The organism is Aestuariimicrobium sp. G57, from assembly GCF_050110855.1.
Taxonomy (GTDB): Bacteria; Actinomycetota; Actinomycetes; order Propionibacteriales; family Propionibacteriaceae; genus Aestuariimicrobium.
Map to the genome: position 1 here is coordinate 285176 of NZ_JBNINW010000001.1, position 55110 is coordinate 340285.

58 protein-coding genes and 1 tRNA gene (1 of these 59 running past the window's edge) are annotated in these 55110 nt (G+C 65.2%); 32 read left to right on the forward strand and 27 right to left on the reverse strand.

Features of this window, described 5'->3' with window-relative positions; genetic code table 11:
- Window positions 1–530, reverse strand: a 530-nt coding sequence (locus ACQCX5_RS01360) for a MarR family transcriptional regulator (RefSeq protein WP_434540230.1), incomplete at its 3' end; no start/stop codon positions are given.
- 76 nt (window positions 531–606) lie between these two features.
- Here ACQCX5_RS01360 and ACQCX5_RS01365 point away from each other — a divergent pair.
- Complete coding sequence (locus tag ACQCX5_RS01365; protein WP_434540231.1) at window positions 607–1236, forward strand: DUF998 domain-containing protein; 630 nt, start codon at window positions 607–609, stop codon at window positions 1234–1236.
- The gene (locus tag ACQCX5_RS01370; RefSeq protein WP_434540232.1) at window positions 1233–1865 is read left to right on the forward strand and encodes an NAD(P)-dependent oxidoreductase; all 633 of its coding nucleotides are present in this window, start codon (window positions 1233–1235) and stop codon (window positions 1863–1865) included. Before ACQCX5_RS01365 ends, ACQCX5_RS01370 begins: the two co-directional genes overlap by 4 nt.
- A gap of 872 nt (window positions 1866–2737) precedes the next feature.
- Here ACQCX5_RS01370 and ACQCX5_RS01375 read toward each other — a convergent pair.
- The 7 genes from ACQCX5_RS01375 to ACQCX5_RS01405 form a co-directional block, all read right to left on the reverse strand.
- Complete coding sequence (locus tag ACQCX5_RS01375; protein WP_048809063.1) at window positions 2738–3868, reverse strand: reverse transcriptase family protein; 1131 nt, start codon at window positions 3866–3868, stop codon at window positions 2738–2740.
- Window positions 3869–4057: 189 nt separating this feature from the next.
- Entirely contained in the window at window positions 4058–5371 is a 1314-nt protein-coding gene (locus tag ACQCX5_RS01380) for a phosphoribosyltransferase-like protein (protein ID WP_434540233.1), read from the reverse strand.
- Window positions 5313–7298: an ATP-binding protein gene (locus ACQCX5_RS01385; protein ID WP_045247705.1), complete on the reverse strand. Its 1986-nt coding sequence runs from the start codon at window positions 7296–7298 to the stop codon at window positions 5313–5315. Before ACQCX5_RS01385 ends, ACQCX5_RS01380 begins: the two co-directional genes overlap by 59 nt.
- Window positions 7295–8362 carry an SIR2 family protein gene (locus ACQCX5_RS01390; RefSeq protein WP_434540234.1) on the reverse strand — a complete coding sequence of 356 codons (1068 nt, stop codon included), beginning with the start codon at window positions 8360–8362 and terminating at the stop codon, window positions 7295–7297. Before ACQCX5_RS01390 ends, ACQCX5_RS01385 begins: the two co-directional genes overlap by 4 nt.
- Before the next feature lie 220 nt (window positions 8363–8582).
- Entirely contained in the window at window positions 8583–8822 is a 240-nt protein-coding gene (locus ACQCX5_RS01395) for a DUF2188 domain-containing protein (protein ID WP_045247703.1), read from the reverse strand.
- Window positions 8815–10056 carry a helix-turn-helix domain-containing protein gene (locus ACQCX5_RS01400; protein WP_048809061.1) on the reverse strand — a complete coding sequence of 414 codons (1242 nt, stop codon included), beginning with the start codon at window positions 10054–10056 and terminating at the stop codon, window positions 8815–8817. The genes ACQCX5_RS01395 and ACQCX5_RS01400 overlap by 8 nt, the downstream gene beginning before the upstream one ends.
- The gene (locus tag ACQCX5_RS01405; RefSeq protein ID WP_045247702.1) at window positions 10053–10853 is read right to left on the reverse strand and encodes a hypothetical protein; all 801 of its coding nucleotides are present in this window, start codon (window positions 10851–10853) and stop codon (window positions 10053–10055) included. Before ACQCX5_RS01405 ends, ACQCX5_RS01400 begins: the two co-directional genes overlap by 4 nt.
- Window positions 10854–11072: 219 nt before the next feature.
- On the opposite strand from ACQCX5_RS01405, the gene ACQCX5_RS01410 reads away from it, so the two are divergent.
- Both ACQCX5_RS01410 and ACQCX5_RS01415 read left to right on the forward strand, forming a co-directional pair.
- Window positions 11073–11513 carry a helix-turn-helix domain-containing protein gene (locus tag ACQCX5_RS01410; RefSeq protein ID WP_045247701.1) on the forward strand — a complete coding sequence of 147 codons (441 nt, stop codon included), beginning with the start codon at window positions 11073–11075 and terminating at the stop codon, window positions 11511–11513.
- Window positions 11513–12073: a PIN domain-containing protein gene (locus tag ACQCX5_RS01415; RefSeq protein WP_045247700.1), complete on the forward strand. Its 561-nt coding sequence runs from the start codon at window positions 11513–11515 to the stop codon at window positions 12071–12073. Before ACQCX5_RS01410 ends, ACQCX5_RS01415 begins: the two co-directional genes overlap by 1 nt.
- 109 nt (window positions 12074–12182) lie before the next feature.
- Here the strand turns inward: ACQCX5_RS01415 and ACQCX5_RS01420 are convergent, their stop codons facing one another.
- Both ACQCX5_RS01420 and mobF read right to left on the reverse strand, forming a co-directional pair.
- Window positions 12183–12551, reverse strand: coding sequence for a hypothetical protein (locus ACQCX5_RS01420; RefSeq protein WP_045247699.1), 369 nt, complete (start codon window positions 12549–12551; stop codon window positions 12183–12185).
- Between the two features lie 154 nt (window positions 12552–12705).
- Entirely contained in the window at window positions 12706–16260 is a 3555-nt protein-coding gene (gene mobF, locus ACQCX5_RS01425; RefSeq protein ID WP_048809059.1) for a MobF family relaxase, read from the reverse strand.
- A gap of 217 nt (window positions 16261–16477) precedes the next feature.
- Here mobF and ACQCX5_RS01430 point away from each other — a divergent pair, with 217 nt between their 5' ends.
- Complete coding sequence (locus tag ACQCX5_RS01430; protein WP_245610973.1) at window positions 16478–17653, forward strand: DNA cytosine methyltransferase; 1176 nt, start codon at window positions 16478–16480, stop codon at window positions 17651–17653.
- A gap of 117 nt (window positions 17654–17770) precedes the next feature.
- Here the strand turns inward: ACQCX5_RS01430 and ACQCX5_RS01435 are convergent, their stop codons facing one another.
- A complete protein-coding gene (locus ACQCX5_RS01435; protein WP_045247697.1) occupies window positions 17771–18592 on the reverse strand; it encodes a helix-turn-helix transcriptional regulator in 822 nt (273 codons plus the stop codon).
- Between the two features lie 167 nt (window positions 18593–18759).
- Between ACQCX5_RS01435 and ACQCX5_RS01440 the strand changes: the two genes are divergently transcribed.
- Window positions 18760–19500: an SDR family oxidoreductase gene (locus ACQCX5_RS01440; protein ID WP_045247696.1), complete on the forward strand. Its 741-nt coding sequence runs from the start codon at window positions 18760–18762 to the stop codon at window positions 19498–19500.
- Between the two features lie 22 nt (window positions 19501–19522).
- On the opposite strand, the gene ACQCX5_RS01445 is transcribed toward ACQCX5_RS01440, so the two are convergent.
- Entirely contained in the window at window positions 19523–20443 is a 921-nt protein-coding gene (locus ACQCX5_RS01445; RefSeq protein WP_045247695.1) for an oxidoreductase, read from the reverse strand.
- A gap of 23 nt (window positions 20444–20466) precedes the next feature.
- On the opposite strand from ACQCX5_RS01445, the gene ACQCX5_RS01450 reads away from it, so the two are divergent.
- Both ACQCX5_RS01450 and ACQCX5_RS01455 read left to right on the forward strand, forming a co-directional pair.
- The gene (locus tag ACQCX5_RS01450) at window positions 20467–21351 is read left to right on the forward strand and encodes a MurR/RpiR family transcriptional regulator (RefSeq protein ID WP_045247694.1); all 885 of its coding nucleotides are present in this window, start codon (window positions 20467–20469) and stop codon (window positions 21349–21351) included.
- Window positions 21351–22211, forward strand: a complete 861-nt coding sequence (locus ACQCX5_RS01455; RefSeq protein ID WP_045247693.1) for an EamA family transporter — start codon at window positions 21351–21353, stop codon at window positions 22209–22211. The genes ACQCX5_RS01450 and ACQCX5_RS01455 overlap by 1 nt, the downstream gene beginning before the upstream one ends.
- 24 nt (window positions 22212–22235) lie before the next feature.
- On the opposite strand, the gene ACQCX5_RS01460 is transcribed toward ACQCX5_RS01455, so the two are convergent.
- Window positions 22236–22775: a MaoC/PaaZ C-terminal domain-containing protein gene (locus tag ACQCX5_RS01460; protein ID WP_048809056.1), complete on the reverse strand. Its 540-nt coding sequence runs from the start codon at window positions 22773–22775 to the stop codon at window positions 22236–22238.
- Complete coding sequence (locus ACQCX5_RS01465; protein WP_084603852.1) at window positions 22772–23431, reverse strand: CGNR zinc finger domain-containing protein; 660 nt, start codon at window positions 23429–23431, stop codon at window positions 22772–22774. Before ACQCX5_RS01465 ends, ACQCX5_RS01460 begins: the two co-directional genes overlap by 4 nt.
- A 41-nt stretch (window positions 23432–23472) precedes the next feature.
- On the opposite strand from ACQCX5_RS01465, the gene ACQCX5_RS01470 reads away from it, so the two are divergent.
- The 11 genes from ACQCX5_RS01470 (at window position 23473) to ACQCX5_RS01520 (ending at window position 33419) form a co-directional block, all read left to right on the forward strand.
- The gene (locus tag ACQCX5_RS01470) at window positions 23473–24678 is read left to right on the forward strand and encodes an MFS transporter (RefSeq protein ID WP_045247691.1); all 1206 of its coding nucleotides are present in this window, start codon (window positions 23473–23475) and stop codon (window positions 24676–24678) included.
- An 859-nt stretch (window positions 24679–25537) separates the two neighbouring features.
- A complete protein-coding gene (locus ACQCX5_RS01475; protein ID WP_434540702.1) occupies window positions 25538–25834 on the forward strand; it encodes a helix-turn-helix transcriptional regulator in 297 nt (98 codons plus the stop codon).
- A gap of 271 nt (window positions 25835–26105) precedes the next feature.
- Window positions 26106–27197 (forward strand): ArdC-like ssDNA-binding domain-containing protein, encoded by a 1092-nt coding sequence (locus tag ACQCX5_RS01480; protein WP_045247690.1) that lies wholly within the window; start codon window positions 26106–26108, stop codon window positions 27195–27197.
- A complete protein-coding gene (locus ACQCX5_RS01485; RefSeq protein ID WP_048809054.1) occupies window positions 27197–28132 on the forward strand; it encodes a bifunctional DNA primase/polymerase in 936 nt (311 codons plus the stop codon). The genes ACQCX5_RS01480 and ACQCX5_RS01485 overlap by 1 nt, the downstream gene beginning before the upstream one ends.
- A gap of 17 nt (window positions 28133–28149) precedes the next feature.
- Complete coding sequence (locus tag ACQCX5_RS01490; protein WP_045247688.1) at window positions 28150–28824, forward strand: DUF2637 domain-containing protein; 675 nt, start codon at window positions 28150–28152, stop codon at window positions 28822–28824.
- On the forward strand, window positions 28821–29225 hold the full coding sequence (locus tag ACQCX5_RS01495) for a hypothetical protein (protein ID WP_048809052.1): 405 nt from the start codon (window positions 28821–28823) through the stop codon (window positions 29223–29225). The genes ACQCX5_RS01490 and ACQCX5_RS01495 overlap by 4 nt, the downstream gene beginning before the upstream one ends.
- A gap of 91 nt (window positions 29226–29316) precedes the next feature.
- Window positions 29317–30180, forward strand: coding sequence for a hypothetical protein (locus ACQCX5_RS01500; protein ID WP_045247687.1), 864 nt, complete (start codon window positions 29317–29319; stop codon window positions 30178–30180).
- A gap of 6 nt (window positions 30181–30186) precedes the next feature.
- Complete coding sequence (locus ACQCX5_RS01505; protein ID WP_045247686.1) at window positions 30187–31215, forward strand: ParB N-terminal domain-containing protein; 1029 nt, start codon at window positions 30187–30189, stop codon at window positions 31213–31215.
- 56 nt (window positions 31216–31271) lie between these two features.
- On the forward strand, window positions 31272–31946 hold the full coding sequence (locus tag ACQCX5_RS01510; RefSeq protein WP_434540235.1) for a hypothetical protein: 675 nt from the start codon (window positions 31272–31274) through the stop codon (window positions 31944–31946).
- A 13-nt stretch (window positions 31947–31959) separates the two neighbouring features.
- A complete protein-coding gene (locus tag ACQCX5_RS01515) occupies window positions 31960–33156 on the forward strand; it encodes a M23 family metallopeptidase (RefSeq protein ID WP_048809051.1) in 1197 nt (398 codons plus the stop codon).
- Window positions 33153–33419: a DUF6112 family protein gene (locus tag ACQCX5_RS01520; protein WP_045247684.1), complete on the forward strand. Its 267-nt coding sequence runs from the start codon at window positions 33153–33155 to the stop codon at window positions 33417–33419. Before ACQCX5_RS01515 ends, ACQCX5_RS01520 begins: the two co-directional genes overlap by 4 nt.
- A gap of 34 nt (window positions 33420–33453) precedes the next feature.
- Here ACQCX5_RS01520 and ACQCX5_RS01525 read toward each other — a convergent pair whose 3' ends face one another.
- Window positions 33454–33855 carry an NUDIX hydrolase gene (locus tag ACQCX5_RS01525; RefSeq protein ID WP_045247683.1) on the reverse strand — a complete coding sequence of 134 codons (402 nt, stop codon included), beginning with the start codon at window positions 33853–33855 and terminating at the stop codon, window positions 33454–33456.
- A 109-nt stretch (window positions 33856–33964) separates the two neighbouring features.
- Between ACQCX5_RS01525 and ACQCX5_RS01530 the strand changes: the two genes are divergently transcribed.
- Genes ACQCX5_RS01530 through ACQCX5_RS01540 form a run of 3 tightly spaced genes read left to right on the forward strand, consistent with a single transcriptional unit; the run spans window position 33965 to window position 37162 of the window.
- Entirely contained in the window at window positions 33965–34288 is a 324-nt protein-coding gene (locus ACQCX5_RS01530) for a DUF6112 family protein (RefSeq protein WP_045247682.1), read from the forward strand.
- Window positions 34289–34321: 33 nt separating this feature from the next.
- Window positions 34322–35695: a hypothetical protein gene (locus ACQCX5_RS01535; RefSeq protein WP_045247681.1), complete on the forward strand. Its 1374-nt coding sequence runs from the start codon at window positions 34322–34324 to the stop codon at window positions 35693–35695.
- A gap of 3 nt (window positions 35696–35698) precedes the next feature.
- Window positions 35699–37162 (forward strand): SCO6880 family protein, encoded by a 1464-nt coding sequence (locus tag ACQCX5_RS01540; RefSeq protein ID WP_045247680.1) that lies wholly within the window; start codon window positions 35699–35701, stop codon window positions 37160–37162.
- A 3-nt stretch (window positions 37163–37165) separates the two neighbouring features.
- On the opposite strand, the gene ACQCX5_RS01545 is transcribed toward ACQCX5_RS01540, so the two are convergent.
- A complete protein-coding gene (locus ACQCX5_RS01545; RefSeq protein WP_045247679.1) occupies window positions 37166–38023 on the reverse strand; it encodes a DUF4062 domain-containing protein in 858 nt (285 codons plus the stop codon).
- An 84-nt stretch (window positions 38024–38107) separates the two neighbouring features.
- Between ACQCX5_RS01545 and ACQCX5_RS01550 the strand changes: the two genes are divergently transcribed.
- Window positions 38108–38938 (forward strand): hypothetical protein, encoded by an 831-nt coding sequence (locus tag ACQCX5_RS01550; RefSeq protein ID WP_045247678.1) that lies wholly within the window; start codon window positions 38108–38110, stop codon window positions 38936–38938.
- Window positions 38935–40416: an ATP-binding protein gene (locus tag ACQCX5_RS01555; RefSeq protein WP_045247677.1), complete on the forward strand. Its 1482-nt coding sequence runs from the start codon at window positions 38935–38937 to the stop codon at window positions 40414–40416. The genes ACQCX5_RS01550 and ACQCX5_RS01555 overlap by 4 nt, the downstream gene beginning before the upstream one ends.
- A gap of 52 nt (window positions 40417–40468) precedes the next feature.
- On the opposite strand, the gene ACQCX5_RS01560 is transcribed toward ACQCX5_RS01555, so the two are convergent.
- Window positions 40469–41050, reverse strand: coding sequence for a hypothetical protein (locus ACQCX5_RS01560; protein WP_045247676.1), 582 nt, complete (start codon window positions 41048–41050; stop codon window positions 40469–40471).
- 41 nt (window positions 41051–41091) lie between these two features.
- On the opposite strand from ACQCX5_RS01560, the gene ACQCX5_RS01565 reads away from it, so the two are divergent.
- The 6 genes from ACQCX5_RS01565 (at window position 41092) to ACQCX5_RS01590 (ending at window position 45961) form a co-directional block, all read left to right on the forward strand.
- Entirely contained in the window at window positions 41092–41628 is a 537-nt protein-coding gene (locus tag ACQCX5_RS01565) for a hypothetical protein (protein WP_045247675.1), read from the forward strand.
- A complete protein-coding gene (locus ACQCX5_RS01570; protein WP_045247674.1) occupies window positions 41625–43403 on the forward strand; it encodes a type IV secretory system conjugative DNA transfer family protein in 1779 nt (592 codons plus the stop codon). Before ACQCX5_RS01565 ends, ACQCX5_RS01570 begins: the two co-directional genes overlap by 4 nt.
- An 81-nt stretch (window positions 43404–43484) precedes the next feature.
- Entirely contained in the window at window positions 43485–43961 is a 477-nt protein-coding gene (locus ACQCX5_RS01575; protein ID WP_045247673.1) for a single-stranded DNA-binding protein, read from the forward strand.
- A gap of 12 nt (window positions 43962–43973) precedes the next feature.
- Window positions 43974–44582, forward strand: coding sequence for a hypothetical protein (locus ACQCX5_RS01580; RefSeq protein WP_045247672.1), 609 nt, complete (start codon window positions 43974–43976; stop codon window positions 44580–44582).
- Window positions 44560–44778 carry a helix-turn-helix domain-containing protein gene (locus ACQCX5_RS01585; protein WP_045247671.1) on the forward strand — a complete coding sequence of 73 codons (219 nt, stop codon included), beginning with the start codon at window positions 44560–44562 and terminating at the stop codon, window positions 44776–44778. Before ACQCX5_RS01580 ends, ACQCX5_RS01585 begins: the two co-directional genes overlap by 23 nt.
- Complete coding sequence (locus tag ACQCX5_RS01590; protein ID WP_045247670.1) at window positions 44771–45961, forward strand: tyrosine-type recombinase/integrase; 1191 nt, start codon at window positions 44771–44773, stop codon at window positions 45959–45961. The genes ACQCX5_RS01585 and ACQCX5_RS01590 overlap by 8 nt, the downstream gene beginning before the upstream one ends.
- A gap of 235 nt (window positions 45962–46196) precedes the next feature.
- Here the strand turns inward: ACQCX5_RS01590 and ACQCX5_RS01595 are convergent.
- The 3 genes from ACQCX5_RS01595 to ACQCX5_RS01605 form a co-directional block, all read right to left on the reverse strand.
- Window positions 46197–46270, reverse strand: a tRNA-Pro gene (locus tag ACQCX5_RS01595).
- A gap of 294 nt (window positions 46271–46564) precedes the next feature.
- On the reverse strand, window positions 46565–47314 hold the full coding sequence (locus ACQCX5_RS01600) for an esterase family protein (RefSeq protein WP_434540236.1): 750 nt from the start codon (window positions 47312–47314) through the stop codon (window positions 46565–46567).
- Window positions 47311–48534, reverse strand: a complete 1224-nt coding sequence (locus tag ACQCX5_RS01605; protein ID WP_434540237.1) for an ATP-grasp domain-containing protein — start codon at window positions 48532–48534, stop codon at window positions 47311–47313. Before ACQCX5_RS01605 ends, ACQCX5_RS01600 begins: the two co-directional genes overlap by 4 nt.
- 211 nt (window positions 48535–48745) lie before the next feature.
- Here ACQCX5_RS01605 and ACQCX5_RS01610 point away from each other — a divergent pair, with 211 nt between their 5' ends.
- Entirely contained in the window at window positions 48746–49687 is a 942-nt protein-coding gene (locus ACQCX5_RS01610) for a peptidoglycan-binding protein (protein WP_434540238.1), read from the forward strand.
- A 62-nt stretch (window positions 49688–49749) separates the two neighbouring features.
- Here the strand turns inward: ACQCX5_RS01610 and der are convergent, their stop codons facing one another.
- The 6 genes from der to ACQCX5_RS01640 form a co-directional block, all read right to left on the reverse strand.
- A complete protein-coding gene (der, locus tag ACQCX5_RS01615) occupies window positions 49750–51204 on the reverse strand; it encodes a ribosome biogenesis GTPase Der (RefSeq protein ID WP_434540239.1) in 1455 nt (484 codons plus the stop codon).
- Between the two features lie 32 nt (window positions 51205–51236).
- On the reverse strand, window positions 51237–51974 hold the full coding sequence (locus ACQCX5_RS01620) for a lysophospholipid acyltransferase family protein (RefSeq protein WP_434540240.1): 738 nt from the start codon (window positions 51972–51974) through the stop codon (window positions 51237–51239).
- Between the two features lies 1 nt (window position 51975).
- Complete coding sequence (cmk, locus tag ACQCX5_RS01625) at window positions 51976–52668, reverse strand: (d)CMP kinase (protein ID WP_434540241.1); 693 nt, start codon at window positions 52666–52668, stop codon at window positions 51976–51978.
- Between the two features lie 91 nt (window positions 52669–52759).
- On the reverse strand, window positions 52760–53257 hold the full coding sequence (ybaK, locus tag ACQCX5_RS01630) for a Cys-tRNA(Pro) deacylase (RefSeq protein WP_434540242.1): 498 nt from the start codon (window positions 53255–53257) through the stop codon (window positions 52760–52762).
- A 15-nt stretch (window positions 53258–53272) separates the two neighbouring features.
- Window positions 53273–54355: a prephenate dehydrogenase gene (locus ACQCX5_RS01635; protein WP_434540243.1), complete on the reverse strand. Its 1083-nt coding sequence runs from the start codon at window positions 54353–54355 to the stop codon at window positions 53273–53275.
- 35 nt (window positions 54356–54390) lie between these two features.
- Window positions 54391–54588, reverse strand: coding sequence for a ubiquitin-like protein Pup (locus tag ACQCX5_RS01640; RefSeq protein ID WP_434540244.1), 198 nt, complete (start codon window positions 54586–54588; stop codon window positions 54391–54393).
- Window positions 54589–54636: 48 nt separating this feature from the next.
- Between ACQCX5_RS01640 and ACQCX5_RS01645 the strand changes: the two genes are divergently transcribed.
- A complete protein-coding gene (locus ACQCX5_RS01645) occupies window positions 54637–55008 on the forward strand; it encodes a DUF488 domain-containing protein (RefSeq protein WP_434540245.1) in 372 nt (123 codons plus the stop codon).
- 6 nt (window positions 55009–55014) lie between these two features.
- On the opposite strand, the gene ACQCX5_RS01650 is transcribed toward ACQCX5_RS01645, so the two are convergent.
- A protein-coding gene (locus tag ACQCX5_RS01650) for a proteasome accessory factor PafA2 family protein (RefSeq protein WP_434540246.1) crosses the window boundary here: on the reverse strand, window positions 55015–55110 show its 3' portion. It continues 1185 nt past the right edge of the window; 96 of the gene's 1281 nt are visible here — the last part of the coding sequence; the start codon falls outside the window, past its right edge — the gene reads right to left on this strand; the stop codon is at window positions 55015–55017.

The window sequence follows — 55110 nt, forward strand, 5'->3', positions numbered from 1 at the left end:
CTCCTTCCCCCCCCCCACCCCTCCCCCCCCCTGCCCCCTCCACCCCCCTCCCCCACCGGTGCACGGAGGTGTTCGATCTGCTCGCGGTTGACGGCGGTCGCCGCGTCGAGCAGGGCGTTGGCGAAAGCGATCTGCTCGTCGGTGAGCGTCGCCAAGAACTCCCCCCACGTCTCGGCGAGGCGCCCATAGATGGGGCCGACCTCTGCGTGCACCTTCTCGGGGACCGCGTCGACCAGCACGCGACGCCGGTCAGTCTCGTCGCGGCGACGGGTCACGTAGCCGGCGCGCTCGAGCCGGTCGATCAAAGCGGTGATCGCCCCGCCTGAACTCAGCCCTGTGCGCGCCGCGAGCACACCCGGGGTGGCAGGTCCCTCCGCCATCAGGACGCCGACCACCTGGAGGTCGACGCCGTTCAGCCCCGCGGACCTGGCGATCCCGTCCTGCAGCAGCACGGCGTAGGCGTTGAATTCCCGCATCGCCTCGACATGAGCGGCGAGCAACTGCGCGCGCCGCGCCCGGAGATCGTTCATCCCCCTAGTATCCCAGACGATATCGCTCTATTTTAGAGAGACTCTATTTTCGCGGTTCTGATACTTGGAGGTTCCCATGGCTGAACGCCTCGTCGTCCTTGCACCGATCGGAGGACTGATCTTCACCCTGGCATGGCTGGTGCTGGGTGGGGTCAGCCCTGGCTACGAACTCTTCGGGACTCGTGTCGAGCCGTACTCGTGGATCAGCCAGCCGGTCAGCGGCCTCGGGCTCGGCGTGACGGCTGCGTGGATGAACACCGCCTTCGTCGTCGGCGGCATCCTTTTGACGGCCGGGGTGCTGAGCACGGCCGCCTCGTGGTGGTCCAGGGGCCCGACCGGCCATTGGGCCGTCGTGCTGCTCTCGCTCATGGGCGTCGGGATGGTCGTGTGCGGAGTGTTCACGCTGGAGTCGATGATGCTCCACCTGACCGGCTTTCTGCTCGCCATCCCCGTCCCGGCGATCGGTCTGCTGCTCGCCGGTGTCTCGCTACGAGGTGATTCCCTCGGGCTTGCGGCAGTGGGATTCGTCGGGGGCGCTCTCGCGCTGATCTTGTTCGCCGTCTTCATGGCTGTCTTCGACGCGTCGGGCGCGGGCAGCAACGAAGGCATCGCCGGCCTCATCCAGCGCGCGCTCATCGTCGTGACCATGACTTCCGTCGTCATCCTCACGGTCGCGCTGCCACGGCATGAAGGAGTCGTCGCATGAGGCTCACCGTCATCGGGTCCACAGGCCGGGTCGGCCGACACCTGGTCGCGCAAGCACTGACCAGAAGCCACACGGTCACAGCCACAACACGCCGTCCAGGATCCCTCGCCCCGGCCGATCATCTCACAGTCGTGACCGCCGACGGCACCGACCTGAGCGCGATGCGCCGTGCCGTCTACGGGGCCGACGCGGTGGTCGCGATCATCAGCGCCCCTTCACAGCGGGGCCCGCACCAGGCCGCAGCCGTGGCCCGCGGCCTGACCCACGCGATGGCCGATGTCGGTGCACGACGCCTCGTGATGACCAGCGCATACCCGATCGTCGGTGAACGCCCCCGCATCCCGATCATGATCCTGCGAGCGCTCTTCGCTGCGTCCTACGCCGATGCACGCGCGATGGAAGCCCACCTCGACACCAGCGAACTCGACTGGACGATCGTCCGGTTCAACCGTCTCACCGACGGCCCCGCAACGGGACGCACCGTCGTCACACCGGCCCTGCTCGACAACCCGGCCCCACTCAGCCGTTCGGACGCGGCCGCCGTGTTGCTCGACATCGCCACCGGCCCAGCCCACGCCCGTACCGCTCTGAACGTCGCCGGAACCGTCGGCAAGGCCCACGCCGGGTGAAACATAGGACGTCGTTGCCGGTGTGTGTCGGCGCTGGTGGCGCTGAGGTCAAGTTCTCTGAGCTGGTGGGCACGGCAAGGCGGGCCTGGGAGGCGTGGGCGCTGAGGCAATAAGTGGCCCAGCGCCCACCCAGCTTCCTCTACTGGCCCTACTGGTTTGGCTCCCAATCGTGTGGGACCAGGGCTTCACCGGCCAGGCCGCAGTTTCGACACACGAAGCGAGCCACCACGGTGCCCATGAACACCTCCTTGGATGATCGCTCGAACACGGCGCGCTTACGCACCTCGGGGTCGATGGTTTCGAATGCCAACGAATCGCTTGATTGGCAGTACTTGCAAGACACCATGTGGTGCTCCATTCTGGATGTTAGCCGGGGTATTTCCCCGGACTACTCCAGCGTGAGGGCAGTGCCTATGGACTGTCCCAGTCAACTGCCTAGAAGTTTGCCCCGGACTGTTGCCCGGCCCCCAGACCCGCGCGACTCCCCCGCCACCTCGCACTGCTCCGACCACATGGTCCCGACGCCGCCCAGCACGGCAGTCTTCGCCGGCTTGTGCAATGTTTTGTGCAACGCACGGCGGAGGGGCCCCTTCCCGACGATTGTCAGGAAGGGACCCCTCGGCTCCGTTTTGGCTGGTCAGAACCACTTTGCCGTGGTCCGACATGCGGTCGGGCTGACAGGATTCGAACCTGCGACCCCTTGACCCCCAGGTGGTAGGAGTAGGGCTCATAGCCCACCTGACCTGGGGTTTTGTGTTTCAGGAGCGTGCTCTGGGCGTCACGTTTTGCAGGGTTTGCAGGCTGTTGGTCACCTAATTGGTCCACTTGCCGATGTCACCGCATACATGGCCTTCCGGGGAGCCGGTTCCGGTTCAGACCTCCAGTGGGTAGCCGCTCCTGGCTAAGGCGTCATTCCAAGCTCGCCGCGCGTGCTGTGCATACTCACGCTCCACACCTGCCGCGAACGCAATCAACCCGTCGACGTGGTTCACGAACGACAGAACCGACTCAAACCCACGGTGAGAAGCATGCTCTACCAGGCCGAACTTCCCCACGCCGCGAACGTGAACCTGAAGGCGGCGCTTGTACTCGGGTAGAAGCCGGACCCCCTGTGAGTCCACCAGCAGGCCGAGAACGACAGTCCTTGCACCTGGCGGGACCACGTGGGTCTTCTTCTCGTGCAGTACAAAATGTTGGTCCCGTACGATGTTTCGGACCTGGGCGATGAGAGCCGTAGCTTGCTTTCGATCGTAATCTGGGCCAGCTGAAAAGGTGAGATCGTCCGAGTACCTTGTGTAGCCCAACCCTCTTGACGCGGCCAGATCATGGAGCTTCGCGTCAAGATTGCTCGCCACAGTATTCGCTAGGGCACCGCTTGTTGGCGCGCCCTGCGGTAACACGCCTTGGCTGCCTACCACATAGGACGGGATCGCGTTGTACGCCCAGAAGTTCTGATACCCCTCGTACCGGGGGCCGCGAAGTCGAGTGCAAATGCGGGCGATCTCCAAGCTCACGAGCTTCGAATAGCCCAGCCGCAGAAGAAGATCAAATATGCGCTTCTCTTGGATGCTTCCAAAAAAGTCATGGAGGTCAAGCTTCACCAACCAGCGCGCTCCCACATGTTGCTCAGCGCATTGAACAATTGAACGGTCACGCTGATACGCGAAACTGGCGGGGTGCATCGGAACCGACGAGAACACGTTGTGGAGGAGCCAGCGCTGCACGTCCATGAGCACGGGCTCGGGGCTCGATATCTCGCGGATTCCGCCATCTCGCTTCCGCCGGTTGATATCAAGGTACGGGTCCCTGACTCTTCCGACTATTTCACGGAGATACCCATAGGAAACTCCGGTCAGTTGGGCTAGATGTCGCAAGCTCAAGATTGGAGGGACGCCATTTGCAAGCAATCGAGAGCGAACAATGCTCGCACGGGAGACGACCTCCGCAGCGTGTCCCTGCGCGAGGCCCTGTGCGATGTAGAGATGAGGGGAAGCGTCAGCCACTTACTTTGACCCCCGGTCCCGAAGGGTGGGGCGAACGCCTCCCCAGGCTCCGTAGGTAGGTGGCGTTTGCCCCACCACGCGTAGCCTGAGCTCGTCCGGTGAACGCGGTCAGCCGCGTCCTGGAGCCAGTCGACTCCACGAGCCGACACAACGTGCCGGCTGCATCACTAAGCAGACCAGTTCTTCCCCTCATCTCATACTCTCAGGATAGTACGGGGCGTCTGACCCCTCGATGCCCGCGGAGACATGGCGAGGAGCCCGCTTGCCCGTCGTCAGTTCCTTCTTGCCTGTCGAGGTGACGTTGCCCTGGTCATCGACCAGTCCAAGCGAGCGCAGAGCGCGCAGGAGCACGTCGACAGTCGCGACGGGTTTGCCGAGTTCCCGAGCAAGCTCGGAAGCAGAACGAGAACGATCGAGCAGCAAGGCCAACACGAGAAACATCTCGTCAGTGGCAGTCCTCATGTACTTCACACCCAGATTGCTCGACAGCCTGGGCTGGCCGATGCGCGTGGCAACATCCTTGAGGACCACATCCGGCGCATAGCTTCCTAGCTCCGTGAACAGATCGGGGGGCACAGTACGTCGTTCGAAGAATGGATGCCACCCGGAGTGTGCCTGCCTCAGAATTAGCGGGAGATTGTTAGGCACACTTGCATCAGTTGCGAAGAGCCCCGCACTTTCCTTGAATCCGAGCGCTCTCTTCCGATCCTTCCTGCGCACGTAGCGGGCGCATATGCCCTTGATCGCATCGCGCTGGTTCGCAGTCCAAGGCGCATCCTGAAACGAGGGAGCTGTTTCGACCGTCCACACCCCATCGAAGGGACCGTCTTCCCTCTGCAGGGTGGCGAGCGCTTGAGAAGAGCCTGCATACGAGAGCGCGTGTATGCGGAGAAGGCCGTATGATCGACAGCTCCTTAGCGTCGGATGGCGGACGAGCGCCATCGCATAGTCTCGGAGTTGTGTGCCTGAGCCCGCGTAATCGGTGATGACCACGATCGACCGACATCGCTTGCCACGAAGCTCATTCAACTTCGTAGATGGCGCAAGTAGTGCATCTGCCCCAACTAGAGCCGGCGACACAAGGTCGCGAATCAAGTTGCCAACGAAACCTTCGCTGCCTGGAACGACGTTGATTGGGTCATCGAGCTGAAAACTCTCGAAAGCCACCGGAGGGACCGTCCGACCTTCGCCGAGGCGGAGATCTTCAATGGACAGTGCGGAGACCAGGAGTGCTGGGGCCTGAATCTTCCCTTGCGCGATCAGAGAGTGGAGCCGAACTTGCAGTCCAGCTCGAACGTCGCTGAGAGATACGAAACGCAGTGAGTCGAGCAGCTGACGAGCCGGACCTTCGTCTTCGGGAGAAAAGTTCGTCAACCATCCAAGACCTCTCCGGGTCTCACTTGGTCGAACTGCGCGATAGGTACTGGCCATTGAGTACTGCCGATCAAATCTCGATGATGTGATCGCGCTTCGTGAACCACACCTGACGGATCGGCGAATCATCGCTCTTCGGCTTGGGTGATGCGTCTCGCACTCGGAAGGTCGTGGGGATGCTAACGGAGTTGCCGAAAATGAGGGCATGCTGTTTCGGAAGAGACGGAAGTCGGCTCAGCACCGATTCGGAGATGAACGGCGTCATACGTCGAACGTGCTGCAAGTCTTCTGGGTTCTGGATTCTGTGTACAACAAAGTTCGAGCATTGTGACAGTACGGTTCGCGATAGTTCGCTGGGTCGTTGCGAGGCGAGAAGGATGAAGAGGCCGTATTTCCTTCCCTCTTTTGCGACTCGTTCGAATATCTTGGTCGCGTCAATCGCAAAGTCAGAAGGGCGCTCGGCGACGTAGCGATGCGCCTCCTCAAGAACGAGATTCACCGGGAAGGTGTTTCGAGCGTGTGAGCGTCGGAGCCGCTCGAAGATCATTCGAGTCACGACGGCTGAGACTACCTCGACCACCTCGTCCTCAACCTCGTTCATGTCAAAGATGGTGATTTGTGAGCGCTTCCGAAGTCCGCCACTCGGTTGCTCTTCGATGAGGCCGAGCCATTTGTCCACGAAGACCTTCGAGTCAGTCTCGTGGGGAGCCAGCGTGGTCGTATCCGGCCGCAAGAACGCGAACTCCGCACGATCGCGAATCGATTTGTATCTTGTCAGCATTGATGAGCTGTAGTCGCGGACGTGTCGGTTGCCGTGCGCCTCCTCGTAGAGAATGGCGAGATCGAGAGCTTGCTCCAGCAGGCCAAACTCGAATGGAGCGTACTTATAGTCCGGGAGCACAACGTCGTCTTGAATGTGCGGCCGCAATAAGTTGGGAAGTCCATTGGGAGCCACGAAGGCGCCAAAGTTGATAGCAAGGTGCGGGTGCACAGTCTGCCGATTGAGTTCCGGCGTGCTGAAAGAGAGCAATAGTCCCTGAATTCGGCCGACACTCGCCGTCGCGCTTTCAGAACTGGCCAGGATGGCGAGTATCGCGGACGCAAGAACATGGTTCTTAAGCGGCGCGAGAGTTGCGTCATTCGTCGCGAACAAGCTCGTCAGCCCTAACGCATTTCTCAAGATCGGCCGCTGCGCTCGGTCGCTAGCCCGGAGTAGCAGTTCCCACTCTTCCGGGGACAAGAACCAATGAGGCAGTCGGAACCCGACTACATCCTCCCTCTTGTCAGCGCTTGGCGGCGCCTGGGCCTCGCGCCCTGGAACAAGCGCATAGAGCCTTCTGATTGGCTTCGGCAAGTCGGCAAAAGCTTGCCTGTACTCGCCGTTTGTGTCGAAGAATACGAACGTCGCGCCGACGGCAGCGTGGGCATCATGTTTGGTGAAGATGGATTGAACCACTGATGCGACGGTGCAGGACTTTCCGCTTCCTGTGTTACCGAGGATCGCTGCGTGGCCACCGAAGAACTCGTCGACGGATACTTTAACGTCGTAGTCATCAAAGACGACCGATGTACCGATACTGAATGCGCGCAAACGGGTGGGTACTGGTTCAATCTCAGATGATTCGTCGGCCTCGATCGCGTTAGTCGAGTCGAAGATTCGATCGAGGTCCTGCGATTCGGCATACAGGACCTCGGTGTACAGCGCAGGAAAGACTGAGACGCCGAATCGGAACCGCTCCTCGGTGCGAAAGGAGAGAGTGCCGATGGGGACGACATCTAGGAACTTCAATGCTCGAAGTGCGTGTGTGTCTTGAAGCTCTGACTGGAGTTGCTCGCTAGCTGACAGCTCGCGTTCGCGGAGACCGACTACTTCGCCTACGACGTGCTCGGTCTGCAACGGGATCAGGACGAATGACCCGATTCGTGCGACATAGTGTTGGGCGTCGAACCCGACAAGCGTGAAGCTGTCGGAGCCCGCGTTGAGCTCTACGGTAAACCTCTCGGCGTTGACTGCGATGACTTTGCCGAGGGAGCGTCGGCGCTCGATGGCGCTCAACGGCGTGCACCGCTGTCAGGAGTCTTGTGCCCGCGCCCAAGAAGGTTCGTCAGAACGGAGTTGATTGCTTCTTCAGCGTTGTCGGAACCACCTGTCGCCAATATGTCCTCGACGAGCGTAGAGAAGTAGTGCGCCTTCCAGGTAGCTTGCTTGTCTTCCGTGCCGACTATCCAGATTCGCGGGTCATCGAGCTCTCTGAGCTTCGTCACCGTCTCATTGGCGAAAGGGTCGACGAATGCGACAAGTCGGAAGGTGGGGATCGTAAGAGCTTGGAAGATGATGTTGTTCACATGTTCATCTCCGAAGCTGTATCCCACGGTGACGAGGACGCTTTGGTCTCGGACGACTCGGGTTTGGAACTCACGGAACAGATCCGAGTACGGTGCGGCAAAGCTGGCGTTCTGTTTCGCTGGACTGGGATAGATGAGTAGTTGCTCACTCGATATCAGAGAGGGTGCCGTCTCGACGACCGGAAATAATCCGTCGCCACGAGACTCCCAGCTCACCGAACCGTGGAGCTTGGCAAAGTACATCAGGCTGTCGACGGAACTCCACTTCCGATTGCTGATGTCGAGTTGCTCGGAAAGGGCGTATCTGAACACCGACGGGTTGAAACGACGCTCGATTGATCCCAGGAAGCCGTTGATGTACGGGATGCCGAGCCGATCCATTGCGGTCTCGTTGAAGAGGTCGTAGTTCGTTGTGAAGACCCAAGGGCGCGGGAGTGCCCGGTCTCTCTGTGCCAGGCGACGATAAAACTGCATGTAGGTTCTGAGGACGGTTTCATCACCGCGAGAAAACTCACCGTCCGTGCAGGCGGAACGAACATACGCAGTCACTGAGCGAATGACTCGCTGAACGACGGCATGCACCTTTTGCATCGCCGGCCGCGTGCTCGCCCGAAGGGCAATTTCTTGCGCGAACAAGACTTCCAAGAGGCGCTCAAGATTGTTCCCGTAGTCCTTGTCATCGAGATTCAGTCCCAGGCTCGATTTCAGCCGCTGCCGATCCGTTGCTGTGATTCGATGCTTGCCTGTGGTGGCGTTCATGAACTTCTTTGCCATTGGTCCCATTGTGGGAATGCCAAGCTCTCGGCCGTCCTGCTGGAACGACGAACACCCTGACCCAAGCAGGAAAGCAAGATTCTTTGAGTTGAGCGCGTCCGCAATATCGCGACGTACAGTTGCGATGGTCTCGGATGACTCCGAGTCAACCGTGTTGGTCTTCCCCTTGTAGAACGCAACTGAGCGCTGGGGATCGTTCGTCGTCATCCTGTTTAGTCCCTCAGCCCTTGGACGAGCGTGGGTCGTTCCCACGAGGGATCGTGTCCTGCTCGCGGATAGTGCCCTTGAGTGAGCGCACCTGCAGTTCGCCCCCGCCGTCGTTGCGGAGGATGTCACGAGCTCGATTGATGCCCTCAGCCTGTGTGGGGGTGACGGCGCTCGCTCGGTCGGAGCCGGGTTTGCGTACTTCCCAGTTCCCGTCGTCTCGGCGCTGGACGACGCGCTTGTTCGGTTCAGTCATGGGTCTCTCCTTGTGTGAGTTGGGAGTCTTGTGCATCGTTCTCGTTCTCGTTCTCGGCGCGCGCGCTCAGTCGCGGCAGCAGAGATACAACTTTCTTGCTCTCGGGTAGCGAGTGGTCAGCATCAGCCTGATCCGGTTCTGGGGCATGAGGGGTGCGTGCTGTGACGAGGCGGAAGAGTTCTGCCGGTACACGGCATTGCTCGATGAGGCTGAGTTCTTCGATGCCTTCGTTTTCAAGTAGCTCGATCGCTCGTGGCAGCAGGGATGGCTGTTCGATAGCCGTGATGAGGCCGGGTTCGTTGCGTCGCCAGCCTCGCGTGGACAGGGTGACCATCGCATTGCGATAGGAGACGTCGCCGAGTCGTCCGAGGCGCCGTGCCCGGTAGAGGAGCGCCTGGATGCTCACTCCCCACTGTTCTTTGAGTTTGGCGAGGGTGACCCAAGCGCTCCGGTTCATTGCCGTTGGTAACAGGTCGGCTATCTCGGCTTCTGGCATCAGCAGCTCTGAGGCGAACCTGTGAGCCTGTTCCTCAACGATTCGTCCGCCGGGTTCTGCGTCGCTGTGCATAATGAGGTGGCCCAGCTCGTGGGCGACGTCGAAACGCTGTCGGTAGTAGTCGCGCTTCACGGGGTTGAGGATCACTACCGGACGCAGGTGGCTGTCGAAGGAGTAGGCGTCTACTGAGGCAGTCTGGTTCGGGCTGAAGACAACGAGGACTCCGTGGTTCTCCAAGGCGCGCACCAGGTGCCCGGCTGGTCCTGTACCGAGCGCCCATGCATCGCGTAGCTCCTGCGCGGCCCGCTCGGGACCGTCGCCTTCAAGGTCATCCAGTTCGACAGGCATGGATGGCAGGTCGACGTCTGGTAGCTCGACGTGACGCTCTAGGGATTCGGCGATGTCGAGGGCGATCTGTCCGTAGGCGAAGGCTTGGTCGCGTGCGAGCTGGCTCGTTGATCGCAGCGACCGGAAGTGTGGGAGGGCGCTGGCCTTGGCGACATCATTCGGGCGTGCGGCGAAGAACCCTGGATCGACTGAGAGTCCAAGAGCGAGCTGGGCGACGGTGGAGGGAGTCGGCGTTTTTGCGCCTGTCTCCCATGCCGATACTGCGGTTGGGCTTTTCTTGATCAGTGCCGCAAGATCGCTCTTGCGAAGCCCTGCCAGGTGACGCGCCATGGTCAGGCGCGCACCGTCGAAGAAGGCTGCTGCGGTCGCTGTCCGGTCGGTTCTGTTCACTGACCAACCTGTCCGTGGTTTGGCTGCTCAGCCGCCGGACGGCGGAGCTTGACCGGGGCGTCAGGCGTCGTGTCGGGACTGACAGGCATGGGCGCGCTCGGACGCAGGCGTCCACCATCCGCCGGAGGTGTCTGCAGAAGGTCGTGCTTCCAGTACCAGGCGGAGCCACCCCCGGAGTTCAGGCGAGGCTGGCCGATAACAAGTTCGCGACCGCCGCGCTCGGCATCCAGGGAGTGCCCTACGACCAGGGTGTGCAGGTCGAGCTTCGAGCCAGCCATCAGGGTTGCCAGGCCAGCCTGTTCGTCGCTTGTGAAGTGGTCGAACAACGTCGGCGGGTCAGGTTCGTCCGTCGGCTGCTGCGCGACGCGCTGCTTCGTGGTGCTCTTTTGCGGCCACGGCACCTCATCAAGTTTGCCGAACGCAGACGAGGCGAGGAGCCAACGAGTTCCCTCGTGCGACCAACCAGGACTTCCGCTGAGATCAGCGCGCCCAACGAGCTCAGGATCAAGTGCGGGAAGGGTCGTGATGTCGCGCTCGGTCAGTTCCGCGTGGAGAAGGTCGAGGCTCGTCTGCCCGTCCGTTCCTTCCGCGACGGCGTAGCGGCGGCATGAAAACACGCGATCGAGGCGATCGCGGAAGAGAGTGAACCGAGTCACGCCGACCCACGTCGCGTCGTGGCCCGCGGCCTCCGAATAGTCTTCCAGCACACGGTCCGCAGCCGACAGGAAGGCCCAGCGGATGCCCGCCAGCACACCAGCACGATCCAGCGCGCCTACCAGGTCATCTCGTTCACTCATATGACGAGAGTACACCCGGAGGTAGTAAATTACGCATCAAAGCAAACCGCGTGTCGTGCCGAGTGCCCAAAACTGTTCACCTTTGCCTTCTCCCCACACCATCCTGGGGCGACGAGCCGCTCGTCTTCCCTGTGGGCGGGCCGAACGCCACCTCTTCCAGGCCGCCTCGGGTACACTTATTGCGACTGCTTCGATTGTTTCGATTAGGAGGATGGGCTGATGAGCGACATCGCGACGCTGGTTCCTGAGCCGGCCGACACTGAGCTGGCGGTATCTGCTCTGCGCGGGCTCGACGCAGTGCTCGGCGCTGAGGGTCCGGTGCGATTGCATCTGGCTGGGCAGGTCGGCGATGTGGAGGTGCCCCGGTCTGCGCTGGCCGCACTGGCGCAGGTACTCGACAGCTTTGCGCACGGCGAGGGCGTGACCGTTCTTCCCTCGCAGGCAGAGCTGACGACCCAGCAAGCTGCCGATGCGCTGCGTGTATCGCGACCGTTCCTGATTGGGCTGCTCGACGACGGACAGATCGAGTACCGCACGGTAGGTACGCACCGTCGTGTCAAGGCGGCGTCGCTGATCCGCTACCTGCGTGAAGACGACGAGCGCCGCCAGTCTGCTGCTGACGCGCTGACCGCGGAGACCCGCGAGCTCGGATTCGCCTGATGCAGGTCGTCGTCTACGACGCCAACGTGCTCTACCCCTCCACCCTGCGGGATGTACTGATCCGGGCAGGGCTCGCAGGCCTGGTGCGGCCGAAGTGGACGGAGCAGATTCTCGATGAGGTGTTCCGAAACCTGCGCGTGAACCGCTCTGACCTCGACCCCACGCGACTGGATCGCACTCGCCGCCTGATGAATGAGGCGATCCGTGACGTAACGGTCACCGGCTACGAGCACCTGATCGACCAGCTCGATCTTCCCGATGCCGACGACCGGCATGTCCTGGCCGCTGCAATCCACGCTGGCGCTCAAGTGATCGTCACCCACAACCTCCGCGACTTCCCCGCCGACCGGTTGAGCTCGTGGGATGTGGAAGCGCAGCATCCCGACGGCTTCCTCACCGGTCTGTTTCAGGACCACCCGGACGCCCTCGGCAGGATCGTCGCCGCTATCACAGCGGTGTGGGGCGGCGAGACCAACTACGGGGATGTCCTTGACAGTCTCTCCATCGATGCGCCGGGCACCGCTGATCTCTTGCGCGAAACGTTTGGTGATCGCGGGTAGATCCCGGCCCGCCAGCGTCAATACCTTCACGCGACGCGAAGGTATTGACCGCTCCCAAAGAAGACAATCCTCGGTTCCGAGCAGGGGGCTGACGGCTGCGAGCGCACGGTCACGAGTGGAACTCGACGGATTCATGCGTCTCCACACGATCGATCTGAGACCCGCTCCGTCGGGCGGCAGCCTCTTGGATGCGGGCACGGATCAGGAGGATCAGGCTGACCGGCCCAATGATGGTCAGCTTCATCGCGTTCCAGATGAACAGGATGACCAGGAGGTGGAGCCATCCGGGGCCACCGTCTTCGATGAGTTCGCGGCACACGGCTGCGGCGAGGAGGTATGGGATGGCGAGGAGCATCGCAGGGATGCCCCACTTGAGGCCGCGCCGGGTGCGGATCGCGTCGAGGAGCCGGCTGGTTGGCATGTAGCGGCGCAAGTAGGTGCGGGTATGGACGCTGAGGGTCCAGAGGAGTCGGAGCATGGCGGAGTCCTGTCGTGGTCTCGGCGACAAGAACCTTGAAGGACTCACCCGCGAAGGTGGAGCCATACTGTCGCGACGAGCGACAGCGCATATTTAGAGGCCGCCTCGCCTTCCACTCTACGACGGACCCCGGACAGCCGGAAGGCCCCGCCGATCAGAGCGTGCGGCCTGTGCTCTCGCGCTCGGTCGTCCGACGCCCACGTTCCGGCTTCGGCTTTGTGATGCATTGTGCCTGCGCGAGTGCAGCTTGTGCACGCGCCTGGTCGATCCTCTGCGCCACCGACTCAGCAGAGACTGTGCCGAGTGGTGTCGCAGTGGTGATGGCGTATCGGTCGCGGTAGGCGGCAACCACTCTGGCCTGCTGCCTCCACACTCTCTCAGCGCGTGGATCTTTCGGGATCGGCCCGAGCGCTCGCACCCACGGCTGTCTGCCGTGGAAGGCAGCGTCGAGAATCGCATCTGCTCTGGTCTCGATGAGATCGCGTCGCTCGTCGAGGGCCTGCCGCATCTCCGGAGCCATCTGACCGTTTGCTTCGGGGATGAGGCCGGCGATCAACCGTGGAGCCTTACGGACTCGGCCAGACCCAGCAGGCCGCGCGCTGGCTCGTTCGATCCGGTGGTGGAGGACGGATGCGAGGTCATCGGCGTCGCCGAGCGGCCTGGCGTTGACGAGGCGCGGAAGCAGAGCGTCAACGTCGTGGTGGTTGGCTTCGGCGCGGCGAAGTTCAGCGGAGAGCGCACCGTAAGCGTCGGAGTTCACGATGTCGTCGACCTGCTCGTCGCTGAGGCCGGATGTGCGCATGAGCCTCGCCCAGCGGTCGTGTTGTGCTGCTTGGGCGATGGTTTCGTACTCGGCTGCGAGCTGCGCGATCGACCCCCACCGCTCCTGCTCGGCGGTGATGGCTTCGTGGGCGGAGGGTTCGGCTCCGACGTGTTGCAGGACTCCGTAGAGCACGGACCTCGCGGTGGCGTCGGTGTTGTCGCTGGGGTGCGGGTGGTGATGGTCGTGGTCGGGCTGGTCGGTGACGACGTAGGCGTGGTTGGCGTGGCGTCCGCGGGTCATGGCGACGTAGAAGTTCTCCCGCGTCGTCGTCACCGTCACCACGGTGTGGGCGGTGTCGGTGGTGACGCCTTGCGCCCTATGAGCGGTGACAGCGTAACCAAGATCAACGAATTCTGAGACGTAGGCGGCGGGCAGGATGATCGCTCCGCCGAACCGCTTACCGTGGGGTCGGATGGTGATGGAGCCGTCGTCACGGACGTTGGTGATCTGCCACCGGTCGCCGTTGCGAACCCAAGTGTGCCGGTTCCGCAGGCGCCGGTCATTGCGGCGGGTGATGATCGTGTCTCCGGCTGAGGCAGTGCTGCCGTCGTGCAGCTCGATCTCCTTTATCGGGGTGATGGTGCCGTCGATGATGAGGTCGGCGCGAGCCCGGTTGTTCAGGGCAGTGACATTCTCGTTCGTCTCTGCGATCAGGATCGACGCACGGCCTGCCTGGGTGTCGGCACGCCACGCGGCATAGGCGGCATCGGTCGAGGTGTCGGTGTCTCCGTCGTGGATGCGCTGGTGGGTGAGGTAGGTGTCGATGATCTCGGTGCGGCCGTGACGCAAGGACAGCGAGGCGGTCTTCTCCCACTCGTTCGTGAACCGGTGAATATCGACCAACTCGGGCGCATCGTCACGATCAGAGACCAGGAGGCTGAACGCGCCACCGGCATCAACGGATTGGAGCTGCGCGTAATCGCCGACCAGCAGCACCTTCGCCCCCGCCTGATCCGCGGCGTGCGTGATGCGATCGAGGGAGATCGTTCCGGCGAGTGAGGCTTCGTCCACGATGACGAGCTGCCCGGCGGTGAAGGTGGTGCCGTGGAGGGTGTGGTTGCTCCACCACTTCGCCGTGTTCTCCGTTGTGATCCCGAGGTCTTCGGCCAGCACCGCAGCAGCGACAGCGGAGGGTGCGAGGCCGACGACAGAACCCCTGCCGTGTTCGGCCTCCCATGCTTGCCGTAGCGCGGACATGGCGGTGGTCTTCCCCGCCCCAGCAGCGCCGACGAGAACGTCAATCTGGCGGCCGGAGACGGCGACAGCGGTGAGCGCCGCGGCCTGGTCATCGCTGAGCATCCTCCCCTGCCGATCAGGCCGGTTGGTGATCTTCTCCACCGTCTCCAACGCCACAGTCGGTGCAGTGGTGGCGCGGGAGCGTTCCAAGAGGCGGTCTTCTGCTTCGAGGATAGTTTTTGATGAGTAAACGTTGGCGTGCGCTGGCCTAAACCTGCTCGACCCATCCGCCCGCCGAAACAGCACCGGACTCGACGCCAGATCCAGCGGCGACAACCGCAGAGAAGCTTGTTCAGCGGCGTCGGCGACCATGCCGGTGATCGCCTCCCGATCCTGCATCGAGGCGAACCGCCACCCCATCAACTGCCGAGACGCCTCCGCGTGCAGATTCCACCGCTGCCACGTCGAACGCTTCTCACCGACCGTCTCCATCACCGCCTGCCCGATCTCGCCGATCAGATCGAGCGGTACATCGTCGGCACGCAGCACCAGCACGGGCGGATTCGCGGTGAGAGCACGAGCCCAGGCGGTTGCATCCTGTCCGAGGACCCGCCCCGCGCGGTCACGCCAATCGGCGGTGAGCTCGGCCAGAGAGTGGATCTCTTTCTCGGGGCGAGTGGCAAGAGTTGCTTGGGCTCGGAGCTTCAGGACGGTCCTGGCGGTGGGTTGCTTGCCGTGCTGGGCGACGTACTCGGCGATGAGGCGTTCCTTCTCCGCCTCAATGTGTCGGGTTCGGGTGGAGAACTCGTCCATCAGCTCTTGCGGAACTCCTGTGATCTCCCACCCGGGGCTCCGGTCGCGTCCGCGGTCTCGGGCTTCCCAGGTCAGGCCGAGGACGCGGGTGAGCTGGTCGGCGAGGACCGCGTTGTACATCTCCGAGATCGCCACCACCGCCTGATGCATCGGCCGCCCTGCCAGCGTCCGCCACTTCCCGTCCTGCACAGTGAAGACCTTGTTGCTCACCACGACATGGGTATGCAACTGCGGATCACCAGCCCGCGAGTCGTAGTGATCAAACGCTGCGGCGGCGACGCCTGCGACATCGACGTGTGCAACCGCTCCGTCGGGTCCGGTTGCGCCCACCCTGGTCGATGCAACCTCACGCTCCATAAACGCAACCAACTCCGCAACCGCCGCGTGATGAGCGTCTGCGATCAGCGCCTGCGTGCCCGCATCGGCGACAGCCCAGAGCGTTGAGACGGACTTCGGCACGCTGAACGTGTAATCAAACCCCGCCACCGCACGCCGCGTGCCACGCTCGGCCTCTTCGGCTTCGATCTGGACGATCTGCTCCGCCCGTGTGGACGGCCCCAGATCAGTAGGCAAGGCGTTGGTTCGGGCTTCGATGCGCTCGGTGACCGACGCGAACTGCTGATACGCCCGCCCCAACGGAGCCTTCGTGATGGGGTCGTGGCCCATCCCGATCAGAAGCTGAAGCTGCGCCTCACTCACCTGGGCACCGTCGGTGAGCTCCCCGTTCCCAAGCGTCGAGAGTCCGGCGCCGAGCCAGTGACCGGGCGGGTTCCCGGCCTCAGCGTAATACCGCGTCAACGGCGTCGAGAGGGAACGATCGCCATCACCGGCAGCGACGGATCGCAGGAGGTATTTGTAACCGTCGCCGGCGGACATGACACGCATCGAGACCGTCACCCGGCACCTCCTTCTGGACAAGAGGTGAGCGTCCGATGACCGCCAGCGATCGCGGCGCTCGCGGGGCGGCGCGCCTCTTCTGAAAGACGTGTGGCAGCTCAAAACGAGGGTCGGAAGCAGGAGTCCGAATCGTGGCTCTCGGGAGGTGATCCGCGCCAGCGGAGGCGGCGGCGTGAGCGCACCTGGCAGGTGACCTGAACGGCGACAGAACTCCGACGTGGAGCCCGGCCAAGGTCATCGACCAGGCGGAGCCACGCTGCACGAGGAGCAGGCGACCAACCCGGACCGGCTGATGCGTGTCGGTTCGCTGTTCTCCGGGTACGGGGGTCTCGATCTCGCGGTCGAACACGTCTTTGGTGCTGAGACGGTCTGGTTTTCCGAGATCAATGAACCCGTCGCCCGCGTCTTCGCCCACCACTGGACAGACGCCCCCAACCTCGGCGACATCACATCGATCAACTGGCATGACGTGCCATCGGTGGACATTCTCTGCGGAGGTTTTCCTTGTCAGGACGTGAGCACGGTAGGCAAGCGTGCTGGCCTCGCACCTGGCACTCGCTCCGGCTTGTGGGCGCAGATGGCGACAGCGATCGAGATCCTGCAACCACAGTTCGTCGTGATCGAGAATGTCCGCGGCCTGCTCTCTACCAAAGCGATCCGCCCCACCCAGCAAGGAGCATCCCCCGATGCACGCAACCCCAACGACGCAACCGGCACCGATGCCACCGCAGCCCTTCGCGACCTCGAACCCGACCCGTGGGGTCTGGGAGACCAGCCAGCCCGACCTCTACGGGCGCTTGGTGCCGTACTCGGAGACCTGGCCGACCTCCGGTATGACGCGCGGTGGCTCGGCATACCCGCTTCCCTCGTCGGCGCGCCGCATCCACGGTTTCGCATCTTCGTCCTCGCGCGACGCGCTGTTCCGAACCCCTCTGGCCTCGGACTCGGCCAGGGGTGGGGAGACGCTAGATCAGGTGAAAGCGCGCCGCGGGACGATCGCTCTCAGCCATCAGGTGATCGACCTGATGACCCGGCGTGGTCGGCACCCGATATCGGACACAACGTTCGCGCTGATCGAGGAGTTCTTCGACGCTGGGGACGTTACGCCCCCGCCATTTCCCGATGGGAACGCATCATCGGACGGCCAGCGCCATCCCCGGCGATTCTGAACCAAGCTGGCGTCTGGCGTCCTGCACCCGATTTCGTGGAATGGCTTATGGGGCTACCCGATGGATGGGTCACCGCTCCGCACCTCGGCCTGACCAGTGCACAGCAGCTTGCTGCGCTTGGCAACGGCGTAGCACCGCGACAGGCGTCGATAGCTCTTCAAACCCTGCTTCGCTGTGAGGGGCAGCCGAGCGTGCACTGCCATTCGGGGACGTCGGCGAACTGAGCGATTGGACGGCGCGATACAGGCGGGATCCGACCGCGTGCGACCCGCGAGATACCAGCCATTACAGGAGAGAGATCTGCCTGAACTGAGCACTGTCGGTTCCCAAGGCCCGCGCTCCTACTCAGCGGTGAGGGATGCGAGCAGGTCAAGTTTCTCGGCGTCTGCGCTGTGCTCAGCCGGGTAGTAGACGACAAGGACAAGGTCGTCGATCGGCATCTTCTCGCGGTGGAGGCGCAGCGCGCCGAGACTCGGATGATTGACAACCGCGGTGCCACCCGCGAGCTGCCGGATATCATGCCGAGCCCACAGTGTGCGGAAACGTGCGCTGGCGAGCGAGAGCTCGCCGACGAGTTCGATGGCGCGCGGGTCATCGGTCTCGTCGCCGAGAGAACGACGGAAAGCAGCGATGAAATCGTCGACGGCCGTCTCCCAGTCCTCGTGGAAGTCGCGCTCGGCGGGGTCCAGCATCAACGAGCGCAGTCGGTTGTTCCCTGGCTCCAGGCGGGGGTTGAAGGCGATCGCGAACGGATTGGCAGCGAGGACGTCGAAGTAGCGGTTCTCGATGAACGCGGGCATGTTCAGCGCTGCGAGCATGTCGCGCAGCCGGGCAGGCACCCGCTCAGCGCGCCCGGAGGCTTTCGCGCGGCGGACACGGGGGCGCGGGCCGCCGAGGCTCATCAGGTGGTCGGCTTCGATCTCGTCGAGGCGCAGCACCCGGGCGAGCGATTCCAGTACCTGGCGCGAGGGGTTCTTGTCGCGGCCACGTTCGAGCCTGAAGTAGTAGTCAGCGCTAATACCGGCGAGGAGCGCAACCTCCTCACGCCGAAGACCGGGGACTCTGCGCCCCGATCCAGCAGGGATGCCCGCCTGCTCGGGAGTGACCAGCGCACGGCGTGCGCTCAGGTACTCCCCGAGCCGGTTGTCGTTGTTGCCGTCCATGCGATCAACGGTAGCCATTCCCCACCGATCGAAAGGTGCCCTGTCAGGACGCGGATCAGCGGGGTCCTTCCTCGGCTTCGACCATCGGCCGAGCATGGATGCATGCCGGCGATCGAGCCGGGGAGACCATCCGGCCCATAGTCGGAGACGGACAAGTGAGGAAGCACATGGATATCAGCGGACGTACCGTCCTGATCGTCGGAGGTACCACGGGAATCGGACGTGCCCTCGCCCAGCGATTCGTTGACGCGGGCAGCACGGTCGTTGTCGGCGGGCGCAACATCGAGCAGGTCGACGGCGTCGAGACGGTGCGCATCGACGTCACCGATGCGGCGTCGGTCGCTCAGGCGCGCGATGAGGTGCTGGCGAAGCACCCCGAGCTCGACGTCGTCGTGACGATGTCGGGGGTCATGCTCACTGAGGACCTGCGCGACCCGGACCACATCGCCCAGGCCGAGACCACGATCTCGGTGAACCTGCTCGGCACGATCCGCGTGATCGATGCGTTCACCCCGCACCTGCTCGGCCGTGGCGCCGGTGACATCATCACCGTTTCCTCGGGCATCGGCTTCCTGCCGTTCCCGCTCATGGCGACGTACGGCGCCTCGAAGGCGGCCGTGCACTCGTACACCGAATCGCTACGCGCGCACCTCGCTGGAACTGGTATCGCTGTGACCGAGCTGATCCCGCCGGCCGTCGCTAACGCCGGCCAGGAGAAGCTCAACCCGAATGCTCTGCCTATGGGCGACTTCCTCGACGAGATCATCGGGCTGCTCACCCAGAACCCGACTCCGAAGGAGATCGTCGTCGAGCGCGCCAAGCCCCTCCGCTGGGCTGAGCACGACGACACCTACGAGGAGCTCCTCGCCGCTCGGTCCCAGTCGCTCAGTAATCTCTCCGGACGCTGAGCCGGAGCAGCAGCGTCCCGGGTCATCCGGGGCCGTCGCTTGTGGCGGCGAGGAGCGCAGTGATGGCGTCGCTGATCGGCGTGTGGATGTCGTGTCTGCGCGCGAGACGCGAGATGACGCCGTTGCGGATACCCCATTCGAGCGGCCGGCCGGCTTCTCGGTCGGTGAGGATCGACGTGCTCATATCAGCCGGGAAGGCCTGGAAGCGGGCCAGGATGGCAGCGGGCACGTCATCGCTCAGGGTTACTCCTTCCGCATGCGAAACGGCCAGGCACTCTTTCAGATAGTCGAGAGTGAGATCCGCGAAGTCAGGGCGGGTGAACACGCCGGCACGCCGACCGGTGAGCGCCATCAGCCCGGCAGCGGCATTCTGGAGAAGCTTGCGCCAGGCGAGAGCGGTGAAGTCGCCCGCGAGTTCGACCTGGCAGCGCGTGTCGCGCAGGACATCCGCGATGCGCTCCGCCTCCGGTGATGCGGGAAGCGTCAGCCAGGGCTCGCCCCGCAGGAGGATGGTGCCGTCTTCCTGCGACTGCGCCGGGAACCAGACGACCGCGGGGACGACCTCTACTCCCTCAGGAACATGGGGTCGAACGGCAGCGATCTGCTCGACGCCGTTCTGCAACACGCAGACCACGGTCCCGGGGGCGCACAAAGCACGCAGCCAGGGGGCTGCCGCCGCGGTCTGGGTGGCCTTGACCGCCAAGAAGAGCACATCCGCCTTCTCAGGCTGCGCAGCAGGATCGGTGCGCACGGGGCCGGGAACGACGATCCGGCGGTCGCCGTCGATCAGGGTGAGCTCTGTTCGCGGCGTGCGACCGTAGAGCGTCGGTGTGTTGCCTGCCTCATGGAGCAGTGCGGACACCGTCGTCCCTATGGCTCCCGGGCCCACGACTCCAACGCGCTTGCGCTCCCTGAAAGAACTCGGTTGCTGCTCTGTCACCATGCCCCAATGTTACGCTATTACCTATGGCAAGATCATCAAGTAACTCCGTTTCTGCCGCCGAGGATCCGCTGCGCCGCTGGCTCGGAACGGTTCAGGCGCGGAGTGCGGGGCTGGTGGCAAGCGAGGCAAAGGTTGTCGACCTCGTGCTGGAGGACCCGTTGTTCGTGGGAAGGAGCACGACGGCGCAAGTCGCCGAGCGAGCAGGGGTCTCGGCGCCGAGCGTGGTCCGTGCCGCCCGCGCAATCGGTTTCTCAGGCTTCGCCGAACTGAAGCTGGAGATCGCCCGCGCTCGCGGAACAGCGGAGTTCTTCGCCCCGCCACACACGCTCACGAGCACCGATTCGACACGCACGATCATCGACACGACAGCGCGCACAGGGATCGACGCGCTCACCGCCCTCAGCGGCGCGATCGACCCGGACGCTCTCGACCAAGCGGTCTCCGCGATTTGTGGCGCGGGGCAGCTCCTCGCCTATGGTGCGGGCCCATCGGCGACGGTCGCGGCCGATGTCGTGTTCCGGCTGCGGTCGCTGGGCGTGCGGACATCGGGCGTCGTCGATCACGAGTCCGCGATGATCGCGGCACGCCTGCTCGACCCCGGCGACGTCGTCGTCGCCGTCAGCTCGACCGGTCGCACCGACATGACCGTCGCGATCGCCGACGCCGCCGCGACCGCCGACGCGACCGTCATCGCCATCACCAACCAGTACGGCACACCACTCACCGATGTCTCCGCCGTCGCACTCGTCGTGGGCGGCGCGCCGCTGACGACGCAGATGGCTGCTGCCGGGAGCCGTCTGGCGCAGCTTGTCGTCGTCGACGCTCTCGCGGCAGCACTGGCACTGCGCGATCCCGACCGTGTCTCGCGCGCCGAGCGGGCCGGGATCGACCTGCCCGACATCACCTGATGCCACCAGTCACCGTTGCGATCGTCCTCATCGCCGCAGTCGCCCACGCTGGCTGGAACCTCGTATCGAAGTACAAGAAGGGCGACACGCTGCTGTTCGTGGGCGCCTACACGACCGCTTCCGCGATCCTGTGTCTCCCTCTCGCGATCGGTGCCGCCGCCACCGGTTCGCAACCGATCACCTGGACCCTGGTCGCCGCTGCGGCCGTGTCCGCCGCCCTGCACCTGACGTACTCGCTCACCCTGCAGGCGGGCTACGACCGAGCCGACCTCGGAGTCGTCTACCCGATCGCTCGCGGCGTCGGACCGCTGCTCACCATCGTGATCGCTATCTTCCTGCTCGGAGAACGCCCCACGGCACTGGCGATCATCGGAGCGCTCGTCATCCTCGCAGGCATCCTCGTCGTCACGGGCAACCCCTTCCAGAGAACGGGCAACCGCCCCCTCCGCGGCATCGCATGGGGTACTACCACCGGAGCCACGATCGCCGCCTACACGCTGTGGGACGCGTTCGCGATCGGCTCCATCGGGCTCGCACCCGTCAGCTACTACGCCGGCACGCTCGTCGTCCAGGTCGCATTCCTGGCCCCAGCCATCATCAGACGCCGCACAGCGTTCGCGAACACCCTCCGCGTCAATCGCGCGCCTATCGCCGCGGTCGCCGTGCTGTCCCCGCTCGCGTACATCCTTGTGCTGACCGCAATGCAAACCTCACCCGTGGCACTCGTCGCGCCACTGCGGGAGGCATCCATCGTGATCGGCGCGCTCCTCGCCTGGCGTCTCTTCGGCGAAGGACACCTCGCCCGGCGTCTGATCGGCGCCGTGATCGTACTTGCCGGCATTGCCGGCATCAGCCTGTAGTCGCAATGCCAGACCAGGTACGACTCAGCGACTTTCTCCGCGTTTGATCGCCTTTTCGCCGCTCTCAGCACCCGGTGCTGCGGCCTGAGCTCCAACGTCGCGTCTCCAGCCTATGAGCGTGATTCGCGCGCGCTGCCGGATGTCGCCGTTCTGGTTCAGAGTTTGGTAGCCCACGGTGATCGATCCGCGACCGGGCCGGCTCTTCGACGGCGTGATCGTGTCGATTCGGGCAACAACCCCGAGTTCGTCATTCGGTCGTGTCGGGCTTGGCCACTCGATCTCCACGCCTTTGCCGATGATTCCTGTAGCCAAGGGCAAAGCCTGCGCGAGCAGTTTCATCGACAACGCAGCAGTATGCCATCCGCTCGCAGCGAGTCCTGCGAAGAAGCTGTCTCGGGCCGCCGTGACAGAGAGATGGAATGTCTGCGGGTCAAACTGTTCGGCGAAGGCAATGATGTCTTCCTCGCGCAGGAGCACAACTGGCGAATGGAACCGCATTCCGACTGCGAGGTCGTCAAGCCAGAAGCCGTCCGGATTCGCAACATGCAAGCCGGGTGAAGTCATCTTCCCAATTCCTTGATCGAGCGATCGTCCGTCACGTCAACGTCGGCGGTGTGCTCTCTCGGTTGGCGCGAACGTGCGCGGTGCGCGGCGGCTTTCGCTCGGTTACCGCACTGGCTCATTGAGCACCAGCGACGCTCTCTCGAACCGGACGGGAGCACGTAGATCATGCGGCATTCCTCGCTCGCGCACTCCCGGAGTCGATGACGCACGTCAGGGCTTGCGAGGATGTCCAGCAGGTCCCGAGCCGCGCGGGCGCACATCGCGCTTTGGCTGAGTGCCACCATCCGAGCTTGCGGTCCATGCAATGTGTTCGCCAAGCGGGGCGGGGGAACATCGGCGCTGGCCCACCGCTCTATCCGCTGCACGGCGAACGATGACACGGGTCGCTCGTGTACGACCCCAGACAGCACTTCCCAGGCATCCTCGCGAAGCTCACGCAACTCCGTCAGCAGCGCTCCCCGATCCACGCTCGCATCGACCTCGATACCTACACCGACGAGCCACTGTTCCAGGGCCCCCTCGCCGTCGAGGCGCTCGACGCGATGCTCTTCGCCAGCGCCCCGCCGCCCGACGGTTGCGGTGAGATTGAGAACGAGGGAACCACCGTCGAAACGAAGCTTCCGCAGTGCCGTGCTGGTTCGAAGGTCGGTAGCCATGCAACTATAGTAACCGATAGAACGGTTACTTAGGAGAGTACATGGGAACTCGATTGCCTGGTTGGGCACGCGTCGCGACCGGTATCACCGTCGTGGGGTGGGGAGCGAACCAGTTCGCTGCTCTGCTACCGGTGTACCGGGAGACCGCCGGCCTGCCGGACTCGTTCATCGCCCTCGCGTTCGCTACCTACATCGTGGGTCTCATCCCGGTGCTCTTCGTCGCCGCCGAGATCGCGGACCGAGTTGACCGACGGTGGCCGGTCCGGGTTGCGGTCATCCTGTCCGCTGTCGCCTCTATCGTGCTGTGCCTCGGCTCGCAGGAGGCCTGGCTTCTCCTTCTGGGCAGGTTCTTCTCCGGTGCGGCCGCTGGCGCGGTTCTCGGTCCAGGCACGGCATGGGTAACCGACCTGTCTGCGGATGACCGCTCCGCTGCTCCGAAGCGGGTGGCGGTCGCGCTCTCCGTCGGATTTGGTGGCGGCCCGCTCGCAGCAGGACTCGTCGCGCAATGGGCACCCCTGCCGGAAGTCCTGCCCTACGCCCTCCATCTGCTCATCTCGGCCATCGCGGCTGCGCTGCTGTGGCGGGCCCCAGATACTTCCCTCGACAACGAAGAACTCGTCGAGCAGGCTGAGGTCTCCGCCACAGAACTCGTATCGAGACGCCGAGCGAGTTTCTGGAGCGCGATCACGACACGGCCCTTCCTCTGGACCATTCCGCTCACGGCACCGTGGGTCTTTAGCGCTGCGACGATGAGCTTCGCCGTGATCCCGTCGGTCATCCATGTCCAAGGATTCGAGGCCGCCACAGCGGGGATCATCACGGGACTCACCATGGGCACCGGAGCACTCATCCAGCCTTTGGCGCAACGCATCGAGCGTGGGAGGGCCGGACGAGCCTTCCCTCTAGGAATGGGAATCGCCGCTCTAGGGATGCTCCTGGCCGCAGGAACCTTCGCGGCTCGGCTCACCGTCCTGATGCTCCCCAGCGCTATCGCCCTCGGCGCCGCATACGGCTTAGTGCTCGTCGCAGGTCTTCGTCGCATGGAGGAGATCGGTCACCCGAAAGATCGCGCACGGCTCAACGCCGCGTTCTACTCGCTCTCCTATATCGGCTTCGCCCAGCCACTCGTCTTTGCACTCGTCGCAGTGACGCCGAACGCCCAAACTCTCTCCGCGGTCCTCGGTGCCATCGTGGCCACGGTAACCACGATCGGCATCGCGATCAGATCCAGAGAGTCCCATGCATAGTGGCGACCACACCATATGTGTTCGACGTCGAGCAGGCCGATATCACCTTTGCTCGCGCATCGACCTGCTCTGTGAACCGGCAGCCTCTCGGTCGTCGGATCATGGACATACGCGCAATCTCCTTCTCGCTGTTACAACGAGTCCGGCCAGCCCACGCCACCAATTGGGCTGAGGAAGCGGATGGGACGTGTCCGCCGAACCGGCCGGCGAGAGCAGACTTCGTGAGGCGAGCGACCCTGCGATAGACGCGTCGCCCGGAGAACAGTTCGGGCTCATGTCAGCGATCGAGATACTGCGCTGCGTCCCGACGCAGGAGTTGACGTTTCCGGTCGTCACGCTCATCCACGTACTGTCCGGAAAGATCGATCTTTGTACGGATGTGGCGATACAGCGCTTGGCGCCCGGGTCAGCGGTGGCGCTCGGCTCGCACAAGCGGCATCAACTGTTGCCACTGTCGCCATCACGGTTGTGGGTGATCTATGCGGACGAACCCTTCATTAGGGCGCAGATGCGCTGGCTCTTGCGGTCACGGCAGCGCGTTCGTCGAGGCGTGCATCCTGATGACTGGGACGGCAACTCCCTTGTACTTACCCCAGGAATCGAGTCCTTTCGGCGGCTGGAACCGATCTGGCGACAGCTGAGCATGCTTCCAGATACGTGTTCATCGCCCGAAGAGACATCGATTCGCACAATCGAGCTTCTAGCGAGGTGGGTTGGCACAGTCGCACCGGTCTTCCTTACCGAAGACAGCCGCTCTCTCCACGTGCCCACCCGGAATCAAGTGCCGGCTTCGAGGCGGCAGGCAGATCCGGCAATGATTGGGCACGTCGGGCGGGCTGCGCGGCTGCTTCGGGAGCGCATGGGCGAGCCGTGGACTGTTACTTCACTGGCCCAAGAACTCGCGCTGTCTCGTACGCACTTAACACGGCTGTTCTCGACGCACATGGGGGCCAGCCCAATGCGATTTCTTACCGAAGTTCGCTTGACCGAGTTCAGCCGCCTGATTGATGAGACTGATCTCTCAGTTCATCAAGCGTCACAAGCCGTCGGCTGGGCCGATCCGCGTGTCGCCTCCGCATGGTTCTCACGACGATTCGGAGTAACGCCGACACGCTACCGACATCGTCTGCCCGCGACCCGCAGCGAAACTGCGTAGCGGCGAGTTCCCTCGCGCTCGACGGGCGTGAGGCCCACTCGAACTCGTCGTATGAACCGCGTTACTCATCACGTGACCCGGACAGGCCCCAAAGGCTCGACATCGCTGCGAGCCAGGAGATAGACCAGATCGAACTCGTCGGGTCTGGTCAGATCCCTGGCGGTCACGCACCTCGTTTCGTTCCTGCCAGTGCTCGCGCACGTCCCGGCGCACCTCATGGTCGCAAGGGCTCTCGGCTGTCATGTCATGGGCCTCGCCGAAAGGAGGTCCGATGATGGCGACGAAAGAGGAAATCCGAGCGGCACGGGATGCGAAGCTCGACGAACTCCACGAGCGCCTGACCGGTGCCGTCGAGACGCTGGTCTCCGGTAAGGACTGGGGGCGCGCTCTAGCGTTCGCGGCCAGGTTCAGGTCACGGAGCTTCAACAACACGCTGCTGATCTGGTTCCAACACGAAGCGAACTACTCGGCGGGGCGGGTGCCTGAGCCGTTTCCGTCGTTGGTGGCTGGGTATCGGCAGTGGCAGCAGCTCGGCCGCCAAGTTCAGAAGGGCCAGCCGGGGTTGCAGATTTTCGCCCCTGTCACGGGCCGGTTCGCTTCGGCGACGCCGGCAGTTGCGGATTCGTGGCGGCGGTTGGAGCGGGGTGAGAAGCCTCGTCCGGGTGAGGTGGTGCGATCCCGGATGATCGCCGCCCGCCCTGCGTACGTCTGGGATGCCTCCCAAACCGATGGCGATCCGATACCGGAACCTCCGGCACCGAAACTCCTCGAAGGTGAAGCACCAACCGGGCTCTGGGAGGGCCTGTCGGCGCAGGTCGTCGCTGCGGGGTTCCGTGTGCTGCGGGTGCCGCATGAGGGTATGATCCACGGCGCCAACGGCATGACCGACTGGGATGCCAAGTCGGTGGCGGTGCGGGAGAACATGGACCCCGCTGCCCAAGTAAAAACCCTCGCGCACGAACTCGGGCACGTGCTGCTGCACAACCCCGATGACGAGGACGCTCGGCACCATCGCGGGATCGGTGAGGTCGAGGCGGAATCCGTCGCCCTCATGGTGGGTGCGGCGCACGGGATGGACACCAGCGGGTACACGATCCCGTACGTCTCGACCTGGGCCGCCCGTGTCGATGGGAAGGAGCCTGTTGAGGTGGTGAAGGCCACCGGCGAACGCGTCCGCAAGGCCGCGCTCGGGATTCTCGATCAGCTCGACACAGTGGTGGTCGCCGACGGCACCCCACCAGGTCTGGAACGCGACGCTGCGCAGCAGGAGAAGCCGCAACGTGCGGCGGCCCGGCCGGTGAAGCCAGTGTCGGAGCGTAGTGAGCCCGTGCGGGCTGCGGCAACGGTGGGGCGGGGGCTGTGATGGCTACTCACGATGCGTTCTCGGAGGTGTTGTTGCGGCTGAATGGGCGCTGGCCGGTCTCGGCTGCTGCTCGCGAGTTCGCCACGGCCGGGGTGCCGGTGTTTCCGTGTGTGTCGGGGGCGAAGCGTCCGCTGACCGAGCACGGCTTCTACGACGCCAGCACCGACCCGGCCTTGGTGGATGCGTGGTGGCGGCAGCATCCAGGAGCGAACGTCGGCCTCCCCACCGGCGCCTCTTCCGGGGTCGTGGTCGTCGATGTCGATGTTCACGGCTCGGTCAACGGATTCGAAGCGATGAACCGCGCACACCGTGCCGGGCTCATCGATGGGTGGATGTTCACCGTCACGAGCCCGTCGGGTGGCCTGCACGCCTACTACCCAGCCACACCGGACACGGCGCAACCTTCGTGGCAGGCGGCTCGGGCGGGGATCGACTTCCGCGGTGACGGCGGGTACATCATCATCCCGCCCTCCTCCGTCGTCATCCACGGAGCCTCTGTGCCGTATGCGCTGCGACAGATCAACACCGGCCCCGCATCCACCATCGACTCGGGCGGGCTGCGTGACTTCCTCGACCCCAGACCAACATCGCGGCCGGTGTCGCGTGGGATCTCCCCATCGGGTGCGGTACGTGATCGGGATGTGTCGCGCATCGCAGCGTGGGTCGCCACCCGCGGCGAAGGCGAACGCAACCGCGGCCTGTTCTGGGCCGCCTGCCGCCTCGCTGAAAACGGGGTCGCACCGTCTGATGCGCTCGACGTGCTCACCGCGGCCGCCGGACACGCCGGGCTGAGCGAGCGGGAAGTCACCACGACCGTGCGGTCGGCCTACCGCGCCGTCCACCCACCGCCGAGAACATCCAGCACGTCACGGTCTGATGGTTTCGCCCGCCCGAGGCATGCAGCCTCACGTCCAGCGGGTCGGGGGTTGTCGTGAATACGCGGCGGTGGGCGGTGCGCACCGCGGTGGCAGGAACGGTGTTCATCGCGTCCGGCGCGTTCTGGCTGTCTTACACCGCCCTCGCTGACCTCGCCCGTCGCTCCGGGATCGGGGTCGGGCAGGCGTGGGCATGGCCTCTGATCGTGGACGGCATCATCGTCGTCGCGACCGTCGCCGTCGTCGCCCTCGCGGGGCTCCGGGCTGCGTGGTATCCGTGGGCGCTGCTGATTGGTGGTGCGGCGGTGTCGGTGACGGCGAATGCGATCCACGCGATCCTAACCGCGGACACCGACGTGCCCCCAATACTTGCTGCGTCTGTGGCTGCGGTGCCGCCGGTGGTGCTGCTGGCGATCACGCATCTGACCGTGATCCTCACCCGCTCCCCGCAATCCGAACCGGCAATCGAAGCCGATCAGGCCGAGCCGGAACCGTCGAACAGTCCCGACGCTGTTCCTCTCTCCTTCTCCGTGATCGAGCCCGCCCCGGAGATGCCTGATCGTCGTGAGTATGCGGCGGAGCTGCGGTTGTCGGGGTGGTCGAACAAGCGCATCGCTCGGCAGCTCGGGGTGCATCCCTCAACCGTGGGCCGCTGGTTCACCCACCCAGAACGTAAAGACGAGCAAGAACCCCCAGAAGAAGAAACCGAAAACGATTCGCCCGTGTGGGTGGAGGAAGAGAGAACACGATGAACAACGAGAACCCCTGGAACGACGACCGCTCGATGACCACCGAGCACACGTCGGCCATCAAGCGAAACGAGCCGACCAAGAACCCCGCCGAGGATCTGACCCCGGATGCGATCGAGGCCGAAGCAACCCGTCAGCAGGCCATGCAGCTCGCGCAGGAGCAGCATCGGGCACGAGGAGTCGATTGGGTACGCCCCACCGATCTCATGGCCCGCCACTCAGCCACCGTGGCCCGGCGCGGCATCGACTTCCACGCCAACCTCGCCCGCCAAACCCGCACAGGGATCGCAAACGCCTCAACCAAGATCGGAAAGCGAATCGGTCAACTGCCGCCGCTGTCCGCGTTCGGCCGCCGCAGCTCGTCGCGTGAGCCGGTCACTCGTGGTTCGGTCGGGAAGAGCTAGGCCGGTGAGAAGCGATGGACACGAAGGCACTGACACCAGCTCCACTAGGTACAGGTTGTGCACCTGACTGCGGAAGAGGAGGTGTCCGACCATGACCACCAGAACAGCGACCGCGATGCCGGATCGGCCCGAGGACTTCCGCACCGGCGAAGGCCTCCGCACCCTCCTCGTCCGACTCCATGAAGCAGGCCCTGGTGCGTGGGAGCACGATCCGGTCGTTGCGGAACTCATGGCGTATGCCGCCGAGAAGTATGCACCCCTCGCCAGTAAGCACGGCCTGGACCCGTGGGAAGCGGCATCGGCGGCGTTCGATGTCATGCGCACCAGGGCGGCACGCACGGCGGAGAATCCGTGGGGTGTGATCACGCATGCGGTGCGGATCACCTGCATCTTCGAAGAACGCGCCCAAGGACTCCTCTGCTCCGTCCACCAAGCCCGCCGCCCCCACATCTCTTCCTTCCACGATCCCGAGCGGTTCAGCGATCGGGAGAACCCGCTGACGGACTACCATCCGGCGTTTCGGATCATCGACAGCATCGAACTCGGCAAGTACGCCCCAACCGGCGAAGAGGAATCGGACAGTGCGACGCAGTTGGCGATGTCGGCTGCGGAAGACGCAATCGCGTTCCTCGCCATGCTCGGCTGGACACCAGAGACCGCGCGCTCTGGGGTCGAGCACGTGTGCGGGGCTCTCATCAAAGCCGGCTCACGTGCGACAGCGTTCGAAGCATTGCGCCGTGACAAGCAAGTTCGCGTGCTGCTGGATATCCCGTCCGGGTCGTGGCATGCGTTGCTGCGGGCGATGCTCGGCAACCCCGACACCGATCACGCCACGACGGGCGCTGGCCGCGGTGTGCTGCTGCGGCTGCTGATCGGCGAGACGATCCCGCTGCTGCTGCGCGATGACGACCTCGTCCTCGCACTCTCTCTGGCGGCTCCCGGAGCCAGGGAGTGATGGGTGATGAGCGAGCAACCAGTGGGGAGTGTGCAGGTCGAGCGGACCGTCGCCTCGATCCGTGTCGGCAACCGGCACCGTGCTGAACTCGGCGACATCGACGTCCTTGCCGCGTCGATCAAGCGTGACGGGCTGCTGCAACCCATCACCGTGACCCCGGACGGGTTTCTCGTTTGCGGGGCTCGACGTTTGGCGGCGTTGAAGATGCTCGGCATCAAGACCGTGAACGTGTGGGTGCGATCCGGGCTGTCGGATCGGCTCGGGCAGCTGCTCGCGGAGCAGGACGACAACGTGCTCCACAAGCCCCTCACCGCGCTGGAAGCGGCAGCGTTGTATCGGGAGCTCAAGGCGATCATGAGCGAGGAAGCCGCGCTGCGGGAGCAATCCACGCAGTTCCAGAAAGGCCATGCGCCCGGTGAGCATGGGGGTGGACATCTTCCACCCCCACCCGGTCAAGCCGGGAAGACGCGCGAGCAGGCTGCGGCAATGATTCCGGGTGGGGCGTCGTATCGGACCTACGACAAGATCGGCTACGTCGAACAGGTCGCCACCGACCGCAAATACCCCGAGCATGTCCGAGTCGCTGCACAGGCGGCGTTGGATCAGATCCAGGACGGCGGCCCCGTCGACCCGGAATACACGCGCGTCCGCGCCCTCGCCACCAGCATGACCGAGCAAGCCCGCGCGGCCCGGGATGCGGAACTACATCAGATGGCCGAAGAAGCCGTGGCCCGCGTCCAAGCCGAAGCAAAAGCCAAGAAGAAAGAACAGGCGCGGAAGACCCGCCCGGTGTCGCCGGTCGAAGAGGGGATCACGCTGCTGGGGGTGCGGGCATTTGTGCTCACGTGGACCGATCTCGATTCCTGGTGGATCAAGTACGACCTCACCCGGCTCGCCACCGACCTCACCGACGAACAAGCCGACGCCTTTTATACCGTCGTCGAAGGCACGGTGACGTTCGCTGAAGACCTCCGCACCGCCCGCACCGCCACTCGGTCAGCGGCTGAGGACGTAGCACTGGCACCTCTCCGCTAACTGCCCCGCGCGTTGGTGAAGCTGGGGCGCACCTGGGGGTTATGAGAACTCTCGATGTGTCCGACCCTCGCATCCGTCGCCGCCTGATCGCCGCCGCTGCGAGCGGGGTGGTGTTCCTGATCCTCGCCGGGATCGGCATCTACGGCCTCATCACCGGCCCCCGCAACGCCACCGGCACGGATTACCCGACCGGTTCGGAACCGTCATCGATCGCACCCGAAACTCCGGGGCCGACCACTTCGCCGCGGTTGCCGGTGGTGTCGAGGTCGGATGATCCGGAGACCTTCGCCCGGAACGTCGCCGAAGCCCTCTTCACCTGGGATACCGCGTCGGGCTTCTTCCCGTTGGACTACACATCAGTGATCCTCGATGTCGGCGATCCCTACGGTGCTGAGCAGGCGGGCCTCGCGGCCGATGTTGCCGCCTATCTACCAGCGAGAGAGGCGTGGCTCGAGTTGCGGAAGTACCTCACCACCCAGCACCTCACCATCGACAACGCTTATGTGCCGGAGGCGTGGGATACGGCCGTCGAGCAGGCACAGCCGGGCCAGCTCGCAGAGGGAACAACGGCGTACACGATCGACGGCACCCGGCACCGCTCCGGTGTCTGGAACGAGGACCCTGTCGCCAGTGAGCATGCGGTGTCGTTCACGGTGTTCATCGTCTGCCCGCCTGACGGCGACGACTGCCACCTGTTGCGGCTCTCCCAACTCGACACCCCCCTGAAGTAGCAGGGGGTGGATCGTGTTCAAGAAACTCGCCATCGCAGGGATCGCCCTGCTGTTCCTCGCACCCTCGATCATGCTCGTCTCGATCGGGGCGCTCATCAACCCCGCACAGGCCGCGAACGCCACCTGCCTGTCCACCGGCCTGACCGTCGGCACGATCCCGGACGAACTCGACGTGACGGATGCTTCCGGGTACTCGTTCACGCTGAACCATCAGCAGCTCACCCACGCCGCGACGATCATCACCACCGGCTCCGCGATCGAGGGTGTGAATCGTGACGGTGTGCAGATCGCGCTCATGGCCGCGCTGACGGAGTCGACGTTGCGGATGCTGTCGAACACCAGCCACTACCCGGACTCGGCGGACTACCCGAACGACGGCAACGGGTCCGACAACGACAGCCTGGGCTTGTTCCAGATGCGCCCACAATCCGGGTGGGGCACGGTCGCTGATCTCATGGACCCGAACTACCAAGTCCGCGCCTTCTTCGGCGGACCCGCTGGGCCGAACTATCCGTCGCCGCGGGGATTGCTGGATATTGCGGGGCGGGAGTCGATGGACAAGGGCGAGGCCGCCCAATCCGTCGAAGTCTCCGCCTACCCCGACCGGTATCGGAACTATGAGTCGGTCGCAGAGCAGATCCTCCAAGCCCTCACCACCAACACCACAGCACAGCCCGCTGGTGGTGGTGCGGTGTTGGGGCCGGTGCCGGAGACCTCCCGTGTGGTATTCCCGATGCCGGAGGGCACCTGGGTGATGACCAGCCCTTACGGGATGCGCGAACATCCCATCACCGGGGAATACAAGCTCCACTCCGGCACTGACTTCGCCGGCCCCGACGGCACCCCGATCCTCGCCGCCGCTGATGGTGTTGTCACCGTTGCCGAATACTCCGGCGGCTACGGCGGCCTGGTCGTCATTGAGCACACCGTGGACGGGAAGACGGTCGCGACGGCGTATGCGCACTCTTGGGAGACCGGCATCCGCGTCACGGCGGGTGATCGTGTGACCGCGGGGCAGCACATCGCTGATGTCGGCTCCTCGGGCAACAGCACTGGCCCGCACCTGCATTTCGAGGTCAGGATCGGCGGCACCAACGGCGAATACACCGACCCCGCCGTCTGGCTGGAACAGCACGGTGCCGCAGACCTCGACGCTGGCGAGATCACCGATCCGGGCGGCTGCACCACCAGTGAAGGGAACGAGTCATGAATGTGTTCCCGGATTTCGATGGTCTCGGTGGTATCGGTGACCTCAAAGAAGTCATCGGCGCCCTGCTCACCTTTGTCCTCGTCATCGCGGTGCTCATGTTGATCGTGTCCGCGATCGTCTGGGCCGTCGCCTCCGCGCACGGCAACCACGCCACCGCATCGAAATCCCGCACCGGCCTCCTCGTCGCCCTCGGCACCGCCGCGCTTGCTGGCGGTGGGGTGGCGTGGATGAACTGGCTCATCGCGGTCGGTGACCAGCTCTGAGGTTCACGTCAGCTCGTGGACGGCTGCGGTAGCGCTATCTGGCGGGCACGATGCCTGCGAGGGCGAGGTAGTCCAGCAGGCTCGTCGTCAGTGGTACCTGAGTGAGCTCGTCCGGGGTGAACCAGCGTGCGTCGTCGGCATCGTCGCCCGGCGTGAGGTTTCCTGCGGTGACGGTGGCTGCAAAGTCATGGATCTCGAACACGCGCCCGTCGCCGGTCGGCACATCTACCGTCCACAGCTCCTGACCGATCTCGACATGTAGGCCGGTCTCTTCCCATGCCTCCCGGCGGGCGGTCTGCGCGGGGGTTTCACCGGGTTCAGCAGACCCTCCGGGCACCGACCAGCATCCCTTCTCGGGCTCCTCGCCCCGTAGCACGAGCAGCACGCGGCCCGCGTCGTCGGTGATGACCGCGCTGGCGGCGAGAACACGCTCCACGCCTCCCACGCTAGTCGCCTTCTCCGCGGTGGTTGTCCTGGCGCACCTGAGGTCAGAACCCTTCCGCTGCCCACGCTTGTGGGCCTTGTTCGTGTCAGGAGACCCCACCGTGTTCGACCTCATCACCACCGCTGTATCCGTGATCCCGGCGCTCGTGCCGATGGACATCGACATCAACCCCAACGACTCCGGCCTGCCCGGTATCGCGCAGCTGCGCACGATCGTGGGCGCGGTCATGACCGTCGGCCTCATCCTCTCCGTTCTCGCCTTGATCATCTCGGCGATCGTGTGGGGCTTCGGTGCGAACAGCAGCAACCCGCACCTGGCGGGCAGGGGAAAGATCGGCGTCCTGGTCTCCTGCGGCGCCGCGGTCATCTGTGGTGCTGCGGTCACGTTGATCAATTTCTTCTGGAACGTCGGCCAGCAGGTCTAACCCCATCCCCCGCTCGATCTGAGGAGGTTTGTGATGGGGGTTTGCGATGTTCCTGTCATCTCCACCGTCTGCGATGTCGCAGGCGACGCCGCCGGAGCCTTGATCTCCGCCCCGTTCGATTGGCTCGCCCAGGCAATGGGTGCGGCCGCGGGCTGGTTGTTCGAGGCCGTCTGGAACGTGTTCGACACCACCACGCTCGTCGACGTCACATCCGACGGGTACGTCAGCGTCTACAACCTGGTGTTCGGGATCGCCGTGTTCATCATGCTGATCTTCTTCTGTCTCCAACTCATCACCGGCCTGATCAAACGAGACCCCGGCGCCCTTTCCAGGGCCGCGCTCGGCCTCGCGAAGAGCGTGCTTGGCAGTTTCGTGGTGATCACGTTGACCGGGCTGGCGTTGGAGATCGTGGATCAGCTCTGCACCGGCATCATCCAAGCCGGCGGGGAGACCACGGAGACGATGGGTGACAAGATCACCCTCCTCGTCGCAGGCCTCACCGGCATCAGCATCGCCGCGCCCGGCGTCGGGGCGATCATCACCATTTTCCTCGCCGGGCTCGCGATCACCTCCGCCGCAATCGTGTGGCTGTCGCTCCTGGTGCGGAAGGCGTTGCTGTTGGTGGCGATCGTGATGGCGCCCCTCGCGTTCTCCGGTTCGTCGTGGGATGCGTCACGGAGTTGGGTGTCGAAGTGGGCCATGTTCGTCATCGCGCTGATCGCGTCGAAGTTGGTGCTGGTGGTGATGTTCCTCGTCGCCGTCACCCAGGTCAGCGCACCCATCGAGGCCGACCTCGCCTCCGTGTCTGACCCGATCGCGGGTGTGGTGCTGATGGCGATGGCCGGATTCGCCCCATACCTGACCTACAAGTTCATCTCGTTCGTGGGATTCGATATGTATCACGCGATCGGCTCCGAACAGGACGCCAAGCAGTCGTTGAACCGGCCGATGCCGGTGCCGTCCAAGCCGCAGGGTGGTGACCCACAGAAGGTCCTCGACGGCACCGGCAGCGGCGGAGGCAAATCGGGCGGTGGGTCGGCTGCGGCCGCACCGAAACCGACCCCCGCCGCATCCAGTGGTGGCGCAGGCGCCGGAGCCGGCGCAGGTGCCGGTGCGGGTGCGGGGGCTGGCGGATCCGGTGCGGCTGCCGGTGGTGCGGCCGTTGCGGCACCGATCGCAGCGGGCCTGATTGCGGCGAAGATCGCCAAGGACTCCTTCGAGGCCGGACCGAAGGCCGCAGGTCACCTCGCCAACGAGGCAGACGCCGCTGCGGACGGTGCGGGCCAGCCCGGAAACGCGGGCGCTCCGGCAGCGCCGTCTACGCCGGTGCCGAAGAACCCGATCCCGCCGTCTGACCTGCCGCCGTCGAATCCGAAGCCACCTGCCCCGAAGCCCGGCAAGGAGTAACCGATGAACAACACGAACACAACCAGCGGCGGCGAGTTGGTGCCGGTGAAGTTCTCCCGCCTCGCACGCCGCGGCATCCTCCTCGGCCTCTCCCTCTCACAGCTCGTCACCCTGGCCATCGGCATCCTCGCCTTCGTCGGAGCCCTCTACGCAGGCGGCGGCATACTCATGGCGTACACCGCACCCATCTGGGCCATGTCGATTGCGTTGACGTGGATACCGGTCGCGGGGCGGCCGATGGTCGAATGGCTCCCCGTCGCCTGCTGGTGGCTCTACCGCACCACCATCGGACAACTGCTCTACCGCCGCCGGGTGGTGGTTCCGCGCCCGGTCGGCACCCTCGCCCTGCCCGGTGACATGGCGCGGCTGCGGGAGTACACCGACCCGGAGACTGAGGCGGGGATGATCCACGACCCCCACGCCTCGACACTGACGGTCGTGGTGGAGGTGACGCATCCCGCGTTCGTGCTCCTCGATCCGGGAGAGCAGGAACGCCGCGTTACCTCCTGGGGCCGTGTGCTCGCCACTGTCTGCCGATCCGGACGGGTCGCGACCCTCCAAGTCCTTGAACGCACCCTTCCAGATTCGGGTACGGGGTTGGCAGAGTGGTGGGCCTCGCATGGCACCCACGACGACTCCTGGGCATCCACCACTTACGCGGAGCTGATCGACCGGGCGGGGCCTGCCGGGGAACGGCACGCGACCACGCTCTCGCTCGCACTGGACATGCGAGCAGCAGCCCGGCAGATCCGCACCGCCGGCGGCGGCATCCGCGGAGCCGCCGCCGTGTTGCGACAGGAGATGGCAACCCTGGTAGCGGCGCTGCGTTCCGCCGACCTCAATCCCGGCGGGTGGCTGACCGCGGGGCAGATCGCTGTCATCCTCCGTAGCGCTTACGACCCGGCGATCGCCGCGACCTTGGAGCGTCAAGGCCAGATCGGACAATCGCTTGCTACGGCGGGGCCGTTGGCGGTGAACGAGTCGTGGTCGCGGATTCGTACCGACTCCGCCCACCACGCCACCCTGTGGATCAGTGAGTGGCCGCGGTCGATGGTGTTCCCCGGATTCCTCTCACCCGTCCTGCTCTCCACCGGGATACAGCGCTCGTTCTCCCTGATCTGCACCCCGATGCGATCGGACCAGGCGGCACGGGATATCAGGAAGAAGAAGGTCGAGCACATCAGTGATGCGGCGCAACGGCAACGGATCGGGCAGATCGAAGACGCCTCCCAGACGGCGGAGTACCAGGACGTGTTGCAGCAGGAGGCAGACCTGACTGCCGGGCACGGCATCCTCCGCTACACCGGCCTCATCACCATCACCGCACCCACCGTGAACGAGCTCGATGCCGCGGTCGCCGCGATCGAACAGGCCGCGATCCAAGCCTCGTGCGAGACCCGGTTGCTGGTCGGGCAGCAGGCGGCGGCGTTCACGGCGGCGGCATTGCCGCTGTGCCGGAAGGTGTAGTCGTCAGCCGACGTGGAACTCGCGTTCCTTCTGTTCGTCGTCCTCGCTCCAGCGGATGCGAATGATGTCGGGATCGCCGCCACCCATGTGATGAAGCACATGCAGGCGGCGAGTCTGGCCGGCATGGATGACGGTGGGTTCATCGCCGCTAGTCAGGATCATGCTGGAGTTTTCTCCGACGACCTCGAATCGCACATCAGTGGCGTCTTGGTCACCCGTGTTGGTGATGTCGATCCAGTGCCGAGTGGAGTAGCGAGGCTTTCCCTTGCTGTCGTATGACGTCAGTTCTCGTTCTTGCTGAGGCTGAGCCGCGAACCGCACACCAGATTTAGTTGCAGGGAGTTGCGGGGCTGACAGTTCTAACGAAGCGATGTCGTACTCGATGGCCTTCCAGACCTCGTGGCCGAGCTGGCCAGTGTTGGCGAACTCGCCAAGCAAACCTCGCTCGCTGATTGCAGCACGAAATTCCCGGAGACCGTCGAGCTGCTGGGTGTCCACGTCGTGAGGAAGCGGTGCAGTTGAGAAATAGAGGTGAACAGGCTTTCCGCTATCCACGGCGCGTTCGATCTCTTCAACGGTGCCGGATACCGCGTCGGGCGTTGGGGAGCCAAGCCGGCTGCCAAACAGAGCGAAGACGATGTCGCATTGGTCAACGCCTTGCGAGTTGATCAGTGACTGCGGATGACCTCCGAGGACAGGAACGGACGAGGTCTCCCATCTCCACGGCAGTAGCGCTACCTGCTTGGTTGCAGCGTTGGCGTTGTTCCAGTCATTGATCGCGGCTTCTACTGCATCGCGAGCATCGGGAATGTCTGACGGGGAAGCGATCATCACCCGAAGCACGGAAGCGGAAAAACTCATGCTTCAAGGGTATCCGGAGCGTCTGACACGCATGGAATAGCTGACGCACCTGGCTGGCGACATCCATCGTCAGGGAGGACTCTCATGCCCACTTTCACCGATCCGAGAACCGATGCTGCCGAAGCATCCGAAGCGCTGCGGGGTCTTGCGCACGCGACAATCCGTATTGACCAGCCGGCGCAGATGTATCCGGTGCTCGGGGATCTCCTCGCAGGTGTCCGGTCGCTGCGGCAGGTACTCGACCAGCTCGCCGCCGCTCATGTCACCGGCCAACCCCGCGCGTTCGACGACCAAGGTGACGCCGCGATTGGTGCGAAGGATGCGCTGGCTGCGGCGGATGAGCTGCATCAGGCCGCGACCCTGATCGATGCCGCACATGACCGGCTCGATGCGGCCATGAACGCAGCGGGCCGGATCGCCTGGCGCCCCGACCCCGAAACCGCGCGGCGGTGGGTCAGCGTTGTGTTCTTCGATGGTGAGGAAGCTGACCGGGTACTCGATCTCATTCAGCGTGACGGCACGACCGCCGGGATCGAGCACCTGAGTCAGTGGGATTACGGGGAAGAGACCACCGATGCTGCCCTTACCAACGGGTACGTCTACGACACCCCACCGGTCGGGAACCTCGACCGCACCACCACCGAGGGCAACTACACGTTGACCTACAATCCATTCCTCAGCCACGTCTCCCTACTCCGCGCTTACGATGCTCCGGCCGATTTCGCTCTCGCCGAGCCCGCGCCCGCACCGGCGGTTGCTGCGGTCGGCCTGGGTGAAGGAGCCGGCAGAGCCGCCCCCAGCACGGATACCGTCGCCTCCGCCACTACCCGGAAGACACCCGCGGTTGCGGGTAAGGACTGGTTCGCGGCTACGCCTCGCCCGGCGCAGCATGCGGGGCGGGGGCTCGGACGATGAACTCTGAGCCCGAGCGCCTGCACACCTCCGTCCTCGTCGCACCCGCATCCGAACGCCGCAAGCTCCGCAAACAGCGCAGGCAGGCCGCCGCGCGGATCACCGCCGAACAACGCAAGACGGAGAAGGCGGTCGCGGTCGCGAAAGCAGAAGCCGAGCGCGCGGAACGTCGCGCGACCACCTACCTGCCCGCTGCCGGAGAACCAGGGGCCGCAACCTTGCGGACGCCGGGCAGGTTCAAGTTGCCCCGCCACCAAGACACGTCCGCGACCCTCGCCGGGGCGTATCCGTTTGTCGCCGAAGGCGGGCTCGGCTCTGACGGTGTCTTCGTCGGCCAGGACCTCTACTCCGGCGGGAGCTTCGTTTACGACCCCTGGGTGCTCTACGCACGCGGGGTCATCACCGCCCCGAACGTCGTCCTCGCCGGCATAGTCGGTAGCGGGAAATCGAGCCTGGCGAAGTCGCTCTACACGCGATCGCTTCCGTTCGGGCGGCGAGTCTACGTTCCCGGTGATCCGAAGGGCGAGCACACGGCCGTCGCTGAGGCGGTCGGTGGGCGGGCGATTGTCCTTGGCCACGGCCTCAACACCCGCCTCAATCCCCTCGATGAAGGGCACCGACCATCAGGGCTGTCGGATGAGCAATGGGCCGCGACCGTCGCATCGCGCCGCCGGGATCTCATCGGCGCTCTCGCGGAGACGGTGCTCGCGCGTGGGCTGACGCCGTTGGAGCACACTGCGATCGATCTGGCGTTGACGGCTGCGGTGCGGGAGAACGATGTGCCGATCCTGCCGATGGTCGTCGACCACGTCCTGAACCCCACCGACGACACCGACAGACGCCTCGCCGAAGACGGCCGACTGGTCGGGCACGCACTGCGGCGCCTCGTGGCCGGCGACCTCGCCGGACTCTTCGACGGACCATCCACCGTCAGGTTTGATCCGTCACTGCCGATGATCTCCCTTGACCTCTCCCGCGTCACCGAAAACAGCACCCTGATCTCGGTGCTGATGACGTGCTCCAGCGCGTGGATGGAATCCGCCTTGCTCGACCCGAACGGTGGGCAGCGGTGGGTGATCTACGACGAAGCATGGCGCCTCATGAGCCACCCCGCACTCTTGAAGCGGATGGATGCGCATTGGCGTCTCGCGAGGCATTACGGGATCGCGAACATGCTGATCTTTCACAAGTTGACCGACCTGGACAACGTCGGCGACCAAGGCTCCGCCATGCGATCCCTCGCCAACTCCCTGCTCGCGAACGCGGAAACCCGGATCGTCTACCGGCAAGAATCCGACCAGCTCGGAGCCACCGCATCCGCACTCGGGCTCACTGGCACCGAGCAGAAACTCCTACCCGGATTAGGTGTCGGGCAGGGGCTGTGGCGGATCAAAGACCGGTCTTTCGTCACTCAACACCAACTGCACCCTGCTGAATATTCGCTCTTCGACACAAGCTTGCGGCTCAAGCAGAACGTCTAGAAGTTCGCGTGAATATTGACGGTTCTCGCGGGAACTTCCCGGTCCATGACGCCTACGGTTCGACGCCGGTTTCGGTGTTGGTGTTCATCTCGGCGATGAGCGAGGCGACCTGAGGGGCCGCGTAGCCGGGTGCCAAGCCCGCGGTGACGTGCCTGCGGATGCGTGAGCGCGCCAAGCGAGCCTCGCTCAGATCCGTCACGTCACGGATCGCGGTGGCGAAAGCTGCGAACGATCTCAGATCCCCGGCCAGCTCCTCCACCCTGGACTCCGGATCGGCGCTCCGCCGGAACCGGTAGGCGCCATCACGGGTGAAGGTTGATCCCCAAGCCCGCAGCGGAGCCATCAGCGTCGCCGCGTCCGGGTGCCGTTGCCCGTCCTCATGCAGCCGCTGCTCCACCTGATCGAGATAGATCGCCCCGTAAGCCTGAACATCCACGCCATCACGGACGTTCCTCGGCGTCATCTCCGACAACAGAACCGCCGCCCGCACGGTCGGTGATGTCGGCTTCACCCATTCCCACCTGCGCTCACCAGAAGACGCCTGCTGGCTGAATCCCTCGTCCTCGGCAGTAGCGGCGATACGCGGCATGGACTCCTCGGCGAAGCGCCGCCGGTCATCCGCCCGTGAACCCATGTCACCAGTTTCCCATCGGCGTCGCGGCGCACCTAGCGCGCATGAGAGCCCGCCCCGCAGCAAAGACGATCGCCGAAGACATACAGGCTGTCCTCCCGCACGTCCGCGTCGCAGTCACCGAAACCGGTGTGCTCGACGTGACCGTCGACGGCGCCGAGTACCCGCCACCAGCCAGGGGTGAGTGGACGCGCGGCACCTTCGCCGACCTGCTCGATGCGGTCACCGAGAACCGCAGCATCGGGGTTCGGATCGAAGTCCGAGAAGTCGACGGATCGGTATTCACCGACCTCATCCAACCCCGCACCCGCACCCGTCCTGCCGAGCCCGAACCAGCCCAAGAACCCGCACGGCCTGCCCGAAAGAAGAAGGGGCCGGCGCTGGTCGAGGTCACCGCTGACGGGTTCCTTGCCGGTGAGGACGTGGCCGTGGCGATCATCGTCTCCCACACCGACGCCACCAACGGGCGAGCCCGTGCGTTGCTGGATCTCAACCAGCTCCCACCCGCACACGGTGGGCGGCGCGATGTGCTGCTGCTGGGTCGGATCTCGGGCACCACCCATATCGAGGCGTTGTCGTGAACGAGCGGCAGTCCGGCTCGATGGGTGACGAACTCACCAACGCCGCCCTCATCGCCCTCATCAGTGTCTTCGCCCTCGGCCTCGTCCTCCGCGGTGCCGGGTCGGTCGCCGCGTTCCTCACCGGCACGGCTCAACCCACCTCGGGGCCGGCCGGTGGGCTGGGTGTGCTGTTCAGCCCCGGCGACCCCGGTACAGCGCTCGGAGCCGAGGGGCTGAACCCGGTCGTCTATTGGATCGTCACAACCTTGCTCCTCGCGTTGGTGACGGTCGGGTTGGGGTGGTGCTGGATGAAATGGCGCCGCCACAGCCACAAGGTCGAGACCGACCCGCGCCACCTGGCCGGGGTCGCCACCACGCACGAAGTCACCCAGGCAGCCTCACCGAAGGCGCTGCTGCGGCGGGCAGCCTCGTTGCGCCCGTCACTGGATGCCCCGTCACCGGAGGATGTGGGTTATCTACTCGGAACCTCACGCGGCAAACAGGTGTGGGCGTCAGTTGAAGACTCCATCCTGCTCATTGGGCCGCCCCGCTCCGGCAAAGGCCTGCACGTCGTGATCAACGCCGTCTTGGACGCGCCCGGCGCGGTGGTCACCACGAGCACGCGGCCGGACAACCTCACTGCGACGTTGCGTGCCCGCCGACGTGACGGTCGTCCGGTTGCGGTGTTCGATCCGCAGCATCTCGCCGAAGGACTCCCTGCGGGGTTGCGGTGGTCGCCGGTTCGGGGGTGTGAAGACCCGCTGACGGCGATGATCCGCGCGACCGGTCTCGCCTCCGCCACCGGGCTCTCCGCTGGTGGGGTCGAATCCGGTGGGTTCTGGGAAGGCAAAACCAGAACAGCACTCCAAGCTCTGCTCCACGCGGCAGCGTTGGATCATCGGCAGCCTGCCGAGCTGTTCCGTTGGACGCTTGATCCGTCGGCGGCTGCGGATGCGGCCGCGATCCTGACGAATCATCCGAATGCGGCTGCGGGGTGGGCGGATTCGTTGGGGGCGATGATCGACTCCGACCCTCGTACCCGTGACTCCATCTGGCAGGGCGTCGCCCTCGCGCTGGGGGCGCTTGCCGATCCGAGGGTGCTTGATGCCGTCTCACCCGCCGAGGGTGAGTCGTTCGATCCGGAGGCGTTCATCCGGAACCGTGGAACGCTCTACCTCCTTGCCACCGGCGCGGGCGCAGGGGCGTCGGCTGCGTTGGTGGCGGCGTTCGTGGAAGACCTCGTCGAAACCGCCCGTCGCATCGCCGCGCGCTCACCCGGCGCACGCCTCGACCCACCCCTGCTGCTCGCACTGGACGAGATCGGCAACCTGGCCCCCTTGCCGTCTCTGCCGACGCTCATGGCGGAGGGAGGCGGTACGGGGATCACGACGATGCCGGTGTTGCAGTCGCTTGCGCAGGCGCGGGATAAGTGGTCGGAGAATCAGGCTGGGGCGATCTGGGATGCCTCGATCGTGAAGATCATTCTCGGCGGGGCGTCGAACTCGAAAGACCTCCAAGACCTCTCCACCCTGATCGGCGAACGCGACGAGTACACCGATTCGGTGACTCTCGGCGACCACGGCACCAGGTCAAACCAGCGCTCGGTGCGGCGGGTGCCGATCCTGCCACCCGACCGGATCAGAACCCTGCCGTTCGGCACCGGCGTCACTCTACTGCGCGCCGCACCACCGATCGTCACCGACCTGCGCGCCTGGCCAAACCGTAGCGATGCCGGGCAGTTGAAGACCGACCGCACCGAACTCGAAGCCCTCTTGCAACGCCCCGCCGACTCGTGAGGGTTGCTGTGTCGTTGTAGTGCACCTGACTTTCACGGATGACCCCGCAGCGGGGTCTGGTGATCGTGAAGGAGCAGTGCAATGGATATTCATACCCAGCAGTCGATTTCGGGGTTCATCGCCTCGACCCCGCAGCTCGGTTTCAACGACAAGGGGCAGGCGAGGTTCTATGCCCGGTTCGGGCAGGAACACTTCGACCGGAACCTCGATGGCAGCTTCACGCAGTTGGAGTCCACGTTCCACGACCTGGTGATGTTCCGGGCCACCGCGGCGCGGGCGCACGAGCGGTTCAGGAAGGGCGACAACTTCATCGCCGAGGGGTACGTGCGTGAGTACGAGGCCACTCGTGACGGTGAGCAGGTACAGACCGAGCAGTTCGTCGCGAAGAAGATCGGCCACGATCTCGCCCGCACCCGCTACGACGTCGACCGCACGCCTCGCAACACGCCTTCCCTCGACCAGGACGGCCCTGCACGGGAGGCACCGACAAGGCCGGCCCCAGAGTTCCAGGCACCGGACCGGCCCAGCACGCAGGCACCTCCCGTACCTGGACTGTGAGGAGGGAAAGCCATGAGCACCATCGTTGCTGAGGACGCCCCGGAGTTCGACGAACCCGAGCCCGAACCCGCACTCCACGACGCGGAGGAGACGGGGAAGCGGCCGGCGTTGTCTGATCCGGACTCACTGCCGGGGCCACCGCATCCGGTGAACTGGAACCTACTCACCGCAGATGAGGCCGGGGCCGAGTGGCTCGAACTCGACCGGTGGGTGAACTGGCTCCGACGCACATACGGCCTGCCCGCGAGTGTGGTGCCGCCGTTCTGGTACCGACACCCCGAGCTGTTGTGGGAACTGTCCGCGCTGCACCTGCACTGGCTGTGCGCCTACGACCCCGATCAGAACGGATCCGCACCCAACGGGTGGCATCGCGACTTCGCCGACACCCGGCAGCGACTCCGCGACTGGGTCGCCGCGAGCAGCACCCGACTGGATCGCGACCGCCCCACCCGGCAGACCACCTGGCCCGGCGAAGCCCCTGCACCGACGGTAGATGACATCGTGATCGCCGATCGGGCCGAAGACTTCGATGCCTTCGTTGAAGCCGATCTTGCCCAACGGCAGGCGGCCGAAGACGCCTTCTACGCGAGTCTCGACGATGAACGCCCCGACCGTCGTTGACCACGGTGCGGGTCCGGTCGAGACGTTGTGGTGTGCGCGGGATGTCGCGGAGTTCTTGAACGTCTCCCAAGCCACCCTCTCGCGCTGGCGACGGGAAAAGATCGGGCCGCCGTTCCTGCGCGTCGGCGGCGTCTCTCGCTACACCCCAGCCACAGTGCGCGCCTGGGTCACCGAGCAGGAGAACGATCATGGCTGACCCTCGCAACAGGCGGATGCCGCCAGTCGGGGTGAAGCTCACCACCGATGTCGAACGCCGCACCGACGGATTCCGTGCCCGCGTGCGATGGACCGACCCTTCCACGCATAAGCGCGTCGGCCGCGTCGCCCACGTCCGCAGCCACGAGGAGGTCGAGGAGTTCTACGATCAGATGCGGGCAGCGACCGAAACCGGTGCGGACACCACCATCACCCTCACCGACTACGCCACTTCCATCGGGGATCGGTGGCAGCGAGGCCTGGACCCGACCTCCACCGCCGAGCTCTACGACACCGGACTGCGACTGCGGGTGTTGCCAGCGCTCGGGCACGTTCGGGTTGCGAAGATCACCGCGGGGATGATCGACCGCACCATCGACACGTGGGAGGCCGAGCACTCGGCCTCGACGATCAAGAACTCCATCGCCCCACTCGTCCGGGTGCTTGATGAAGCGGTGCGCGACGACATCATCTCCATCAACCCCGCCAAGCACCGCGCACGCCGTAACCTCGGCAAACACGTCACCCAGACCACCGGCGCGCTACGACAGTACGCGCTTCCGGATTTGGCGACGCTGCGGAAGCTCGCGACTGAGTGCGGGGAGGTGCATCAGTCGTATTCCGATCACGTCATGCTCGCCGCGCTCCTGGCCGCCAGGGGTTCAGAGGTCGCAGGGCTGCGGGTCGGGGATGTGGACTGGGAGAACCACATCGTGTGGATCAGACGCCAGCACTATCCCGGCAAAGGCGGCCTCGTCATCAAACAGACCAAAGGCCGGCGCGATCGCCCGGTGCCGATGCTCGACGCACTCGAACCCGTCCTCGAACGCCTCACCACCGACAAGAAAGACGACGACCCGCTCTTACGCGGGCCACGCGGAGGCGTCCTCACCACCGCCACCGTCAGAGACGCCACCCGCTGGGATGACCTCGTCGCGGGCCTCAACCTCACCGGCCTCACCCGGCATGGGCTCCGGCACACCGGAGCGACCTGGATGGCCGACGCCGGCATCGCCCTGCATGTCCTCCAAGAGATCCTCGGGCATCAGTCGATCGAGACGACCAAGGGGTATCTGCACCCCGACCACCGCCACCTCGCCGAAGCTGCCAGGCAGGCCAACCAGTTCCTCTCCAAGACCCCCACGAGGAAGGATGCGAGCCGCCGCGACGGACCCCGTCTGTGACCACGAATGGAACCACGCTCCGACCCTCCCAGAAGGGGGCCGGAGCACCGTCGCGCCCGCGATTTGGTGCACCTCTCGGGCACCTTTTGGTGCACTCCACAGCCGAAGTCACTGAATGGAAGTGGACCAATGCGCGAACGAGCAGCACAGGCAAATGAGGGAAGTGGACCAGCCAGTGACCACCCTCAGAAACGACGAAGCCCTGGTGAAAATTGCTTCTCACCAGGGCTTTTTGTCGGGATGACAGGATTTGAACCTGCGACCCCTTGACCCCCAGTCAAGTGCGCTACCAAGCTGCGCCACATCCCGTTGTTTAGCTTTCGGACAGTCCCGCCGCTCTAACTCACCTGACCCCCAGTCAAGTGCGCTACCAAGCTGCGCTACAGCCCGCCCAAGTCATCCGGCCCCTCGCGAGAGGCCCTGACCCGAAGAAGTACGTTACCCGATCCGGGCCGTCTCGGCCAATCGGGCCCAGACCGTCCACCAGAAGCTGCCCCCCGCGCCCGACGGCAACTTTGCCCATCGGCGGGAAGTTTGCCGCCCGGCGCCGCACGGCAAACTTCCCGTCAGGCGGCAAACTCCCCAGCCACTACAGCCACACCCTCACCACGGCATCAGCCGCTCGAACACCTGCCGGATCATCCGGTGCCACCAGTGCCACTCATGTGCCACGTCGTGGCCCCAGTACTCGAACTCGTGCGGCACACCCTTCGCCGTCAGCACGGCATCCATCCACCGGGTCGAGGCCAGCAACTCCTCCTCCCAGGCGCCCTGCCCCACGCACGAGATGATCCGCCGATGCCTGTACATCCCGAGCCACGGGTGGTCGTCCGGCATGTTGGCCACGAAGTCGGCCGGCGAGTTGTCGAACGCCAACCCGGACGGCCCGTAGCCCATGAAATAGCTGCCCTCGAACAGGCCTGACAGCGAGACCATGACATCGAACAGCTCCGGCCGACGGAAGAAGCTGATGGCCGAATGGAAGCCGCCCATCGAGTTGCCCATCACCCACAACGGCGGCGACTCGTGGCCGCTCCACCAGCGGGCCTTCGGCACCATCTCGTTGACGACGTAGCGGTGGTAGCGCTCCTGCAGTTCCATCCGCGCCTGCCTGTCGCCGTCCACGTCGGACCACGACCAGTCGTCGACCGAATCGAGGCAGAACAGCTGCAGCCGCCCGGCATCGAGCCAGGGCCGCAGGGCCTCGACCATGCCGTGGTCCTCGTAGTCGTAGAAGCGGCCGTTCTGCGTCGGGAACACCAGGCACGGCTGGCCCCCATGCCCATACACCTTGAACTCCATGTCGTGGCCCAGGGACGAGCTGTGCTCACGATGGTAGGAAACCTGGGTCACCGGGTGCCCTCCACCGGCTGCGCCGTGGCCAGCACGTCAGCCACGAACGCATCGGCGGCCTCGTCGTCACGGGCCCGCAGCAGGAAGAACTCGTCGCCCATCTGCGGCACCATCATCTGCGGGTTGCGGCGGTGGCGCACCAGCTCGCCCGAATACTTCTCCAGCAACTCCGGGGTCGAGTGCACGTAATGCCGGTGGTCGCGGCGCCCGGCATAGACGCACACGCGCGGGTCGGCCTCGGCCAGGGTTGCGGCACCGGAATCGTGGCCGGTGACCAGGTCGGTGTAGATCTGGTAGACATCGCCCGCCCGGGCATGGTTGAACATGTCGAGCGTGAACCCGCCCGCGGGGCGCATGTTCACCTCGAGCCCGACGAAGTCGCCGACCGCGGCCAACCCCGGACGGGCCTCGTCCAGCTTGAAGAACTCAAGGTGCACGAACCGGTTGCGCATGCCGAAGGCCCTCGACGTGGCGCGGCCGAGGTCGCGCAGCTGGTCGGGCACGTCGGCCAGCACCCGGTAGGTCAGGTCGAGCCCCTGCAGCACCACATTCATGATCGACGGCGGCCATTTCGTGGCAGCCTCGAACACGGGCTCGCCGTCCGCGTCCAGGATCGCGTCATAGGAGTAGATGTCGCCCTCCAGGAACTCCTCCATGACATAGCTGCCCTCGGGGGCGTCCAGGAAGAACTCGGCAACGTCGTGGGCGTCCGACAACTTGTGCGTGCGGGTGGCACCCACACCCACCTCAGGCTTGACGATCACCGGGAACCCGACCTTCTCGGTGAACTCCCTTGCCGCAACCACATCGCTGACCTCGATCTGGCGGGCGGACGGCACCCCGGCACCGGCATAGATCGGCTTCATCGCGCGCTTTGACTTGATCGACGGGATCACGTCGATGCCGTGGCCGGTGGTGATGTGGTAGTCCGTGCGCAGCCGGGCATCGGTCTCGAGCCAGTGCTCATTGAACGACTCAACCCAGTCGATGCGTCCGTGCTGGAACGTCAGCCACGCCAGCGCGCGGTGCACCTGGGCGTAGTCCTCGAGGTCATCGACGCGGTAGTACTCGGTCAGCGACTGCTTCAGCCGTTCGGGCAGTTCGCCCCAGGGTGCATCGCCGATGCCGAGCACAGTGATGCCGGCTTCGGCGAGGTGCTCGCAGAAGTGGGCATTCGTCTCGGGAAAGCTCGGCGAGACACACACGAAATTCGTGGCCATGGGTGACCTCCTGTGCGGTACGAAGAGTACGCGTGACTGGTGGCCACGATTCTAGGGGCATCCACTGCTCCGACGGCGCCGATCCTCCAGGACGTGCTGGCTGCCCCGGGCCCGAGTATTTCCCATTCGGCACGCCGTGACCCATGGGCCATTAGGTTCGGCTGCAGCCGACCAGTCCGCGTCGGTCCAATCGGAAAATGAGGTCCCCTCCATGTCACTTTCCCTTCCTCCCTCCTCCCTGTCCAGGCGCTCCGCACTGCTGGGCGCCCTCGGCGTCGGTGTCGGCGCCATGGTGCCGATCCTGTCGGCCACCGACGCTCACGCCTACTCCACCACGGTCACGGCCAACTACCCCGTCCTGCGTGAAGGCTCGTCCGGGGTCGCCGTGCGCATTGTCCAGGGCATCACCCGGGCAGCCGTTGACGGCCAGTTCGGACCCGGCACCAAGTCGGCCGTCATCACTTTCCAGCGCAACCGGGGCCTGGTGGCTGACGGCATCGTCGGTGCTGCCACCTGGGGCGCCCTGCTCAACACGGTGCGCAGCGGCGACAACAACAACATCGTCCGCGGCGTGCAGGCACGCCTGTACATCACGGTCGATGGGGCGTTCGGCCCTGCCACCTATTCGGCCGTCGTGTCGTACCAGCGCAACAACGGCCTCACTGCTGACGGCATCGTCGGCCCCAACACCTGGGCCAGGATGGTCGGGGCCAGCAGCGGCAGCACCGGCAGCACCGGCCCGGTCGGCACCAGCCCGCGGAAGCTCTACACCAACGGTCGGCTGCCCTCGTCCGCGCTCGCCTCGGTCGGTTTCGGCGTCTGGCGGCTGTCGACCTATTGCGTCAACGACTTCAAGGCCATGAATGCAGCCTTCAAGGCGACGTTCGGCACGAACCTGCCGATCAGCAGCGGGTCTTCATCGGCGTACCGCACCTATGACGAGCAGGTCTACTTCTGGAACCTGTACCTGTCGGGCCAGGGCAACCTTGCCGCCCGTCCGGGCACGTCGAACCACGGCTGGGGGCTGGCCGTCGACATCGGCGTCGCACCGTACGGCTCGACGAAGTACAACTGGCTCAACGCCAACGCCGGGCGCTGGGGCTTCAACGACGACGTCAGCGGCGAACCCTGGCACTGGGCCTACCAGCGCTGAGCCAGCTGCACCGACCGAAGTCAGGCCGGCCCGGACGACAACAGTCGTCCGGGCCGGACCCCTCAGCTGCGGTTCTTGCGCTTCTCGCGTGCCCGCACCTGCACATGCACCGGGCTGCCGGCGAAGCCGAAGTCCTCACGCAGGCGCCGCTCGACGAACCGGACATAGCCCGGGTCGAACAGCCCCGAGGTGAACAGGATGAATGTGGGCGGGCAGGCCTGGGCCTGGGTGCCGAACAGGATGCGCGGCTGCTTGCCACCACGCACCGGGTGCGGGTGCGACGCGGCCACCCGGCCCAGGAAGGCATTGAGCTTTCCGGTGGGCACCCGGGTCTCCCAGCCGTCAAGGGCCATCTCGATGGCCCTCTCGAGCTTGTCGAGGTTGCGCCCGGTCAGCGCCGAGATGTTGACATGCGGCGCCCATGAGAAGCCGTGCACGTCTCGTTCGATCTCGCGGGTCAGGTAGTAGCGGCGCTCCTCGTCGGTGAGGTCCCACTTGTTGTAGGCGATCACCAGTGCCCGGCCGGCGTCCTCGACCATCGACAGGATCCGCAGGTCCTGCTCACTGATCTCTTCGGAGGCATCGATCACCACGATGCACACCTCGGCGCGTTCGATCGCGGTCTGGGTGCGCAGGCTCGCGTAGTACTCGTGCCCGGACGCCTCTTTGACCCGGCGGCGGATGCCCGCAGTGTCAATGAACTTGTAAACCGTGCCGGCGACCTCGACGAGTTCGTCGACGGGGTCGACGGTGGTGCCCGACATGTCCGAGACGACCACGCGCTGGGCCTTGGCGATCTTGTTCAGCAGCGACGACTTGCCGACATTCGGCTTGCCGACGATGGCCACCCGACGGGGGCCGCCGAGCACTGCCCCCGACTCGCGGGGGGCCTCGGGCAGGGCCTCGAGCAGGGCGTCGAGCATGTCGCCCGTGCCGCGGCCGTGCATGGCCGAGATGGCCCACGGCTGGCCCAGGCCCAGGTTCCACATGCTCGCGGCCTCGGACTCACCGCGCGCGTCGTCGACCTTGTTGGCGGCCAGCACCACCGGCTTCTTCGACCGGCGCAGCACCTGCACCACCGCCTCGTCCTCGTCGGTGGTGCCGATGGTGGCATCGACGACGAACAGCACGGCGTCGGCGGCCATGATGGCGAGTTCGGCCTGTTCGGCGATCTGGGCGGACAGGCCACGGGCGTCCGAGACCCAACCACCGGTGTCGACGAGCACGAAGTCGCGCCCGGCCCAGTTGGCGTCATAACTGACCCGGTCGCGGGTGACGCCGGGCACGTCCTGCACCACGGCCTCACGGCGACCAAGAATGCGGTTGACCAGCGTCGACTTGCCGACATTGGGGCGACCGACGACCGCGACCACCGGACGAGGCAGGCGCTCCTCGGGTTCGAACTCCCCCACGCCGAATTCGCCGGGGTCGAGGTCGAAAGCACCAGGCTCGTACTCGGACGGGTCGAAAGCTGGTGCGGCGTCAACAGGCTGGCTCGCGTCAACAGGCTCGGTCATCGGGAATTCCTTCGTGCTCGAGCCTGCGGCGCTCAGGCGCCGGGCAGGCTCATCTGCGTCAGGTCAACTGCCGCACGCACGTGCGCGTTGCAGACCTGCGCCAAGTATTGCGTGGCAGCGGCGACGTCGGCCTTGCGACGCGGCCATTCACGCATGGGGATGTGAACCTGTTCACCGTACACGATGTGCATCGACGACCCCAGCGGCGGCGTCGACTTCAGGTGCCCTGCGGGCACCCGGGTGCCCAGCAGCGCCACCGGGACGACGGGAGCCCCGGTGACCATCGCCAGGTAGGCCGCCCCGCCGCGCAACATGGTCATGTCGCCGGCCCCGCGCCTGCCCTCGGGAAAAATCGCCAGCACGCGGCCGTCATGCAGCACTTGCAGGCACCGCTTGACGGCCCGGTGGTCGATGTAGTCACGGCTCACCGGAATCTGTCCGGCGGCACTGAGCACGGGCCCCACGGGTGAGTCGAACAGTTCGCTCTTGGCCAACGCCAGCGCACGGGGGGTCTCGGCGACCAGCAGGGGCCCATCGAGGGTGCCGATGTGGTTCGCCGCCAGGATCACCGGACCGCTGGTCGGCACGTTCGCGGCGCCGTGCACCTGCACGTCCCACAGCGCATGCAGCGCCGCGCGGAAGACACCGCGCATTGTGGTGAGCATGCTCGTCCTCAGCGGCGGCAGGTCGTCCAACCGGGGAAGGTCGGGGGCGGCGGGCCTGGTCTGGACACGCCTGGTGATGTCTGCGGCCGTGAGGTCGAGCGTCATGTCACTCCTGGGGTGGTGTGGGCGCGAGCGAGCAGATGTGGTCGATGACCTGCTCGAGGTTCAGGTGGGTCGAATCAATCAGCGTCACCCCGTCGGCGGGGGTGGCGAACTCGCTAACGGTCGCGTCGTCGCGGTCGCGGCGCACGATCTGGTCGTGGGCGTCGGCGTCGTTCAGCTTGCCGTCCAGTTCTGCCTGGCGGCGGGCCATCCGGGCCCGGGGGTCGGCGACGAGCAGCACCCGCACCTCGGCCTGGGGCCACACCACAGTCGTGATGTCACGACCCTCGACGACGATGCGCTGGTCGGCGGCCTCGACCAGGGCACGCATCTGGTCGGTGAGCACGTCGCGCACGTGGGTATTGGTGGCCACGATCGAGACGTGCTGGCTGACCCGGGGTTCGCGGATCTCGTCGCTGACGTCGGTGCCGTCGAGCGAGATGGCCGGTGCTTCGGGATCGTCGGTCACCGTGAGTTCGACGGCGTCAGCCAGCGCGGCGATCTGTTCGGTCTGGTCGGGCTGCAGGCCCGAACGCAGGTACGCGACGGTGACGGCGCGGTACATCGCGCCCGTGTCCAGGTAGGCAAGCCCCAGCCGCTGGGCGACCCCGCGGGCAGTGGACGACTTGCCCGACCCGCTGGGCCCATCAATGGCGACCACGAGAGCAGTGGTGGTCTGTGCCTGCGGGTGTGCCACGACATTCACGCTAGAACCCCTTGTTTGACGAATCGGGAAACTGACACCTACAACCGGCCAACGGCAGTTGACCGGCAGGTGAACAATTCTGTCAGGTGTGACTGGCAGCAATCGCTGCGACGCCCGCCCGGGTGGTCCGCACGAGGTCTGCCGGGGCGAGACCGATGTCGAATCCACGTCGGCCGCCTGACACATAGATCGTGTCGTGGTCGAGCGCCGAGGCATCCAGCACCGTGGGCAGCGCCCGGCGCTGCCCCACTGGTGAGATGCCGCCGGCCACATAGCCCGACGACCGTTCGGCATCGGCGACAGCGGCCATCTCGACCTTCTTCACCCCGAGGGCGGTGGCCATGGCCTTGAGGTCGAGCGTGCGGTGCACCGGGACGATGCCGACGGCCAGGTGACCGCCGTTGCTGACCACGAGGGTCTTGAACACTTGGGCGGGGTCGAGACCGAGGGCCTCGGCAGCCTCCATGCCGTACGACGCGGCCGCCGGGTCATGGGCATAGGTGTGCTCGGTGAACGCGACACCCGCCTTCGTGAGTGCCACGGTGGCGGGGGTGCCGACGGAATGCTGCTTCTTGGCCATGCTGCCGTGCGCCCCTCAGGCGAGGTTCCAGCCGGCCGCGGTCATCCAGGTGCTCAGCCGGGCGGCCTCTTCGGGGGTGACGTCGATCGACAGGTAGCCGTACTGGCGTGACGGGTCGTGCTCGATGCTCAGGTCCTCCACGTTCACCCCGGCCTGCCCGATGTCGGTGAACAGCTTGGCGAGCATGCCGGGGGTGTCGGGGATCTGGATGGTGACCGTCACGAAGTCCTCACGCGCCAGGCCGTGCTTGCCCGGCAACGAGCGGGCGCCGGCTCGTCCACGCGCCAGGAACGCCTCGAGCGCATCAGGCTCGTCGAGCACCTGCAGCAGTTCGTCGAGGTCGGCACGCACCCCGGCGAGTTCTGCCCGCACGGCTGACCGATTGCCCCACAGGATCTGACGCCACAGCGCGGGGTCGGACCCCGCGATGCGGGTGACGTCGCGGATGCCCTGCCCTGCCAGAGGCAGGTGGTGGGTGGGCACCTCGCGCAGGTGCCCCGCGGTGAGGATGCTCATCAGGTGCGGCACGTGCGAGACCTGGGCGACGGCCTGGTCGTGCTCGACCGGGTCGAGCCAGACCACCCGGGCACCGCAGATCTCGGCCAGGGCCACAACCCGGCCAACATGCTCGGCGGGGTTCTGCGCCGTGGGGGTGATCACCCAGGTGCGGTCGATGAACAGGCTCGCATCGGCAGTGAGCGGCCCGGTGAACTGCGACCCGGCCATGGGGTGCGAGCCGACATACCGGCCGGCATCCTCAGCATCAATGGACTCGATGATGATCGCTTTGACCGAGGCAACATCGGTGACGGTGGCATTCGGGAACCGGTCGAGCGCATCGTCGACGACGCCCGGCACCGTGGCCGGTGGCGTCGCGACGACCACCAGCTCGACCGCGTCGGGTGGTGCAGCGGTGACCACACCGGCGCCTCGTCCGGCGGCGACGATCGCGTGGCTGGGCACGCGGTCCTCGAGGTGCACGGTGATACCCGCAGCGGTCAGCGCACAACCGACAGAAGCCCCGACCAGACCGGCACCGATGATGACGACGGGCCCTTGCAGCGTGGTGACAGGGGGCGTTGACTGGTCATCGGGCACCCGCCCATCCTGCCACTGGTGACCTGCCGGGCCGCTCACTGCCCGCCGCGCTGCACGAAGCTGCGCACGTAGCCCTCGGGGTTGCGTTCGATCACCGCGTCGATCTGGTCGAGCAGGTCGTCGATGGACGCCCCCTGCTGCTGTGACTGGCCCTGGGGTGTGGCGGACAGCAGGATGTCGTCGTCGGCCCTGTGCTGGCCGCGACGCTGCTCGAACTGCTGCTCATTCGCCACGAAATCAGTCTAGGGGTGGCCACAACGGGGTGCTGGCAAGCTTGGTTCATGACGACCTTTCATCTTGCCCGGGTCTATGACGCGCATGAGCCTGCCGACGCGATGCGGGTGCTGGCTGACCGGCTGTGGCCGCGCGGGGTGTCCAAGGCCGAGGCCGCCCTCGACCTGTGGGCCAAGGACGTCGCCCCGAGCACCGACCTGCGCCACGAGATCCATGGTCACGAGTCGGTGACTGACGAGGATTACGCCACCTTCCGAGCCCACTACCTGGCCGAACTCGAGGCCAACGGTGAGGCCGTCGATGCCCTGGTGGCGGCGGTGCGCGGCCACGACGACGTGGTGCTGCTGACTGCGACGAAGGACCCTGCACGCAGCCAGCTGCCGGTGCTGCGAGAGGTGCTCGTCGAGCGATTGGGGTGAGCGCCGTCAACTCCCCCAGGGGTCGGGCAGGTCGACCCAGTCGATGCCCCGGTCACTGGCGATGCCGAGCTGGGCCCAGTCGGCCCGCACCACGCGCCCCTG

What these genes read in the sequence shown, in the direction of transcription:
- ACQCX5_RS01520 (WP_045247684.1), top strand. Translation starts at nt 33,153, where the DNA reads ATGAATGTGTTCCCGGATTTCGATGGTCTCGGTGGTATCGGTGACCTC.
- ACQCX5_RS01495 (WP_048809052.1), top strand. Translation starts at nt 28,821, where the DNA reads ATGAACAACGAGAACCCCTGGAACGACGACCGCTCGATGACCACCGAG.
- ACQCX5_RS01365 (WP_434540231.1), top strand. Translation starts at nt 607, where the DNA reads ATGGCTGAACGCCTCGTCGTCCTTGCACCGATCGGAGGACTGATCTTC.
- ACQCX5_RS01565 (WP_045247675.1), top strand. Translation starts at nt 41,092, where the DNA reads ATGAGAGCCCGCCCCGCAGCAAAGACGATCGCCGAAGACATACAGGCT.
- ACQCX5_RS01415 (WP_045247700.1), top strand. Translation starts at nt 11,513, where the DNA reads ATGCAGGTCGTCGTCTACGACGCCAACGTGCTCTACCCCTCCACCCTG.
- ACQCX5_RS01380 (WP_434540233.1), bottom strand. Translation starts at nt 5,371, where the DNA reads ATGATTCGCCGATCCGTCAGGTGTGGTTCACGAAGCGCGATCACATCA.
- ACQCX5_RS01475 (WP_434540702.1), top strand. Translation starts at nt 25,538, where the DNA reads ATGGGCGAGCCGTGGACTGTTACTTCACTGGCCCAAGAACTCGCGCTG.
- ACQCX5_RS01435 (WP_045247697.1), bottom strand. Translation starts at nt 18,592, where the DNA reads ATGGACGGCAACAACGACAACCGGCTCGGGGAGTACCTGAGCGCACGC.
- der (WP_434540239.1), bottom strand. Translation starts at nt 51,204, where the DNA reads ATGACCGAGCCTGTTGACGCGAGCCAGCCTGTTGACGCCGCACCAGCT.
- ACQCX5_RS01585 (WP_045247671.1), top strand. Translation starts at nt 44,560, where the DNA reads ATGAACGCCCCGACCGTCGTTGACCACGGTGCGGGTCCGGTCGAGACG.
- ACQCX5_RS01455 (WP_045247693.1), top strand. Translation starts at nt 21,351, where the DNA reads ATGCCACCAGTCACCGTTGCGATCGTCCTCATCGCCGCAGTCGCCCAC.
- ACQCX5_RS01500 (WP_045247687.1), top strand. Translation starts at nt 29,317, where the DNA reads ATGACCACCAGAACAGCGACCGCGATGCCGGATCGGCCCGAGGACTTC.
- ACQCX5_RS01390 (WP_434540234.1), bottom strand. Translation starts at nt 8,362, where the DNA reads ATGGCAAAGAAGTTCATGAACGCCACCACAGGCAAGCATCGAATCACA.
- ACQCX5_RS01485 (WP_048809054.1), top strand. Translation starts at nt 27,197, where the DNA reads ATGGCTACTCACGATGCGTTCTCGGAGGTGTTGTTGCGGCTGAATGGG.
- ACQCX5_RS01440 (WP_045247696.1), top strand. Translation starts at nt 18,760, where the DNA reads ATGGATATCAGCGGACGTACCGTCCTGATCGTCGGAGGTACCACGGGA.
- ACQCX5_RS01445 (WP_045247695.1), bottom strand. Translation starts at nt 20,443, where the DNA reads ATGGTGACAGAGCAGCAACCGAGTTCTTTCAGGGAGCGCAAGCGCGTT.
- ACQCX5_RS01560 (WP_045247676.1), bottom strand. Translation starts at nt 41,050, where the DNA reads ATGGGTTCACGGGCGGATGACCGGCGGCGCTTCGCCGAGGAGTCCATG.
- ybaK (WP_434540242.1), bottom strand. Translation starts at nt 53,257, where the DNA reads ATGGCCAAGAAGCAGCATTCCGTCGGCACCCCCGCCACCGTGGCACTC.
- ACQCX5_RS01540 (WP_045247680.1), top strand. Translation starts at nt 35,699, where the DNA reads ATGAACAACACGAACACAACCAGCGGCGGCGAGTTGGTGCCGGTGAAG.
- ACQCX5_RS01410 (WP_045247701.1), top strand. Translation starts at nt 11,073, where the DNA reads ATGAGCGACATCGCGACGCTGGTTCCTGAGCCGGCCGACACTGAGCTG.
- ACQCX5_RS01450 (WP_045247694.1), top strand. Translation starts at nt 20,467, where the DNA reads ATGGCAAGATCATCAAGTAACTCCGTTTCTGCCGCCGAGGATCCGCTG.
- ACQCX5_RS01405 (WP_045247702.1), bottom strand. Translation starts at nt 10,853, where the DNA reads ATGAGTGAACGAGATGACCTGGTAGGCGCGCTGGATCGTGCTGGTGTG.
- ACQCX5_RS01395 (WP_045247703.1), bottom strand. Translation starts at nt 8,822, where the DNA reads ATGACTGAACCGAACAAGCGCGTCGTCCAGCGCCGAGACGACGGGAAC.
- ACQCX5_RS01580 (WP_045247672.1), top strand. Translation starts at nt 43,974, where the DNA reads ATGAGCACCATCGTTGCTGAGGACGCCCCGGAGTTCGACGAACCCGAG.
- ACQCX5_RS01480 (WP_045247690.1), top strand. Translation starts at nt 26,106, where the DNA reads ATGATGGCGACGAAAGAGGAAATCCGAGCGGCACGGGATGCGAAGCTC.
- ACQCX5_RS01545 (WP_045247679.1), bottom strand. Translation starts at nt 38,023, where the DNA reads ATGAGTTTTTCCGCTTCCGTGCTTCGGGTGATGATCGCTTCCCCGTCA.
- ACQCX5_RS01460 (WP_048809056.1), bottom strand. Translation starts at nt 22,775, where the DNA reads ATGACTTCACCCGGCTTGCATGTTGCGAATCCGGACGGCTTCTGGCTT.
- ACQCX5_RS01555 (WP_045247677.1), top strand. Translation starts at nt 38,935, where the DNA reads ATGAACTCTGAGCCCGAGCGCCTGCACACCTCCGTCCTCGTCGCACCC.
- ACQCX5_RS01535 (WP_045247681.1), top strand. Translation starts at nt 34,322, where the DNA reads ATGGGGGTTTGCGATGTTCCTGTCATCTCCACCGTCTGCGATGTCGCA.
- ACQCX5_RS01645 (WP_434540245.1), top strand. Translation starts at nt 54,637, where the DNA reads ATGACGACCTTTCATCTTGCCCGGGTCTATGACGCGCATGAGCCTGCC.
- ACQCX5_RS01610 (WP_434540238.1), top strand. Translation starts at nt 48,746, where the DNA reads ATGTCACTTTCCCTTCCTCCCTCCTCCCTGTCCAGGCGCTCCGCACTG.
- ACQCX5_RS01620 (WP_434540240.1), bottom strand. Translation starts at nt 51,974, where the DNA reads ATGACGCTCGACCTCACGGCCGCAGACATCACCAGGCGTGTCCAGACC.
- ACQCX5_RS01550 (WP_045247678.1), top strand. Translation starts at nt 38,108, where the DNA reads ATGCCCACTTTCACCGATCCGAGAACCGATGCTGCCGAAGCATCCGAA.
- ACQCX5_RS01590 (WP_045247670.1), top strand. Translation starts at nt 44,771, where the DNA reads ATGGCTGACCCTCGCAACAGGCGGATGCCGCCAGTCGGGGTGAAGCTC.
- ACQCX5_RS01420 (WP_045247699.1), bottom strand. Translation starts at nt 12,551, where the DNA reads ATGCTCCGACTCCTCTGGACCCTCAGCGTCCATACCCGCACCTACTTG.
- ACQCX5_RS01575 (WP_045247673.1), top strand. Translation starts at nt 43,485, where the DNA reads ATGGATATTCATACCCAGCAGTCGATTTCGGGGTTCATCGCCTCGACC.
- ACQCX5_RS01470 (WP_045247691.1), top strand. Translation starts at nt 23,473, where the DNA reads ATGGGAACTCGATTGCCTGGTTGGGCACGCGTCGCGACCGGTATCACC.
- ACQCX5_RS01605 (WP_434540237.1), bottom strand. Translation starts at nt 48,534, where the DNA reads ATGGCCACGAATTTCGTGTGTGTCTCGCCGAGCTTTCCCGAGACGAAT.
- ACQCX5_RS01465 (WP_084603852.1), bottom strand. Translation starts at nt 23,431, where the DNA reads ATGGCTACCGACCTTCGAACCAGCACGGCACTGCGGAAGCTTCGTTTC.
- ACQCX5_RS01370 (WP_434540232.1), top strand. Translation starts at nt 1,233, where the DNA reads ATGAGGCTCACCGTCATCGGGTCCACAGGCCGGGTCGGCCGACACCTG.
- ACQCX5_RS01505 (WP_045247686.1), top strand. Translation starts at nt 30,187, where the DNA reads ATGAGCGAGCAACCAGTGGGGAGTGTGCAGGTCGAGCGGACCGTCGCC.